We start from the raw sequence: 55,485 nt of genomic DNA, 5'->3' as shown, positions 1-55,485 counted from the left end.
ATGGTGGCGCCGAGCGGGACGGCGATCAGCATGACCGGAACGCTCGTCACGCGGGCGAGGAACCAGCACTGCTCGATGAACTCGCCCCACCACTGGCGGATGTCCCAGGTCCTGCGCATCCCCTCCAGGAAGGTGACGGCGAGCAGGCCGGTCTCGTCGAGCGTCCGCTCGACCCGCCGGCGTGCCAGGTCGGGGGCCTTGCTGAGGCCCTGCTGCAGAGCAGGCGGGGCCATCAGGCGGAACCCTCCCCGTCGGGGGCAGGTGGAAGGGTCACTCCAGCCTCCTTCTGTCTCGGACGTTGGCGCCCATCCGATGACCACAGGTCGCGCTTTGTCATCGCATGACAATGTCCTGTGCTCCCTGTGATCTGGAGCACTCTATTGGAAGAAGGTCTAAGAAGCGAGTACTTACATCCTGATTTGTCCGAAGCTACGATCAGCCGGTGCAAATTGAGACGCAAGGACGCGTAGATCCCCTGGTGGACGGCATCCATGACCGCTGGGAGGGCCAAGGACTGCCCGGAGAACCCTGGGCGTTCATGGCCATCTGCTCGATCAGCCGCCTGCACCAGTTCGTGAAGAAGGCCCTGGACATCGAGCTGAAGAAGGTCGACCTGAGCAGGACCGGCTACTTCCTGCTGACGACGCTGGCCCTCACCACCAACGGCTGTGCCCGCCTGAGCTCACTCGGCCGGATCCTGATGATGCACCCCACGTCGGTCAAGCTGACCGTCGACCAGCTGGAGGCCGCGGGTCTGGTCACCCGTACGCGCCATCCGCGCGACCGCCGGGCCACGCTGGTGCAGATCACCGAGGCCGGTTTCGAGCGCGCGGGCGAGGTCAACAAGGCGCTGGAGGCCCCCGGCGGGGCGCTCGCCGCGCTCGCGGGGATGCACGAAGACCTTTTCACCGCGCTGCAGCCGGCGCGCCTCGCCATCGGTGACCACGAGCTCTAGACGCGCGGCGGTCTCGATGAACCACATGTAACCGGATGTGCGTACAAGGTCAACGAAAGCGCGACAGGTCCGGCGATAAGGCACTCTATTCCCATGCCCCAGAGTCACGGCACACGCAGACGGCGCCGACCCCCAGGGCCCCGTCACCCGTCCACCGCCCGCGGGCGGAAGGCGGATCCACCGGCGTACGCCGAGCCCAAGGGCCCCGGAAGACTGCGTCGCGCGCTCACCAGCAACATCACGATCACCGTGGTGGCCATCGCCGCGCTCTTCGCGGTGGTGGCGATGGTCGACCTCGAACGGCTGAGCGGCCGCGCGAGCACCCCGAAGGGCGACGTCAGCGGCCTGACGGCCAACGACATGCTCGCGATGATGGACTCGTCCGATATGGACCCGATCGCCGCCGACGCGATCGCCCTGGCGAAGAAGCGCGCGTACGAGAAGCACCAGAAGGAACTGCGCGAGCTGAAGGAGAAGGCCAAGCGCGACGCCGCCGCCCGCCGCAAGCTGGAGGCCCAGCGGGAACGCGAACGGCTCGCCAAGTCCAACCCCAGCGCCGCCCAGAACCGCGCGTACGGCAAGAAGATGAGCGAGCTCAAGGGCTGGGGCCGCTGCTGGCCCTCGCTCAAGACGCTCTGGGAGCACGAGAGCAACTGGAACGAGCGCGCCGTCAACCCGTCCAGCGGCGCGTACGGCATCCCGCAGGCCCTGCCCGCCTCCAAGCTGGCCACCGCGGGCTCTGACTGGCGCACCAGTTCCCCCACGCAGATCGCCTGGGGCCTCGGCTACATCAAGGCCCGCTACAAGGACCCGTGCGGCGCCTGGGCCTTCTGGCAGTCCCACAACTGGTACTGACGCTCGGCCGGTCCTGAGACGATGGAGGGATGCGGACCAGCAAGGCGGGCCAGCCGAACGGTGCGGGTGAGGCGTCAGGCGGGCGGCAGTGGGCGCGGGCGGACGCCACCCGGCAGGCGCTGTTGACGGCGGCGCAGGAGGTCTTCGCCGACCGGGGCTACGCCGACGCGGGCATAGCCGAGATCGTCGAACGTTCCGGGATCAGCGTCGGCAGCCTCTACCACCACTACGGCGGCAAGGCCGGGCTCTACCTGGCGCTGTGGGAGGAACTCACCGGCCGGCAGGAGCGCAGCGCCGCGAGCGCGGTGGCCGCCGCCCGCAAGGGGGGCGAGAGCGACCCGATCACGCTGTTCATCGCCGGTGCCCGCGCCTACCTGGAGGTCTGCTGGGAGCAGCGGGAGGCGGCGCGGCTGTTCCACGGCGGCGAGGGGCCGTCCGGGTTCTCGCTGATGCGCCGGGGCCGCGCGCGCCAGTGGATCGGCCAGAACACCAAGCTCCTGCGGGGCCACGACACCGATCGCGCCACGCAGGTGCTGAGCCTCGTGCTCACGACCGTCATCGGCGAGGCCGGACGGGAGATCGCGCTGGCCGACGACGAGAGCGAGGCGACGGAAATCATTGACGAGGTCTGCCGTATCCTGATCCGCCTCGCGCGCTAGGCTCGGTACCACGTACTGACAGGCTCCCTGACACGGTACGGCCGAACGCACTACACACACGGAGATCCCCCGCTCCCATGCCGACGTCCACCTGGTTCCGTCTCAACGTCGCCAAGCGGGAACGCGTGCTCGAGGTCGCGATGCGCGAGTTCGGGGAGCACGGTTACTCGACCGGAAGCCTCAACACGATCGCCCGCGAGGCGGGCATCGCCAAGGGATCGCTGTTCCAGTACTTCTCCGACAAGCTGGAGTTCTTCGCGTTCGTCTGCGACGAGACCTCCCGGCGGATCCGGGAGGAGATGGAGCGGCGGATCGCCCGCCTGGACTTCGACCAGTCCTTCGAGGAGTGGCTGTTCGACGTGCTGTGCGAGTGGACCGAGTACATGGCCGACCACCCGCTCGAACGCGCCGTCACCGCCGCGACCAACTTCGAGCTCGACAACGCGGTGCGCTCGGTCGTGCGCGACACGGCCAACCAGCACTACCTCCAGGTCCTGCACCCGACGTTCCAGCTCTGGCAGGAACGTGGCGACATCCGCGAGGACGCCGACCTGGACGTGATGGCGACGCTGATGCTGATGGCGCTGCCCTATCTGGCGCTGGCGCCCTACTACGACGGGCTCGATCCGATCATGGATCTGCGCGGCCGGACGCCCGCCGAACAGCGTCCGGTGATACGCCAGCTCATCGCCGGGATCCGGCCGCTCTTCGCGCCGCTCAAGTAACCCGGCGGCCACGGCCCCTTGCGGGCGCCGCCTCTTCGCTGTACGCACTACAGAGGGGGCCGGCGATCTTTCCCGTCTGGAGGGGCCTTGAGGCTCATTCGCGTACTCGCACCCGTTCTCGCGTCCGTCGTGGCCCTCACCTCGTGCGGCGGCGACGGCGACGACTCCAAGGGCTCGGGGCCGCACGGCCTGGAGCGGCCCGACCTGACCGTGGGCGTGCTGCCCATCGCCGACTCGGCCGCCGTGATGCTGGCCAGGTCCAAGGGGTTCTTCCGGGCGGAGGGACTGAACGTCAAGGTCGAGATCATCCAGGGCGGGGCCACGGCCACGCCCAAGCTGCTCAGCGGCCTGCTGGACGCGACGCTGACCAACTACGTGTCGCTGTTCATCGCCCGCGAACGGGGGAACGACCTCCAGATCGTGGCGGACGCGGCCGCCTCCCGGCCCGGGCTGTTCACGATCATGGTCACCAAGGACTCCCCGGTGCGCGCGCCCGCCGACCTGAAGGGCAAGGTGGTCGCGGTCAACACCCTCAAGAACATCGGTGAGCTGGCCAGCCTCGCCACGCTGAAGAACGCCGGGGTCGAGGCCAAGGACGTCCGGTTCGTGGAGTATCCGCTGCCCAACATGGCCCCGGCCCTGGAGAAGCGCGCCGTCGAGGCGGCCTGGATGACCGAGCCGTTCATCACGGGCGGCAAGAACAAGCTCGGCCTGCGGAGCATCGCCGACACCATGACCGGTCCCATGGCGGACTTCCCGATCGCCGGCTGGGTCGTCACCCGGCGCTTCGCGGACAAGAACCCCAAGACCGTCGCCGCGTTCCGGCGGGCCGTCGTCAAGGCCCAGGCGCTGCTGGCCGCCGACCGCGCCGAGCTCGAAGCCGTCCTGCCGACCTACACCTCGATCGACGCGGCGACCGCCAAGGCCGTCACGGTGCCCACGTTCCCGACCAAGCTCGATCCGGCCCGGATCCAGCGCGTTCCCGACGTCATGCGGCAGTACGGCTATCTCACCGGGAAGGCCGACGCCGCGGCCGCCATCGTCGCTCCGTGACGCTGCGGCTCCGAGCCGTCGATCTTGGCGGCGGTACCCTGCCCCTGCCTCTTCCCCACACTTCAGGATCGATGATGACGATCAGAGAGACCTATCTCGGGGCGGCCGAGACCGCCGTCGGCCTCCTGTCCGACCCGGCGGTCGCCGCGGCGTGGCGGGAGCCGAGCGCCCTGGCGGACTTCACGGTGGGCGGGCTCGCCGCGCATCTGGCGTTCCAGATCTTCTGCCTGCCGACCGTTCTGGAGACGTCCGGCGACGAGGAGCCCATCGGGCTGCTGGACCACTACGCCCGCGCGGCCTGGGTCGACGCCGGACTGGACGACGAGCCGAACGTGGCGCTGCGCAGGCGGGGCGAGGAGCTCGCCGCCGAAGGCGCCGAACGCACGGCCGCGCACGCCGGGGAGCTGGTGGCGCGGTTCCGGGACGTGCTGGCGGACGAGCCGCCCGACCGCCTCGCGTACATGCCGTGGAACGGCTGGTCGCTGTCGCTCGACGACTTCCTCGTCACCCGCACCATGGAGCTCACCGTCCACTGCGACGACCTCGCCGTCAGCGTCGGCGTGCCGACGCCGCCCGCCTCCCCTGAGGCCACCGATGTCGTCGCGGTGCTCCTGGCGCGGCTGGCGGTGCGCAGGCACGGCCTCACGCCGGTGCTGCGCGCGCTCAGCCGGGCCGAACGGGCGCCCGACACGATCGCCGCGTTCTAACGGGTGTTCTGCGCCTCCGCGAGCCTGGCGGCGCGGCCTTCGAGGTAGCGCTTCTCCGGGACGCTCGTCGCGTGGCGGGAGGCGGTGCGGTAGGCGTCGAACGCGTCCTGAGGACGGTCGGCCATCTCCAGCAGGTGTGCCCGTACGGCGTGCAGCCGGTGGTGGCGGGCCATGCGGTCGTCGGCCTCCAGTTCGGCGACCGTGGCCAGCCCGGCGCCCGGGCCGTTCACCATGGCCTCGGCCACGGCCCGGCCGAGCGTCACCATGGGATTGGGGGCGATCCGTTCGAGCAGCCCGTACAACGCGAGGACCTGCGGCCAGTCGGTGTCCTCGACCCGCGCGGCCTCGTCGTGGACGGCGGCGATCGCGGCCTGGACCTGGTAGGGCCCGAGCTCGCGGGTGCGGGCGAGCGTCTCGGTGACGAGCGCGACGCCCTCGGCGATGAGCTCGCGGTCCCACCTGCCGCGGTCCTGCTCGGCGAGCGGGATCAGCGAGCCGACGGCGTCCGTGCGGGCGTCGCGCCGTGCCTCGGTGAGCAGCATGAGCGCCAGCAGGCCCGCCACCTCCCCGTCGTCCGGGAGCAGCCGGCGGACGAGCCTGGCCAGCCGCAGCGCGTCGGCGGTCAGGTCGTCGCGCTGCAGGTCGGGGCCGGCGGTGACGGTGTAGCCCTCGTTGAACATCAGGTAGAGCACGTGCAGCACGGCCTTCAGCCGTTCGGCGCGTTCACCGGCGGGCGGGAGCTCGAACGTCGCGCCGGCCCTGCGGATGCTCTGCTTGGCGCGGCTGATGCGCTGCGCCATGGTCGTCTCGGGCACGAAGAACGCGTGCGCGATCTCGGCGGTGGTCAGCCCGCCGACCGCGCGCAGCGTGAGCGCGATCTGCGAGGAGGTCGACAACGACGGGTGGCAGCACAGGAACAGCAGCTTGAGGCTGTCGTCATGCTCGCCGGTCAGGGCCTCGTCGGCGCCGGGCGCGACCAGCTCGGACGGCGGGACGGCCGTCAGGTCGGCGTCCTCGCGCCGCCGCTGCGCGGCGTCGCTGCGCACCCAGTCGATGAACCGCCGGGTCGCCGCGGTGACCAGCCAGCCGTACGGGTTGTCCGGGACGCCCTCCGCGGGCCACTGGGTGGCGGCCGCGAGCAGGGCCTCCTGGACGGCGTCCTCGGCGGTGTCGAACCGCCCGTACCGCCGCATCAGCGCCCCGAGGACCTGCGGCGCGAGGTCGCGCAGCAGGTCCTCGAAGTCCTCGCTCAAGGCCGGTTCCAGGAGGCCTCGTGCATGATCGGCCAGACCTCCACGGCGCGCAGCGAGGCGAACGGCGCGTCCGCGGCGATCTCCAGCGCCCGTTTCTCGTCCGGCACATCGATCATGCACCAGCTGGCCAGGTACTCCTTGGTCTCCAGGTAGGGGCCGTCGGTCACGGCCGCGACCCCGTCGCGCACCCGGACCGTCCTGGCCTGGCCGACGTCGCCGGTGCCGTACGCGCCCAGCAGCTCGCCGCTCTCCTTGTACCTCAGGTTGAACGCGTCCTGCTCGGCGACCACCTTCGACCACTCCTCGGGGCCGAACGACTCCCAGAGCTCCTGGTTGCCATAGATGATGATCATGTACTTCATCGTCGTTCTCCCTGTTGGCGGCGGTCTCCCAGACTAGTGGCCGGGATTTTCCGCCCGACGGCGTCGCGTCCGGCCCGTCCGCTCCGCTCCGGTCAGGGGATGAGGACGGTCTTGCCCCGCGCGCTCGCCGTCTCGGCCAGCGCATGGGCCTTGGCGGCCTCGGCCAGGGGGAACTCTCGTTCGACGTGCACGCGCAGCCTGCCGGCCTCCGCCAGCACGCCGAGACTGACCATGTCGGCTCCGGAGGGGACGACGGACACGGTTTCGAAGCGCCTCCCGTGCCGTTCGGCCTCCTCGGCGGTCAGGCCCGGGTCGTGGCCGATGGCGGTGACGAGCAGGCCGCCCGGCCGCAGCACGCGCAGTGAGCGGGGTGCGTACTCGCCGCCGACGAGGTCGAGGACCACGTCCACCGGGGCGACCGTGGCGGCGAAGTCGGCCACCGTGTAGTCGATCAGCTCGTCGGCGCCGAGGTCCGTCAGGAACGGGTGGTTGGCTTCGCGCGCGGTGGCGATGACATGGGCGCCGCGCACCTTGGCGATCTGCACGGCCAGGTGGCCGACCCCGCCCGCGGCGGCGTGGATCAGGATGCGCTGCCCAGGCTGGACGCTCGCGATGCCGACCAGCGACTGCCAGGCCGTGAGCGCCGCGAGCGGAAGGGCCCCGGCCTCGGCCATCGTCAGCGCGCGGGGCTTGGGCGCGAGCTCCTCGGCGGGCGCCGCGACATACTCCGCGTACGCACCCGCCTCCCGGGGAAAGCGCGCCAGGCCGAACACCTCGTCGCCCACCTCGAACCTGGTGACGCCCTCCCCCACCGCCTCGACCCGGCCGGCGACATCCCAGCCCAGCACGGCCGGAGGCTCGGGGAAGGGCGGGAAGTGCCCGGCACGGACGGCCGCGTCCACCCGGTTCACCCCCGCGGCGCCCACTCGGACCAGCACCTCGCCCCGGCCGGCCACCGGCCGTTCGATCTCCGTGCCGACGAGCACCTCCGGGCCGCCGAACGAGCGCTGCGTGATGACGAACATGGGAACCTCCAGTTAGTTGACGTGAGGAATATCGACTGAACAGATGAATAGCCGAGATATATTCCTCGTGTCAACTATCCGTGCGTCAAGTAGGCTTGTCCCGTGAGCGACTTCGACGACCCGCGCCTGACCGCGATGGGCCTGCTCTTCGAGGCGCACGGCGGTCTGGTGGCCAGGCTGGAGCCGGCCTGGCGGAAGGGCGGGCTGTCCGGGCTGGACCTGAACGCGCTGATGCGGCTGAGCCGGTCACCCGGGCAGCGGCTGCGCATGAGCGATCTCGCCGCCCAGACCTCGCTGTCCACCAGCGGCGTCACCCGTCTGGTCGACCGTCTCCAGCGGGCCGGCCTGGTGCGCCGCGAGTCGTTCCCCGGCGACCGGCGCGCCACGTACGCCACGCTGACGCCGGACGGTGCCGAACGGCTGAAGCAGGTGCTCCCCGACTACCTGGACACCATCGAGCGATGGTTCACCGGGCGGTTGACCCGGGAGCAGCTCGACGGCCTTCTCACCGGCCTGCGCGTCATCCGCGACGCCGTCCATCCGGACGCCGTCGCCCACGACTGACGGCCGAAGAGGGAACGCCGGTCAGTGCGCGCCGGTCAGTGCGCGCTGGTCAGTAGTAGCCCTCGACGGGGACGCGGGCCTCGTCGAGGAGGGCAGGGCCTTCCTGCGGGACGGGCGGGAAGCCGCCGCCGGGCTTGAGGGCGGCGAGCTGCTCGTTGGACAGGGCGAAGACGACCCGGCCGAGTCCGGAACGCTCGATCGCGCCGGTGCACATGTTGCACGGCTGGCAGCTGGTGTAGAGCGTGGTGTCCGCCGCCGTCGCGGCGTCGAGCTCGCGGGCCGCCCAGCCGGCCAGCTTCAGCTCGGGATGCAGGCTGATGTCGGCGTCGGTGATGGTCGTGTTGCGTTCCTCGCGCAGGATCGTGCCGTCCGCCGCCGCGAGGAGCGAGCCGAACGGGGGGTTGCCGGACTCGCGCGCCTGCGCGGCGAGCTCGATGGCGCGGCGGAGCAGCCTCTCGTCGATCACTTGGGGTCCGTTCGTACGTTGGCGGCCACGGTCGCGAGGGCCTGCCAGGCCGGTTCTGGGTGGAGCGTCTCGTCCGGGTCGCCGTTGAACGGGTCGAGCAGGACGGTCCCGGCGCCGAGGCGGCGCAGCTGTTCCAGGTCGTCCATCACCTGCTCGATCGTGCCCTCGCCGGCCTTCCGGTCGGGGCCGGTGACCGGTGACTCGGTGAGCCGGAGGCAGATGCGGGGCGCCAGCGGCGGGACCGGCCTCTGCTCGCTGTCCGCGATGGCCTCCAGGCGTTCCAGCGCGCCGTTCAGCCACGGCATGGCGAACCGCAGCGGGTGCCAGGCGTCGCCGAGCCGCACCGCGCGGCGCAGGGCGGCGTCGCTGTTGCCGCCGACCCAGATGGGAAGCGGCCCGCTCCGGTAGTCGTACTCGTCGTCCCAGGCTGCGCGCACGGCCCGGAGGTGCTCGTCGGTCAGCCGTCCGCGCTGCTCGAACGGCACTCCGAGCGCCTCGAACTCCTGGCGCGCCCAGCCGACGCCCACGCCGAGGATCAGCCGGCCGCCGCTGAGCTGGTTGAGGTTGGCGGCCATGCGGGCGATGAGCAGCGGATGGCGGTACGGGACGATCAGCACGGTGGTGCCGAGCCGGATCCGGCTGGTCACGCCGGCCAGGTAGGACAGGGTCGTGAAGGGCTCGTAGAACGGCGCCGGATACTGCTCGGCCACGTCGGGCGTCACCGCCACGTGGTCGGACACCATCAGCAGCCCGAACCCCATCCCCTCGATCGTCTGCGCCCAGGCGCGCAACATGGCGGGGTCGGTGCCCGGGCCGAAGTTCGGGACGTTCACTCCAAGTAGCACGCGTTCAGGCTATCCATGTGATCCACACGGCTTGAAGGGTTTTCGCCCGCTGATCGAGCTCGCCTACCGCGGCCCGCCGGAGCCCTGAGCCCGTCCGAAGCGGGCGACGACCGCCGGGTCGCAGAACGCGGTGATCTCGGTGATCCGGGTGTGCTCGTCCAGCGTGAGCACGTTGAGCGCGGCCAGGTCGAAGCCGCCGTTCCCGTCGCCCTGGTAACAGAGCAGGGCGAGCTGGCCGTTCGCGCGCGTGGGGGCCATCCGCCACGGGGTGGCGAACACGCGTTCCCTGAGGAACACGCCGACGTCGTCGCGGCCGTCGAACCAGGCGGGCAGCGGCGGCATCGTGAACCTGACGTCCCGCGCGAGCATGCCGAGGACCGTGTCCACGTCGGCGCGTTCCCAGGCGGCCACGATGGCGTCGACGAACGCGCGTTCCGCCTCGTCGCCGAGGGCCCGCAGGGTCGCCTGCTGCGTGCGGGCGGGCACACGTTCGTGGACGGTCCTGCGGGCCCGTTGCAGCGCGCTGTTGACCGAGGCGACGCTCGTGCCGAGGGACCCGGCGACCTCGGCGGCGGAGAACCCGAGCACCTCGCGCAGGATGAGCACGGCACGCTGGTTGGCGGGCAGATGCTGGAGCGCGGCGACGAACGCCAGTTCCACGCTCTCGCGCAGCTCGTAGCGCGCCTCGGGCGCTGCCGAGGAGAGCTCGTCGTCGGGATAGGCCTCCAGCCACACCGGGCCGGTGACCGGCTCGCCGAGGTCCCCGTCAGGCGGGATGGCGGGTCCGTAGTCGGCGGAGAGGACGCGCCGGGGCCGTTTGGCCTGGAAGCGCAGGCAGGCGTTCGTGGTGATCCGGTAGAGCCAGGTGCGCAGCGAGCTGCGTCCCTCGAAGTTCGCGAGCCCGCGCCAGGCGCCGAAGAGCGCGTCCTGCAGGGCGTCGTCCGCGTCGTGGATCGAGCCGAGCATCCGGTAGCAGTGCGCGTGCAGCTCGGACCGGTACGGCGCCACGAGCCGGCCGAACGCGTCCTCGTCGCCGCGGCGTCCCGCTTCCAGAAGCTCCGCCTCGTTCACAGGCCGCAGCCTAGGGGGCCGCACGGAGGCATGTGAACCGCCGTGCACGCGGGACGCGGGACGCCGTTCCGTCTCAGGGGCGCCGTTTTCGTCTCAGGGGCGGCGGCCGGGACCGTCGACGAAGCCGGACTCGGCCAGGCCGCCCCAGCCGAGGATCTGCCCCTTCTTCGACCGCAGATCCCTGTCGTCGCCCCGGGTGACGTGGGCCTTGATGGCCACGGCACGGAAACCCAGATACTGGTGCGTGGCCGGGTCGATCATGATCTCGTCCCGCAGATAACCCTCCGCGATGCGATAGAAGGTCACTCCCGGCCGGCCCAGGATGTCGGCGGCCTTCGCTTCGTACCGGACGCCGGGAAGCCGCTGGAGAACCGTGTGGAGGGCCTGCCGCAGCTTGTGCGGCAGCGCCGCGTCGCGCATGTAGATCTCGATGATGTCGAACGCCCGGCCCGCGCGCTCGGCGGCACCGATCCGGGTCGGGCCGTTCTCCTGGTCGACCTCCTGATCGACCGTCTTGTTGATCTGCGCCAGCAGCGCGGCGGGGTCGACCGGGAGCGAGAGCAGGTACGGGAGGTCGGCGCGTGGCGACATCCCGAGCTGGGAGCCGTCGGACACGGTCTTGAGGCGGCCCTTCTCCATCGTGGCCGTGTACCTGCCGTCCACGCTGCGCCACAGCTCGTTCGTGACGCGGCGGTCGGGCGGGCCGAACAGCGCGCCGCCGACGCCCTTGGACGAGGAGGCGAGCACGGTCTTGGTGTAGGACCACTGGCCGGCCCGCGGACGGTCATCCGTACCCGGTGCCAGGGCGCGCGCCGAGCCGGGCGCCGGCGCGGGCCGGTCGGCGCCGCCGAGGTTCTTGAGGAGCAGGGCGGGGCCCGCGACGAGGACGGCGGTGGCGGTCCCGACGGCCAGCAACCCTTGGACGGGGGTCAGCCGTGGAAGGCGGAAAGAGCGGCCGATCCGCTCTGTACGGGCGTCCAGCAGGCGGGCACGGGCCCGCTCCTTGGCGGCCGGCTCGTACGGCGGCACCTCGGGACGCGCGTGCCGGAAGACGGAGATCTCGTCGTCGCTCATGCCAGGGACTCCTCGTTCGTCGCCATCGGATCGTCGCCGCCCAGCGCGCGACGCAGCTTCTTGCGGATGCGGTGCAGCCGCGAGCGGACCGTGCCCATCGGCACGCCGAGCGCCTGGGCGGCCTCCTCGTAGGTCAGGTCGGCCCAGGCGATGAGCAGCAGCAGGTCACGCTCGGCCGTCGACAACCTGCCGAGTACGGCGGCGAGCCGTGGCTGGAGCCGCTCGGCCGTGACCCGGGCGGCGCTGCGTTCGTCGAACGACTCGGCCACCTCAGGTTCCCTGCTGCGTGCCAGCGCGCGGTTGCGGCGCACCTCCGCGCGGCGGTGCGTCCGGATGAGGTTGGTCGCGATGCCGTACAGCCAGGGGCGCGCGTCCGGCCGGGACACGTCGTAGCCGCCGCGCTTGCGGAACGCCGTCAGGAACGTGTCGGCCACGATGTCCTCGGCCGCCTCCGGACCCAGCCGCCGGGCGACGTACCGGTAGACCTCGTCGCTGTGCCGGTCGAAGACGGCCGCGAACGCCTCCGGCCGCGACAACGACTCCCGCACCAGCGCGGCGTCGCTCTCGTCCTCCGCGGCGGCGGCGGTATCGAGGGGCGCGGTCAACATGAACCACGTCCGTTCATAGGGGGTCCTCTCCGAGTGGGTTCACCCCTTCTCAGCCGGACGGGCCGTCACGGTTCCCACTTTCTCCACGACCGGTCACCCTTCCGTTCCGGCGGCGGCGAACCGGCCCGCGAGCTTGCGGAGGTGGGCCTTCAGCTCGGGCGGCGACTCCACCTCGAAACCGACGTCCAGCATGCCGATGACGAAGACGACGAGGTCGAACGAGTCGGTGGCCATCTCCACGCGGCACCGGTGCTCGTCGATGGGAGTCACGGTGCCGTCGATCCGGCCGGCGAAACGTTCGGCGGGCGCGTGCAGGATGACGCGGCAGTGATAGGGCCACATGTCGCGGCCCATCGTCCGCCGCATGTAGGCGGTGACGTCGCCGTCGGGCGGCTCGCGGTGCGCGAAGTGCGGCCCGTTCGGCGTGTGGAGGGTCATCCGGTCGGCCCGGAACGTACGCCACCCGGCCCGTTCGGTGTCCCAGCCGACCAGGTACCAGCGGCGGCCCCAGGTGACGAGCTTGTGCGGCTCCACATTCCGCCTGGTCGGCTTCCCGTCGTGGCGGACGTAGTCGAAGCGGAGCGTCTCGGCCGCCCGGATCGCGGTGGAGACCGCGGTGAGGATCGCCGCGTCCACGGTGGGCGCGTCACGGGGCGGGATGGCGACGGTCGCCCTGCTGAGGGCGTTCAACCGGTGGCGCAGGCGGGACGGCAGGACCTGCTCGACCTTGTTGAGGGCGCGCAGCGCGGGCTCCTCGATCCCGGCGACGCCGCCGGACGCGCCGCCCTGGAGCCCGACCGCGACCGCCACCGCCTCGTCGTCGTCCAGGAGCAGCGGCGGGAGCGCGGCGCCCGCGCCCAGGCGGTAGCCCCCGGCCGCTCCCATCGCGGCGTGTACGGGGTAGCCGAGCTCGCGCAGGCGATCGACGTCGCGCCGGACGGTACGGGTCGTGACGCCGAGACGGCCGGCGAGTTCCGTGCCCGACCAGTCGCGGTGCATCTGGAGCAAAGACAGCAGCCGGAGGAGCCTGGCTGAGGTTTCCAACATTTCTCCAGCCTGCCACGAATATAGGAACGAACTTGTCCTAGTGACCACGACTCCCCACCGGCATGCCCGCTCCGTTCCCGGGGGCTCGACCACCCCTCGGGGACAGCGGCCTAGGCTGGCGGCATGCTCACGGTCAGAGTCACCGAGACCATCTCGTGCACGCCGGACGAGCTGCTCGAGTTCGTCATGGACGTCGAGCGGTACGCACAGATCGACAAGAAGATCCGGCCCCTCCGGTGGGTCCGGCGAGACGAGGACTTCACCGAGTTCGGCTTCCGGCCCAGTGTCGCGGGCATCCCGGGGCCGCCGACCGTCTCGCAGATGCGGCGCACGGCCGGTGAACGCATCGACATCGAGCTGGCGCCGCCGCCAGCCAACCGGATGGCCCGCCTCACGGCCGACTTCGACGCGAGCTTCGTGTGCACTCCGGTCGAGGGCGGCACCGAGCTGGTCCGGACGCTCAACTACCGGTTCAAGCCCTGGGTGGCCTGGCTGGCCGAGCCCCTGCTCCGGCGCCGCCTGAACGCGGACGTCCGCGAAGAGGTGCGTCTCGCCAAGGAGCACCTGGAGAACGCCTAGGACGGGAAGTGCCTCACCCAGCGGCGTTGCCACGGGGTCTCGACCGCCCGCCTCTCGTAGTGCTCGCGGGTCCAGGCCACGGCGTCCACCGGATCCGTCCCGGCGAGGACGGCCAGACAGGCGATGACCGTTCCGGTCCGCCCCACGCCGCCGCCGCACGCGACCTCGGCGGCCTCGCCGCCCCGCGCCCGCTCGTACAGGCTCCGGATGTCCTTGGCGGCCTGCTCCCCGTCCCGCGGCAGCAGGAAGTCGGGCCAATCGATCCAGGTGTGCGGCCAGGTCAGGGAGTCGTCGTGGCGGCGTCGCAGGCGGCCCGACCCGAGATAGAGGCCGACGTCGGGGGCCGAGCCCTCGGGGAGCGGACGCCTTAGCCCCCGCCCTCGAATTCGCGTTCCGTCTGGAAGTTCGATCGAACCGTTCATCAGATCCGAGCCAGCGTCGCGGCGATCCAGGCCTCGGCCGTCTCCTTGTCGACGCCGAGCCCGGACAGCGGGCCGGTGCCGTTCTCGAACTCCAGCAGGGCGAGAAGCATGTGCTCGGTGCCGATGTAGTTGTGGCCGAGGCGCAGCGCCTCGCGGAGGGTGAGCTCCAGGACCTTGATGGCGTTCGGCCCGTACGGCAGTTCCTCGGGCACCTCGCCCACCCCCGCGGAGAGCGACAGCGTCGCCGCCGCCCGGACGTCCTCCAGCGGGATGTCCTGCGCCACGATCGCCTTGGCGGCCAGCGCGTCGGGCTGCCTCAGCAGCCCCAGGACGAGGTGCACCGGCCCGACCTCGAGGTTGCCCGCCGTACGTGCCTCCTCGTGGGCGGCCTTCACCACGTGCTGGGCACGCAGCGTGAACCGTTCCATCCCCTGGTTGAAGTCGACACCCTTCGGCACGAAGCGCTTCTGGGCCGCCTGTTTGGTGACGCCCATGCTCCTGCCGATGTCGGTCCACGAGGCGCCCGAACGCCTCGCCTGGTCCACGAAGTGGCCGATCAGGTGGTCGGCGACTTCGCCGAGGTGTTCCGCCATCAGCACGGCGGTGGAGAGCTGCCCGAGCTCGTCGGTGCGCCCCGCCTTGATCGTCTCGATCAGCTCGTCAAGCCTGATGGGATTCTCCATGCGTCAACCATAGGTTGACGTCTATTCCTCGTCAACCACTGGTTGACGAGCGGAAGACGTGTCCGCCGGTGGTCACGTTCGCGTAGCACTCGCTGGTGAACGACTTCTTGTACGAGACCAGACCCCCCGCCAAGTGCCACTGGCCGACGCGACGACCCGCCGTTCGACCGGCAGGCAGTAACCACGGGCGGGCGGAATCCGCTCGATGTAAGCGTGACCGACCGCCCACCCCAAGGTCGCCCTGACGGGACCTGAACCGGCCATGACCTCATCCGGCGTCCACGCCACCGGCCCGGCGCGAAGCACCCCGCTCTCCTTTGGCGCGAGGCGGTCAGCAAGCGCGGCTCCCCGACCCCGGCCACCTTGAGGACGGCACTACGAAAAGCCCCCGACCTGGATCAGGTCGAGGGCTCTTTGCCGTGCGAGGTGGGCGTCAGGTCAGGTCGTGCTCGCTCGCCTTGATACGGCGCGTGAGTGCTCGCCAGCCGGCGGAGTCGAGGACCAGCCTCGGGCCGTCCGGGTCCTTGGAGTCCCGCACTCCGATGCTGCTGGGAAACTGCGCGACCTCGACACACTCTTGGCCGCCGTCACCACCGCCACCGCTGTGGCGGCCTGTGGTGAGGTCCCGCAAGACGGCCGTACCGGTGCCGGTGAAAGGTGGATAGCTATAGGGCGCGTCCGAGGGTGATTCGCAGAGCGGTCACGGACTGGTGACCTTCTGGAGGGGATCTGGCACGTAGGCCCCCGATACACGCAACTGGTCCCCTGGCGACACGTCGTTCGGATTGCAGTCCCGGGTGTCCACGGCGATCAGATTGCTCCCGTTGCGACCGTCTTCCTCGATACGGATCTCGCCGGTGGAGTTGGTGTAAGAGATGTAGACCTCACCAGGCGCTCCGCCCGGTCTGGCCCAGGTCACCACGCAACCATCGCTGGACTCGCTCCGGACGCTTACACCGGTGACGACGCCCTTGGTCGTTCCCGTCGCCACGTCGTAGGACTGGGCGCTGAATTTCCAGGGCAAGCCGAGTGGGATGAGTGTCGATGCTCCTCCGGTGGCGGTAGGGCAACGGCCATCATCCGTCGTACTGTCACTGAAATTGATTTCATCAATCGAGACGAGATCCCCGCCCGAAAGACCGGAACCGCTTTTGGCAGTCGCCTTGACCACCGACGTGTCACAAGTAGCGAACGAACCAGTCTGGATGTCTTCGCCGATGATGGGTTCGGTAGCCGTGGCCGTCACTGCTCCACCTGGAAGGAAGGTCCAGGTCGCGTTGAACCCGGCAGCCGCCGTGGCAAAGACGACGACACTCACCAGGGCCACACCCTCTACTGTCTTCTTCGTTTTCCTGAGCATTTTTGGGCTCTCCTTCTGATAAGACCTCCGCCGAGTGCGGGGATGACCGACTTCCGTCATGCGGCGGTGTGCATGTCCCGCCCGAGGGGCACTCAGCGGACTCGTCACTGACCGAGGACGATCGGCCGGCTCGCTTGGTAGGCACCGCTGACCACGAAGGAGTCGCCGGCTTCGACGATGGGAGGACCCGCTGATTCGCCCAAGCCCCGTCAGGGACGGATGACGACCATCGGACTGGCCTGGTAATCGCCCTGAGCCTCGTACTGGTCGCCGACGTTGATGAGGCTCGGATCGCAGAGGCCGTTGGTCGCCTTGACTTCAAGGGTGCCGCCGCCGTTCAAGCTGAATGTCCCTCCCGGGTTGGCGTAGCTGGCGCTGACCGACCCGGACACGGTCGCGACGCATCCGTCGCTCGCCTCAACCCGGACACTCGTGTCGTTCGGTTGCCCGAAGACCGTGTCCGTCGTGGGGTCGTACGAGGTGCTGTAGAAGCCCCACGGCAGACCTGACGCCGTGACGTGGAAGAGGAGAAAGTCCCCGTCGCAGTCCTGGAAGGAAGCCGTGTTGAATGTGATCACGGGATCCGGGAACGGCCGGGCGTCGCCCGTCAAGATCGAGGTGGCACAACTCACCGTCGCCCCCGTGTTCAGGTTCGTGAACGACACCGGGCCGATGTTGATGAACGTCACCGCCGTGTCCGCGCTGGCCGACACGCCCGGAAGGCTGACCAGAAGCAGGACCGCCGGAGCGATCAGGGTGCGCTTGAGAAAGGTCCGCATGATGCTCAGCTCCTTGGGCCGACCGTCGAAGGCGGAATCACGATCTTCGGGGAGATGACGTGCGCGCCGTCGAGCTCGATCTGGTCACCGACCCTGATGAGTGTCGGATCGCAGTAGGGGTTCGCTGAGGTGACCACGAGGTCGCCGCCGCTGATCTGAAACTCGCTGGTCGTGTCGTTGTAGTTGCCCGTGATGGTTCCGGGAGTTCCGCCGGGACCAGTGAACGTGGCATCGCACCCGTCACTGCCGTGAAGAGAGCCGGTGACGTGACGAACCTGACCGGTGGCCACCGGCGGGCTGTAGAAGTGCACCTCGAACGGCCCCGGATTGCCCGGGCCGACGTCGAACGTGCCCACACACCTGCCGTCCGGCGTCGAGGAGTCGGAGAGCGTCCATTCAGTGATCCGGAAGAGCAGACCCGGCGGTGGCGGGTAGGACGGGGTCTCGCCCTCGAACTCGGAGGTGGCACAGGACACCGCTGCTCCGGTGGTGTCGTCCTGAAGGACCAAACTGCCGCGGCCTACGATGGGCGCGGCAACGTTGGCGGCGGACGCCGCTGTGGCCGTCAGACCGAACGCGGCGGCCGTGAACGCGACGACCGCCGGGACGATCCGGGTGCGCTCGAGGACGTTTCGCATGATGTTCGGACCCCTCTCAGAGCGATCGGGGGGTCACGTACTGGTGATCGCGAGCCTCGGGGTGGACCGCGTCGAGCTCGGTCTGGGCACCGATACCGGACGGTGGGTGGAAGGCCGTGCCTGCGGGGGTGGTGACGCGCAGGCACGGCCGGCCTGGGCGGCGACCGCCATGGATCGCAGGGCAGCCACAGAAACGGCGCGCTGTTTGAGGGCACGGTGGAGGGCTTCGAGACGATGTACTCGTTGAAGATCACCGTGGTCACCAGCGGTGGAGGGCACGCCGACCTGGTCGTTCACGATGTGGTGGGTGAGGCCCCCGAGCACTCACGTTCCAGAGGGCGGCCGGAGCTGCGGCTTGGCCAGGTGAGTTACGGCTTGCTGGCGTAGTTGACCCGGGCGATGTACTCGTCCAGGACGATCGAGTTGTGACCGGCCGCCGAAGGCAGGCCTGCCAGCGCGCTGACCGTATGGCTGACCGGGTCGTTCCCGTAGATGCAGTTCCGCGCTCCGGGGACAGCGAACGAGTTGTCGACGTGCTTGGCCTTGTAGATCGATACTGGGCCATCGCTGCCGATCAGCGTGGCGGGCGAACCGGTGATCGGCTGGTTGGGCGCCGGCGGGCTGGTCGTGCCGGTGGTCAGGTTCAGCAGAATCGGGTTCTCGTTCGTGCCGATCTCACAGAGCCCGAGCACGAACGGTTTGGTCAGCTTGATCTTCTGTCCCAGCTTGATCTTGAAGTCGGGGCTGGGCGGCTGGTCGAACACCCCGGCGTACGCGGGCCTGCCGTAGACGGCGCCGAACTCCGAATCGAAGATTCCCGGCCGGACCTTGAACTCCTGCCCCTTCAGTGTCCCGAAGACGGCGCGGGAGCGCTTGGTCGTCTTGTCGAAGAGGTTGCCGAAGGTCATCCGGATGGGCTCACCGGTGATCGACTCGTTGAGCTTTCCGGCCTGGATCTGGAGCCCGGTGACGACCGCGTTGACGCAGGTTGAGCGGATCGGGTCGTCGTTCGCCCCGAGCGCCGGGCAGTCGGCGAAGCTGAAGGTGGGGAGGGCCTCCGCGGCCACACTCGGCGCGGCCGGGGCCGCCTGGGCGGGCGTGGCGGCCAGCAGCGCCGCGGCCGCGGCGAGCCCGGTCACCGGAACGGCGATCCGGGTGATGCGCCCCGTCGAGCTGTGAATCCTCACGTCGTTTCCTTTCGATCTGCGAAGCCTGCAACCATCAACTGCATGGGACACTTCACTGAGGGATTCCTATCAGTCCCCCTTTCCGGCGACTACCGACCGCCAGGCGACGAAGCATTACTGAAACTTCGTCACCTTGATCGTCACACTCGGGTTGAAGTGGAAGTCGAAGCCTTCGACGCGGACTAGACCGCGCTTTGCGAATCCACTTGGCGCACAGGTACTCGCCATAGTGACCCTGGTGCTGTTGTTTCCGGTCACAGCAAGTCTCTGTGTTCCGTTATCGAACTTGCCGTTGAGGAACACCGGAAGGTCGCCGCTCGTCCCGCTGCCGTCCAGTCCACCGACGCGCACATAACAGCCCGGGTCCCCCGAGCTATCGGAGAACTTGATGACGAAGCCGCCGATCGCATGAGTTTCGCCCAGCGCCTGAGAGAATCCCGCGCGGAAGTAGCCGCGAACAGGTCCGGGGCGCGGGCTGGCGCCGTTTGGGCGCTCCAGCGTGACCTTCGTCGCCACCTGGTCAGGTTGACCGGGCACGTTTTGATGACGAAGGCATCCTTCGAAATTGCCACCCGTGATCTGCCCCAGCTGGCGCGGGTAGAGATTTATCCCCTTCTGGAATTCGATCTTCAGGGTCGCCGTCTCGCAGACCACCTTTGCCACACCCGTTCCCTGTAGGGTGACCTGCTTGGCGGTTGCGGTCACGGTACCCGCCCGGGAGACCGAGAAGGGATATTGAGTCCTGTCGATGTCACAAGGCAGATTATGCTCGGGAATCGGACTGCAGAGATCACCCTGGTCGATCACTACTGGATTACCCTGCCCGGAGACGGTCGCCGTGAGAAGCGGCCCTAGATCCTCCTGACCGTTGTGGCAGCCGGAGAACGCTGGAACGTCCACCGTCGCATATCCTCTCGAGCCGACGGTATTGGATTCCCTGCCGGTTTCGTCGTCACCATGGAAGAAGTAGACACGCGTGAATATCGGCCCGGCCTTACAACGCGCGCCCACCTTAAGCGGGACTCCGTTGACGGAAACGCGATCAACGGTGGCCTCCGTGAACGCCTTGGCGGTTGTCTCGTCCGGAAAGTCAGCAATCCAACCTCGGGTGGTGGAGGAGTAGCTGAAGTTCCCCAACCGATTTCCGAAGGAGCCGGGTGTCGCGACTTGTCGTGTCGTAGTGGTCGCGGTCGTCGGCATGAAGCCGAACCCCAAGAGCGTCGCAGATGACGGCGCCGTATGCGCCAGAAGGACACCAGGCCGCCATTGGTAGGCAGGGTTGCGAGGACTACGTTTTTGACGCATGTCGAGCATGGCCTGCGCTGCCCCGACGATCGGCGCGGCACCGCCCAGCTTCCTCACACTTGCGAGACCGCCCACCGGCGCACACCTGGGCCTGGGGTCAGGGAGCACCTCTGGCACGTCGAACCTTGGAGGTTCGAGAGCCAGTCTGTCATCTTCGTTGAACTTCGCCGACTCCAGCGGCGCGCATGGCGGCACATCCGGTTCCTGAACGGAACCCGGCTGCGGAACGGTCTTGGGCTGCGAGCTCGTCCCGCTCCCGCTGTCACTCACGATGGTGACCGTGGCCATCGCCGTGGGCGTCCGAACGGGAATGCAGGTCACCGTCGACACCGGATCGCTCGCGACGTTGCGGCTTATCAGCAGGTGCAGCACGCCGGCGGTCAAGGTGACCTCACCGGCCTCGGCCGCGGTCACTGACGGCACGTCGCCGGAGCCGGTCAGACCGGTCCCCCCGTCTTTCCCCGGCGTCACGGATTCGATCGCGAATTCCGGCCAGACAGCGTCGACCTTCTGCCTTTGCTGGCCGACCACGACGGCGAGCCGCACGCTGCCCGTCATCGCCGCGGAGGTGCCCGGCGGCGCGCTGGGGGGCGTCCCCAGCAGGTCGTTCGCCGAATCGGGGATCGACACCTTGAGCTTCACCCGGCCGAACCGGACCGGCTCACCGACCCGGCCCCGGTCCGGCGCGGCGCCTGTGACCGTCACCTCGACCTCGGCTGCGGCAGATGGGGTGGTGCACGCATACCGAAGCTTCGCGGAGATGCCGTCGGCCGCGGCGGGAGGGGGATCCACCAGCAACACGGTGGTGACCAACACCGCCGTCCAGCCTGCGGTCCGTGCCGCGAAACGAGTGAGGCGTCGCATGGAGCTCCTTTGTCGGGGGCCGGACCACGGCCGCGCCCTGGTGGACGCGGCCGCGGACGCGGGTTAATCCTGCGTGATCGTCAGCCCTGGAGTGATCGTGAAGGCGCCGTCGAGCTCAAGCGCGTCACCCGCCTTGGCGTCGTTGACGTTGCAGCCGACCGCCGACTGGATCACCAGGTTGGACCCGGCGCCCCCGGGGAGGACGCGCAGCTCGGAGCTGGAGTTGGTGTACGTGCCGTTGATGGTGCCCCCGCCGCCGCCGGGACCGGTGGCCACGATGTTGCAGCCGTCGCTGAACACCGCCGTCGCCTTGACGCCGGTCAGGGTTCCCTGGGCGACCCCGCCGCTCTCGGAGGAGACGTTGAAGCCCCACGGCGTGTTGTTCGCGGTCAGCGTGCCGACAGCGCCGGTGGAGGCCGGGCAGCGGCCGTCTTCCGTGGTGGAGTCAGAGAACGCGACCGTGTTCAGGGCACCGATACCGGTGCCGGACAGCCCGCTGCCGTTCTGGGCCGTGCCGGTGGCGGTCCCGGTGTCGCAGGTGGCGAAGGCACCGGTCCTCGGGACGGTGGCCACCAGGGGCTCCGAGGCGTTGCCGGTGATGCTGGTGCCACCGGTGACCGTGAAGGTGGCGGCGTGGGCCGGCGCGGCGGTCAGGCCGAGGGCCATCGTGGTCACCGCGGCGGCGGCGAGCGTGTTACGGGTCAGCTTTCGCATGTCAGTCCTACATCCCTTTCATGGGGTGGGCTTCTTGATTGTTCGTCGGGACATCTGACTTGTGCATGGGCGCAGCTGAAGCAGGGGCGACTCCTCGAATGGATGAGATGGATCGGCCGGGGACCTCCTTGGCGGGGCAGCCGTCAACGACTGGCCGCCCACCCCGGAACCACCCTGTCCCACAGGTCCGCACATAAGGAAGATATGGCGCACTTCTACCCAATTCAATAGGCGTCCGTGAAAAATCTGATACATATTTGCAATGTCGCCGAAAATGTTGTTGCCCTTAGTTTTTGATCTTGCCAAATACTCAACCGGTGAGTCGCAGCGGCCCTGAGCTGCCCGTTCAAGCCCTGTCAACGGCAGAAAACTGCCACCAGATTCGAACGGCGAGAAAGAGGGCTCCACGGCAGCCCCGCTCTCACAGCGTCCGCAACCAGACCTGCACGGACCGCAACCTGCACCGATCCAAGGGATGTTGCGACAATTAGTCGTCGACCTCCACAGACGCTCACCAGGTGAGCCGGGCGCGAAAGAATTGTCGAAATTCCGCATGACCGAGTCCAACGAGCACACCCCCTAAGGCCTCGTGACAGCCTGCAACGGATTGGCGACATATTCGCCGAGCGCGTTAACCATGAGGTTGCCGACGCCAATGTTCAATCTGCGGCCGCTTCCTGTGTTCGAGTCCACCACCGCGGTGCGGGTCAGCTTCCGCATGTCGGGCTCTCCCTTCGGGTTAGCCGGCCAAGGTGTCGATGTTGTCGATGCGCCATTTGCCGTTGGCGTAGATGGCGTTGACGGCGAAGACCGCGGCGGAGTAGCTGGTCTGGTTCTTGTCGGTGCGGGTGTTGCGCTGGTCGGCGAAGACCAGGAGGCGGGCGCGGCCCGAGCCGAGGGACTTGACGGCCGTCTCGGTGACGGTGGTCGTGAGGACCTGCTTCTGGGTCGGCGCCTGCCGGCGGACGAGGGTGAAGAGCTGGTTGTACTGCTGGACGGCTTTGCCGGTCAGCAACTCCTGGGCGGCCTTCTCGGTCTTGGCCACGTCGGCGTAGTTGTAGGAGAAGACCGTGTTCACGGCGTTGGTGACCTGGCCTCGGACTTCGCTGGTGCGGGCGTTGTCGCTGAGCGCCTTGTTCTGGGCGGACGCGCTGCCGTTGCGGTCGCTCGCGTGGTCGGCCGACCAGGCGGCGACGCCGCCGAACACGATGGTGAGGACGGCGAGGAGGGCCAGGAGACGGTTGCGGTTCGAGCCGGGGACGGCTCGGCGGAGGGTCGCGGTCGCCATTCGTCCTCCTCAGGAGCCCGTGCCGGTGGGTGCGACGCCCAGGCCGGAGAGCTTCCAGCCGTCAGCGGTCTTGGTGAGCCGGCCCGTCAGGCGGTTGGTCCTGCTGGAGGGCTTACCTTCCGCGGGGGTGACGGTGATGCGGACCGCGACGATGACCGCGGCCTTGCCCGCGCGGATGTCCAGCTCGATCAGGCCGGACTCCATGATCTTGGCCGTGGTGGCGGTCCTGCCCTTGGTGACCTCGCGTTCCAGTTCGGCGCGGCCCTTGGCGATGTTGTCGTACAGCTCCGCGGTGGTGGAGTCCTGCCAGAGGCGCAGGCCCGCGTCGATGTTTCGGTAGTCGAGGGTGTTGAGGTTGACGATTCCCTGCTCGGCGCTGGCCAGGACCCGGTCGCGTTCACGGGCGTACGCGAGCGAGTCGTCCTGGGACGCCGAGTAGGCCGACCAGCCGAACCACGCCGCGGCCAAGGCGGCGATCAGCGTCACGGCGGTCGCGACCAGCATGACCGGGTCACGGCGGCGCGCGGGCGGCTCGGGGGCCTCCTGAGATCCGGCCTTCGGCGCGCTGGGCTCGGCGTCCGATTCGAGCTCCGTGGCCGCGCGCTCGGGGGGTTCGGTGTCCGGTGCTTCGGACTCGGCGGCTTCTTCGGACTCGGCGGCTTCTTCGGACTCGGCGGCTTCCTCGGACTCGGCGGCTTCCTCGCGCTCGGTGGCTCGGCGTGCCCTGACCGCCTTGCCGGGGCCCGCGATGCGCGCCGCCCTGCCGGGACGTGCGGGCTTGGCATCGTCCTGCACCGCGTCCGGCGCCTCGTCCGGCTGCTGGTCTTCGGCCGCGGGTTCGGTCTTGGCCTTCATACACACCCCTTGGTTATCGTCAGGCCGCGGCCAGGTCGCTGATGCGCCAGCCGCCGCTGTTCCGGGCGGTGACGACGAGCTGGGCGGTGGCGGTGCTGCCCGACTTCCTGCCGGCGCGAGTGGTGTCCTGGTCGAGGAAGACCAGGACGACCGCGGTGTCGCCGGTGAGCTTGATGGCCCCGGCCTTGACGACCCGGGTGGTGAGTGCGAGTTTCTGGGCGGGCGCCAGCTGGATGACCTGGCCGAACAGCTGTCGATACTGGGTGTGCGCCTTGCCGGTGAGGAGCCGGTCGGCGGCTCGCTGGGTGGCCGCCGGGTCGGTGTAGGTGTAAGTGAGGATTCGGGTTATCGCGGAGGAGACCTCGGCGACGGCCTTGTCGGTGGCGGCCTTGTCGAGCAGCACGCGGTTGGCGGCCGGTGAGTTCTCGTTCCGTCTGTCGGCCCAGCTGGTCGCACCCTGGGCGAGCAGGCAGATCACCAGTACGAGGGCCACCGGGACCCCCAGCCCGCCCATTCGCAGTCTCTGGTGGAAGGGCCGGGTCTCTTTGTCGCGCGGCACGCGCTTCTTGGGCGGCACCTCGGTCACGGTCATGAACGCCCCCCGGCGGGGATCGCGATGAGGGACTTGATCTTCCAGCCGCCACCGGGAGTGCGGAGCATGCCGACCTGGTAGCGCTTGCGCTGCTCGCTGCCGTCCTGGCCGGATCCGGTGGTGACGCGGACGCGGACCGAGGCGAGGAGAGTGGCGTCTCCCCTGTCGGTGTCGAGGGCGGTGATGGCGAGTCCGTTGACGGTGGCGATGGCCGTGGTGCCCGCGCGTGCGAACGTGGCGCGGGCGGTGATCTGGTCGCGTTTGAGCTCGTCGTGGAGCTCGCCGGTCGACGCCTCCAGCCAGCGCGCCATGGAGATGTCGAGGAGTTTGGCGTCCATCGAGTTGAGGGTGGTGAGCTGCTTGACCGCCACCTGTGCGACCTCGTCGCGTTCCTTGGCCCGGTCGACGTCCGCGCCGCGGCCGGACTGGATCAGCGACCAGCACGCGAGGACAAGGAAGACCGAGGCCGCGGCGACCGCGACCCAGCCGGCGGGACGGGCAAGGTGTCTCATGAGACCGCCTCAAAGACGCGGCCCAGGCCGACGGCGTCCAGGATCTCGGGGACTCCCTTCATGTGGCCGGGCTTGACGGGAGCCGGGACGCCGTGGCGCGGGGCGTGGGCCGAGCCGCGGACGTTGATGCCGCTGCTCACGGGCTCGGTGCAGCGGGCGCTCATGTTGAGCGGTGCCCAGGTCAGGTCGGTGGCGTTGCGGTACTTCGTGCCCTCGTAGCCGCGGGTGCAGGGCTGCGGGTTGAAGAACGTGTTGAGCAGGCCGATCCGCAGCTTGCCGGCCGAGATGACCGACGGCCCGAGCGCGGCGGCGCGCGGCAGGTTGGCGAGGAGGTCTTCGAGGCTGTCGAGACGGCTGCCGGTCAGCCGGGAGGTGGTGAGGAGGTTGGCGATCAGGGTGCCGAAACCGGGATCGAGGTCGCGGACGAGCGTGGCGAACTCAGCGGCGGCGCCGGGCGTCGTCTCGATGAGGCCGCGCAGGTCGGCGTCGGAGTCGCGGAGCTGGCGCGCGAAGAGCCGCGAGTTGTAGGCGAAGGCGCGGAACGACGCGGCCTCCTCGTTCTGGACGCGCAGCACGTCCCCGCCCGTGTGGAGCAGTTCGCGGGTGGTCGTGAAGTTCTGGTCCGAGACCTCGATGAACTCGCTACCGGTGTCGAGGAGTCTTTGCAGGTGCGGCCCCTGCCCGGCGAACGCCAGGCCCAGTTCGTCGATGAGGGTTTGCAGGTCCTTGAGAGGCAGGGAGACAGTCAGGCTGTTGACGCTCTTGAGCGTCTCGGCGACCGGCATCGGGAGGGTGGTGACGCTGCGCGGGATCGTGCTGCCGTTGGCGAGGTACGGGCCGGAGGCGGCTGAGGGACGCAGGTCGACGTACTGCTCACCGACGGCGGAACGGTTGGCCACGACCGCCTTGAGGTCCCGCGGAATCTTCGGCGCCGAGTCGTTGATGCGCAGCTCGGCGATCACACCGTCGGCGGTGAGGTCGAGCTCGCCGACCTTCCCGACGGTGATGCCGCGGTACGAGACGGCCGAGCCCTTGAAGAGACCGCCGGTGCCCGCCAGTTCGAGCCTCACCGTGTAGTAGTCGCGCAGGCCGACATGGCGCCCGAGGTCGGCGTAGCCGGTGCCGAGGTAGCCGATGACGGTGACGGCGAGGATGACGAACGTGACGATCTTGGCTTTGGTGGCGGCGGTCAGCATGTCAGTTGCCCCCCTCGATCGGCGGGAGCGGCAGGGCCGGCTGTTCCTGCGACGGTGGAGGCGCCTGGGGTCCGACCTGTCGCTGGGGAGGGGTAGACGGGGTTGGAGTGGACGTCGGCCTTGGGTTGCCGACCAGCGGGCAGAACCGGGTACGCGGGTCTTCTGGCGTGTCGGCCAGGGCTCTGACCCTGGCCTCCTTCTTCGGGTCCTTCTCATCGACCGCCGGGATGACGCAGTCGTTGCCGGGTGCCGCGATCACGGTGAGGTAGCCGTTCAGGTAGTCGCCCTTGATGCCCTTCTCCACCTCGTCGGTGAACGGGTAGGTGAAGAGCACCTCCAGGGACTTCGGCAGGTCGCGGCCGGTGTCGGCGAGCTTGCGCAGGATGACCGAGAGGTCCTGGAGGTCGGCGACGGTGTCGTCCTTGCTGCGGTTGATGGTCTTGACCGCGACGTTCGAGAGCTCTTCGAGCTTCCGCAACATCTCGACGAGCTGGCCGCGCTGGTCCTCCAGCACCTTCAGGCCTGGGGACAGGTCGGTGAGGACGGTCTCCACCTGGCCCCGGCGGGCGGCGACCGTGGCGGAGAGACGGTTGAGGCCGTCCAGCGCGTCCACGATCGTCTGCCGGTTGGTGTTGAGCGTGGAGCTGAGCGTGTTGAGCCGCCGCAGCGCGGAACGCACCTGCGGCTCGCGGCCGCCCAGCGCCTTCTGGAGTTCCCGGTTGATCGTGCGGATCTGCTGTAGGCCTCCACCGGACAGCAGCATCGACAGCGCCCCGAACACCTCCTCGGTGTCGGCGTTGCGTGACGTCCGGGACAACGGGATGGTGGCGCCGTCGGTCAGCGGGCCGGCCGCGGGCGCGGAGGAGGGTGCCGCGAGCCGGATGTACTTCTCCCCCAGCAGGCTCGACTGCTCCAGGTTGGCGATGGCGTTGGACGGCAGCCGCACGTCGCCGTTCACGACGAGCGTGACCTCGGCGTACCAGGCGTTCCGTGGCAGCGAGACCTTCTTGACCCGGCCCACCGGCACGTCGTTCACCCGGACCGACGCCTGCGGGACGAGGTTGAGCGCGTCGGGGAACTGCGCCTTCACGGTGTACGGGTGGTCGCCGAGATCGGCGCCGCCCGGCAGCGGGATCTCCTCGACCGACAGCGAGCACCCGGCCGCCAGCACGGCGGCCATCGCCGCGGCCGCGATCTTGAGCGCTCTCATCAGCGGCCTCCCTGACCTGAGTAGACGGAGCCGGCGGGTGGGAACGGCAGCGCCGGGACGCCGCCCGTGCGCGAGGGCGGGACGGCGGTGAGCCCACCGGTCCTGAGCCGTTCACACTGGGCGCGCAGGGCCGCCGAGCCGGATCCGGTCGCGGCCGCGCAGGCCGGTCGCGCGCCCGGGCCAGGCGGATCGACGCCGGGCTGCGACGTCGAGCCGAACGCCGCGGTGATTTCCGCCAGGTTGCCGCGGCTCATCAGCGTGCGGGTCTTCGGGTCGTACGAGGCGAGCGCGTTCTGCAGGAGCAGGGGCGTGTTGTCGAGCGCCTCGGCGAGGGCGGCGCGCTGGTCGACGAGGATCTGGGTGATGTCGGCGAGCTTGTCGACGTTCTTGGCGAGCCGTTCGCGGTTGTCGCTGATGAACACCTTCACCTTGGCCAGCGCCGCGGAGAGGCTGCGCAGCGCGGCGGCGAGCTCGTCACGGTCGGCGGCGAGGAAGCCGCTGACCTCGGCGAACTGCCGCTCGATCTGCCGGATCCGGCTCTCGTTCGCCTTGAGCATCGTGCTGAAGCGGTTGAGGTTGGCGATCGTCGCGTAGAAGTCGCCGCTGGAGTCGGCCAGCGTCTGTGACGCCTGACCCAGGTCGGCGATCGTGGTGTTGAGCAGCTTGCCGTTGCCGCCCAGGTTGGCGGCCCCGGTGGAGATGACCTGTGAGAGCGCGCCCCGGGCGTTCGCTCCCTGCGGGCCCAGGTCGGTCGTGAACCGCCGCACGCTGTCGTACAGCTGGTCGAGCTCCATCGGCGTCGCCGTCCGGCTGACGTCGATGTCCGCACCGTCCGCCAGCTCGGCGCCGCCGGTGTACGCGGGGGTCAGCTGGACGTAGCGGTCGGACACCAGGTTGGGCGCGATGACGACGGCGCGGGCGCCCGCGGGGAGCCTGACCTTTTTGTCGACCGTCATGACGACCTTGACCGATCCGCCCTCGGGCTTGATCGACTCCAGGGCGCCGACCTTGACGCCGAGCACCCGTACGTCCGACCCGGGGTAGACGCCGATCGCCGTCGCGAAGTGGGCGGTGATCCGCCGCCCCTCGGCCGCCGTCAGCAGCGGCAGCAGGATGGCCGCGGCGACCAGCAGGAGTACCACGATCATGGCTTCGAGGGCGCGGGTGCGGTTGTCCCGCATGGGCGCGAGCAGCGTGGGGAGCTTCATCAGCGCCCTCCCGTCAGGCGGGGCGGGCGGCAGCCGGCCGTGGGTTGATCCGGGATCGGCCTGCCGCCCTCCAGGTACTCCTTCGGAACGGTGCCGCACAGGTAGCCGTCCACCCAGCGGCCGTTGCCGGTGGCGTTGGCCAGAAGCCGGGTGTACGGGGCGGAGACCTTGATCGCACGATCCAGGTTCTGCTGGTTGCGCTGCAGGGTGGTGGTCACCGCGTCGAGCGCCGCCAGCGTCGGGCCGAGCTGCTTGTCGTTGTCGTCGACCAGGCCCGACAGCTCCACGCCCAGCCGCTGCGTGCCGACCAGCAGCGCGTGGATGGCCTCCCGCCGCCGCCGCAGCTCGGCGAGCAGCAGGTTGCCGTCCTCGAAGAGCGACTCGAACTGGGCGTTCTGGTCGGCCAGGGTCCCGGACAACCGCTTGGTGCCGGCGAGGAGCTGCTGGAGCTCGGCGTCCTTGGTGGCGATGACGCGGGAGAGCGCGGACAGTCCGGTCAACGCCTGGCGGACGCTCGCGGGGGTGTTCTCGAACGTCTCGGAGATCGTCGTGAGGCTGGTGGCGAGCCGGGCCGTGTCGATGTCCCGCAGTGTCTTGCCGAGGTCCTCGAACGCGGTCGTCACGTCGTAGGGCGCCACGGTCCGGTCGAGCCCGAGCGCCTGCCGCGGGTCCTGCTTGTTCGCGCCGAGCGGGTCGAGCGCCAGGTACTTCGACCCCAGCAGCGTCTTGATCATGATCATCGCGGTGGAGCGGTCACCGACCCAGGCGTCCTTGACCCGGAACTCGACCCTGACCTTGGCGCCGTCCAGCTCCACCGCGGTGACCTTGCCGACCTTCACCCCGGCGACCCGGACCTCCTGGCCCGGCTTGAGCCCGGCGGCCTCGCTGAAGTAGGCCTTGTACGTGGTGCCGCCGCCGATGATCGGCAGTTCGTCGGCCCGGTAGGCCACCATCCCGAAGGCCAGCAGGAACACCAGCCCGAGCACCGCGATCGGGATCGGGTTGCGCTCGCGCAGCGGCTTCAGCCGGGGCCTGCCGCGCCGTTTCGCCGGCCCCGGCCCGGGGAGCACCCGCGTCGGCTGCGTCATCCGAGGCACCTCTTCCGGCCGTCATCGGTGATGGGCAGTCCGGTCGGCGGCGGGCGTCCGTCCACGTTCGACCCGGCGTAGTGCACGCCGATCAACTTGACCTCGCACTGGTAGAAGTTCGTCCACGACGCGTACGAGTAGAGGCGGCCGAGGTTCTCGAGCTTGTTCGGCAGCCGCCGCAGGAACCGGTCGACCAGCGGCTCGTCCCGGTCGAGGTTGCGGCTGAGCCGGCCGAGCTCACCGATGCTGCTCTTGAGCGGCGCGCGCCCGACGTGCAGCAGGTCGGCGGTGGCGGTGCTCAGGTCGCCGAGCGCCACGACCGCCTCGCCGATCGGCTTGCGGTCGGCGGCCAGGCCCGAGGTGAGCTTGCGCAACGTGGTGAGCAGCTCGACCAGTTGCCGGTCGCGGTCGTTGATGGTGCCGACGATCGTGTTCAGGTTGGAGATGACCTGCCCGATGACCCGGTCGCGTCCGGCGATGGTCGTGGTCAGCTCACCGACCGTGCGCAGCAGGCTCTCGACCGTGCCGCCCTCGCCCTGGAGCACCTTGACGATCGACTCGGACAGGGAGTTCACGTCGCCCGGCGACAGCGCCTGCATCAGGGGCTGGAAGCCTTGGAAGAGCTGGGTGAGGTTGAGCGGCCCGGTCGTGCGTTCCACGGGGATCGTCCCACCGCGCCGGAGCGTCTGGCCGGGCGCGCCGGTGCCCTGGGCCAGCGCGACGTAGCGGCCGCCGACCAGGTTGAGATACTTCACGGACGCGGTGGTCGAGGCGGGCAGATCGCGGTCGCGGTCGACGGTGAACTTCACGAGCGCGAGCCGCCTGTCGGTGACCGAGATCTTCTCGACCGTGCCGACCCGCACGCCCGCGATGCGCACGCCGTGGCCCGGGTGCAGGCCCGCGACGTCGGTGAACTTGGCGTAGTAGGCGACCCGGTCGCCTGAGTTGGTGTCGGTGATGCTGGCCGCGAGCAGCCCGGTGGCCATCACCGTCACCACGATGAAGATCAGGGAGCTGATCAGCGGGCCGGTGAGCCCCTTGAGTCCCTGGCCGGTGAGCCTCACTTGACCGTCACCTCCGCGCCCCGGTAGAGCGGGCCGACCAGCACGCTGGACCAGTCGGGCAGCCCTTCGGGGACCTCGTCCATGCCCGGGGCCACGAGCTGCCTGACCAGTTCGTTCTCCGCGGTCGAGTTGGCCGGGCCGAGTCCGCCCGCGGTCACCGCGCCGGGCACCTTCGTGCCGAGGGGCACCGCCTTGGGCGGGGCTCCGCCGCCCGGTGAGAGGGGAACGCTGTAACAGCGCGGCCCGCCACCGCCGCCGTACCGCGGCGTGTCCTTGCCCGGGATGTAGCGGCCCTTGTGCTGGACGGCCACGACCTGTCCGTGCACGCCGTGCTTGTCGGTGCCCTTGCCGAGCACCTCGTTCATCTTCGGGATGAAGTCGGCCATGGTCCGGAACGTGCAGGGCGCCGCCGGCGAGTACCGCCGGAACAGGCGCAGCGAGCCGCGGCTCTCGGCGGCCAGGGCGATCAGGTTCTCGGAGTTGACGCTGATGAAGTTCGTCAGGTCGCCCGTAGCGGTCGAGACCGTCTCGTAGAGGTCGGCGAGATTGCGACGCTGCTCGGCGATCGTCCGGCTGGTGATGGTGAAGTCGGTGAACGCCTGGAGCAGGTCGGGCGACGCCGCGTTGAGGTTGTCGGCGAACCTCGCCAGTTCGGCCAGGTTGCGGTTGAGGGCGGGCAGCTCGGGGTTGAGCTTCTTCAGGAACGCGTCGAGCTGCACGAAGTTGCGGCCGAGCTGGTCGCCGCGCCCCTCCAGCGCCTGCGCCATCGCGGTGAGCGTCGCCGAGAGCTTCGAGGGCTGGACGGCGTTGAGGAGCTTCATCGTGTTGTTGAGCACCTCGGAGAGCTCCACCGCGTTCTTGCTGCGGTCCTCGCTGATGACCGCGTTGTCGGCGATCGGTGTGCCCGCCGAGCCGGTCGGCGGTACGAGGGCCACGTAGCGGGCGCCGAAGACCGTCGTCGGCAGCAGTTGCGCCCGCACGTCGGCCGGGACGTACCGGGCCTTGGCCGGATCGAGCGCCAGCTCCAGCCTGGCGCCGCTGCCGTCCGCCTTGATGGAACGGACCTCGCCCACCACCACACCGCGGACCTTCACGTCCGCCTGGACGTGCATCTCGTGCCCGGCCGTGCCGGTCATCAGGGTGACGTCGGTGGACTCGGTGAACCGCTTCTGGTAGATCGCGACCGACAACGCGATCAGCAGCGCCGGCACCAGCAGGAAGGCCACGCCGAGCAGCCGCCGTCCGGTGGTCTGCAGCAGGGTCGATCGTTCGAACTGCGCGCTCATGTCACCCGGTCACCTTCACCGTCGTGGTGGCGCCCCAGATGGCGAGGCTGACGAAGAAGTCCGTCACGCTGATCAGGACGATCGCGGTGCGGACCGCGCGGCCGACCGCCACGCCGACCCCGGCCGGGCCGCCGACCGCGCGGTAGCCGTAGTAGCAGTGGGCCAGGATCACCATGACGCTGAAGATCAGCACTTTGACGAACGACAGCACCACGTCCTCCGGCGACAGGAAGATGGCGAAGTAGTGGTCGTAGGTACCTGCCGACTGCCCGTTCACCCAGAGGGTGACCTGTCTGGACGCCAGATAGGAGCTCAGCAGCCCGATGCCGTAGAGCGGAATGATCGCGACGGTGCCCGCCACGATCCGGGTGGTCACCAGGTACGGCAGGGACGGGATGCCCATGCCCTCCAGGGCGTCGATCTCCTCGTTGATGCGCATCGCGCCGAGCTGGGCGGTGAAGCCTGCGCCGACGGTGGCCGACAGCGCCAGGCCGGAGACCAGCGGCGCGATCTCGCGGGTGTTGAAGTACGCGGAGACGAACCCGGTGAACGCCGCGGATCCGATCTGGTCGAGTGCCGCGTAGCCCTGGAGACCGACGACCACGCCCGTGGACACGGTCAGGCCGAACATCACGCCGACCGTGCCGCCGATGACCGCGAGCGCGCCCGAGCCGAAGGCGACCTCGCTCAGCAGCCGGCCGATCTCCTTGAAGTAGCGGCGGATCGCCCGCGGCAGCCAAAGCAGGGCCTTGATGTAGAAGCCGAGCTGGTCTCCGGCCTGGTCCAGCCATGACACCGACCGCCCGAGCCGGATCCTCCGAGCCCCTGTCGCCATCCGTCACGCTCCCTTCGGCGGGACGACCTGGAGGTAGATCGCCGTCAGGACGAGGTTGACGAAGAACAGCAGGAGGAAGGTGATGACGACGGACTGGTTGACCGAGTCGCCGACGCCCTTCGGTCCCGGATTGGGGTTCAGGCCGCGGTAGGAGGCGACCACCCCGGCGATGAAGCCGAAGATGAGCGCCTTGATCTCGCCCACGTACAGGTCGGGAAGCTGCGCGAGGGCCGAGAACGAGGCCAGGTAGGCGCCCGGCGTGCCGCCCTGCATCATCACGTTGAAGAAGTAGCCACCGGCCACGCCCACCACCGAGACCAGCCCGTTCAGCAGCACGGCGACGGCCATGCACGCCAGCACCCGGGGCACGACCAGCCGCTGGATCGGTGAGACGCCCATGACCTCCATGGCGTCCATCTCCTCGCGGATGGTCCGGGAGCCCAGGTCGGCACAGATCGCCGAGCCCGCCGCGCCCGAGATGAGGAGGGCCACGATCAGCGGGCTCGCCTGCTGGACGACCGCCAGCACGCTGGCGCCGCCGGTCAGCGACTGGGCGCCCAGCTGCTTGGCCAGCGAGCCGACCTGGAGCGAGATGACCGCGCCGAACGGGATGGAGACCAGGGCCGTCGGCAGGATCGCGACCGAGGCGATGAACCAGAACTGCTGGATGAGCTCGCGGACCTGGAAGGGCCGCCGGAACGTCATCGCGATGACGGTGCCGGCCAGCGCGAACAGCCGCCCGACCTGCCGGAGCGCGCCGGCGCCCGGGGCCGCCGTCTGTGGACTCGTCACAACTGTCCTCCCGCGCCCGCGTGGTGCCGGCGGTTGTCGAAGATGGCCTGCTGCGCCGCGTACGGAAGCCGGGGAAGCATGGAGTCCACTCGCGCGGCGTGCCGGATCGCGCCCTGCCGCACCGGCAGCCCGGACGACGGCTGCAGCTGCGGGACGATCTCGACCTTGCGGCGGGCCGGGTGCCCGGCGGCGGCCTCCGCGGCGAGCGTGGCGGCGTCCTTCTCCTCGCTCATGCCGATCGGGCCGTGGCGGGTGCCGTGCAGGAACTGGGCGATGACGGGTTCCTCGCTGGTGAGCAGGACCTCGCGCGGCCCGAATCCGACCAGATCGCGGCGGAACAACATCCCGATGTTGTCCGGGACGGTCGAGGCGATCTCGATGTTGTGGGTGACGATCAGCATCGTCGCGTCGATCCGCGCGTTGACGTCGATGAGCAGCTGCGACAGAAAGGCGGTACGGACGGGATCGAGGCCGGAGTCGGGCTCGTCGCACAGAATGATCTGCGGGTCCATGACCAGCGCCCTGGCCAGGCCCGCCCGTTTGCGCATGCCGCCGGAGATCTGGCCGGGAAGCTTCTTCTCCTCGCCGCCGAGGCCGACCATCTCCATCCGCTCCAGCACGATGCGGCGGATCTCCGGCTCCTTCTTGCGCGTGTGCTCGCGCAGCGGGAAGGCGATGTTGTCGAAGAGGTTCATCGACCCGAAGAGCGCGCCGTCCTGGAACATCAGCCCGAAGAGCTTCCGCTGGCGGTACACCTTGTGATCGGGGTCGTTGACCATGTCGACGCCGTCGATCATGACCCGGCCGCGCTCGGGCTTGAGCAGGCCGATCAGCGACTTGAGGAACACCGTCTTGCCGGTGCCCGACGGCCCGAGCATCACCGTGACCTCGCCCGCCGGCAGGGTCAGCGAGACATCGCGCCAAATGGTCTGACGGCCGAACGACTTCGTCAATCCCTCGACGACGACTTCAATTCCCACGGACCACCACCTGACATAGAACACCCCTGCAAGGCCGCGCTCGGGAATGACGAGGACCGCGGGCCGTAAGCTCACCTGGCCGTTGGCGAGACGTTACGACTATCTCCGGTGACAACTCAAGAGTAAATCAAATGATTCTCGGCGGTCCGGGGCCGTCCGAGCCACGCCGTTGTCATTAGCTGAGCGTTTGATCAAATCAAAATCGTCGCGAGCTAGTACTGGCGAGTAATTGCCCGTCGGCGATCAACGGCAAGATCCGTTATCACCAACTAAGCACGGCCGTACATTAGCGTTATCGACCGAATAGTACTTGGCGGTAATGTGTCACCGAAGTCTTGTCAGAACTCCCAGGGCGACCTATGTTTCACGTGCTCCAGTGCACGGTTTCGGGTGTGAGCTCTCCCCCCGCATGGCGCGCTCCCAACCGTCGTAGCTGCCCGGTCGCCGTCGAGGGCCTGGCGACCGGACGTACGCGCGCAGCGGACAGCGGCCCCGACGCGGAGGTGTGTGTTTCCCATGACCCAGGCGCTCGAGCTCTCGGGATCCGCGGAGCCCGACCCCGTGCAGGTCCCCCCGCAGTTCGCCCGGCTCATGTGGGCCGAGATCCAGGACGTCATCAACGAGGTCGTCGTGGAGATCCGGCGGGCCATTCCGGAGTACGACCGGCCCGAGAACTCCGCGTACGACCAGATACTGCGCCTCGGCGCGGAAAAGATCCTCACCGCCTACATCGAGCGCATCGCCGACCCGGCGGCCCCGCTGACCGAACGGGACGAGACCTGCCGCGCCCTCGGGCACTTCGAAGCCGTCGAGGGCCGCAGCCTCGACCACATGCAGGCCGCGTACCGCATCGCCTTCCACATCGCGTGGCGGCGCACCGCCGCCGTGGCCGAACGCGAGCGCATCCCGTCGGTCATCGTCACGACCATGGTCGAGTCGATGCTCACCTATATGGACGAGGCCATCACCCAGACCCGGCACGGTTACCAGCAGGCGATGGAGCACGCCGACCTGCGCCGCCGGGAGCACCGGCGGCAGCTGCTGCATCTGATCCTGCAACAGCCGGCGGTCGTGCCCGAGGCCATCGAGGACCTGGCGCGCACCGCCTCGTGGCCCCTGCCCGACGAGGTCACGATGGTGGCGATCCATCCGGACGCGCCGTGCACGCTGTCGGCGCTGGACGCCGACGTGCTCATCGACCTCGACTCCCACGAGCCGTGCCTGCTCGTGCCCGGGCCGCTGGACCGCAACCGCAGGGGCATGCTGGAGGCGGCGTTGTCCGAGGCCAGCTCGGTGCTCGGGCTCACCATGCCGCTGGACAAGGCCACGCACTCCCTGCGCTGGTCACGACGGGTGCTGGAGCTCGCCGAAGAGGGCATCATCCGGGACGGCTCCCTCATCCCGTGCGAGCGGCACCTCATGACGATGTGGCTGCTGTCGGACGTCACGCTCGTCGAGGAACTCGCCAGCCGGCACCTCGCGCCGTTCGACGACATGTCCGACGGCCACCGCCGCAAGCTCACCGAGACGCTGGCCGAGTGGGTCACCACGCGCGGCAACGCGGTCGAGCTCGCCGAACGGATGAACGTCCACGCGCAGACCGTCCGCTACCGGCTGAGGCAGCTCGAAAGTTACCTCGGCGAGAGCCTCGCCGACCCCGACACCCGCTTCTCCCTCGACGTCACGCTGCGCGCCGCGAGCCTGCACCGGCGGCGTCACCTGGGCCGACGCGGCACCCCCGGCACCCGCTCCGAGTGAGGCGACGGGAATCCCGCGACAACGACCTCCGGGTGGTTGTTCGGACTTATCACCGCGCGAATACCAGAAGTGAGTACCAACTGGGACCGGATCGCCACTACGCACCGCCACGTCATGATCACGAGCCACGATTTTACGTTCGCTTTAACAAACCCCCGCGCTATCAGATTTAGTGTCAGTGTGCTCCACATCACAACCAGCGCTCGGGGGACGCGCAGGGGTCCCCCGCTCGGCGCGTCCTCCTCGGGTCAATGCCGTACCGACAACGCGGCCAGGCACGGCCGGGCGACCCCGCCCGGCCGGGCAGAGCCGTGCCGACGGTGTTCTACCTGGAGGTGCCACCGATGCCCCGAACGCTAGAACCGGGGGGGCTGGACCAGCTGCCGTCGCCGCTCCCGCGACGACTCGCCACGATCCTGCGGCCGGAGCTGCCGAGCCTGGCGCAGGAGATCATCCAAGAGATCCCCCGGGCGCTCCCCGAGTACGACCGCCCGATGCAGAGCCCGTACGGGCAGGCACTGCAGATCGGGGTCGAACGGGCTCTGATCCAGTTCGTCGCACGCGTCTCGGAGGCGGACCCGCCCACCGACCGCCATGACGACACCTATCGCAGGCTGGGCCGGTTCGAGGCGCACGAGGGACGTTCGCTCGACAGCCTGCAGGCCGCGTACCGGATCGGCGCCCAGGTGGCCTGGCGCCGCGTCATGCGGCTCGCCGCCCGGCACGACCTGTCCTCGACCGTCACCGCCCGCCTCGCCGACGCCCTGTTCGCCTACATGAACGAGCTGGCCTCGCTCTCCCTGGCCGGCTACATGGACGCGCGCCCCGCCGAGGTGGAGGACCAGCGACGACGCCTGCTCCAGCTCCTGCTGCGCCGCCCCACGCCGGTCTCCGAGCGCGCCATCACCGAGCTCGCCGAGCTCACCGACTGGAACGTGCCGGAGGAGCTGACGCTCGTGGCCCTGGAGCCCGGCGCGGAATGCGTGCGGGGCGCACTGGACTGCGACGTGCTCATCGATCTCAGCATGGACGAGCCGTGCCTTCTCGTGCCCGGCATGCCCGGCGAGAACGGGCCTCAGCCGCTCTCGGAGGAACGGCGCAAGATGCTCGCCGCGGCGTTCCCCGACAGCCGGGTCGCCGCCGGGCTGTCGGTGCCCCGGGGCTACGCGGCCGACTCGCTGCGCTGGGCCAGGCAGGCGCTCACGCTGGTCACGGCCGGAGTCCTGGACGACGGTACGGTGACCTCCTGCGAGGATCATCTGGTCACGCTGTGGCTGTTGTCGGACTGCGCGTTGATCGACCAGGTGGCGCGCCGCCATCTGGCCACGATGGACGATTTCGAGCACGGCCAGCGAGAACGGCTTCTGGCGACGCTGCACACCTGGCTCACGACCAGGGGCACCGCCGCGGAAATGGCCGATGAGCTGCACGTGCACCCGCAGACGGTGCGACATCGCATCAAGCGGCTGGAAAAGGAGCTGGGCGGCCGTCTCACCGACCCCGATGATCGCTTCGCCATCGAGATCGTATTGCGCGCGATGTGGCTTAGGGGCCGGCGCGACATCGCATCCACGGAGTACCGGGACGGAAGATGAGCCCACTCACCCGATGACAATTTGGGTGTCACTCTGGCACCTGTTTTCGCATTGAAAACGAACTCCACTTGAAAGGGTTGATTGCTCCGCCCATTTCATGTTCCTATCGAATACGGCACCTATATTGGATAGGCATGGCGTGACGGAGGTGGACGGAAGTGCCCCTGCGATCGGCACGCGGGACGGCCCTGGCGGGCCTCGGTGCGGCGGCCGTACTGGTCGCGGGTTCGGCGGTCCCGGTGGCCGCCGATCCCGTGCCCTCCCCCTCGGGGACGGAGGTGACGGATCCGCCGAGCAACCCGCCGAGCGACCCGCCCTCGGATCCACCGACCGATCCTCCGACGGACCCGCCCACCGACCCGCCCACCGACCCTCCGACGGACCCTCCGACCGATCCGCCCACGGACCCGCCGACTGATCCACCGACGAACCCACCGACCAAACCGCCCACGGACCCGCCGACCAAGCCTCCGACCAAGCCGCCCACAGACCCGCCGACGATTCCCCCGCCGGGCAGCGGAGGTCCGAAGGACCCGCCGGGCAAACCCGATCCGGCGGCACGCCCGCAACTGTCGGCCGGGCTGAAGGTGAGCCATCCGGTGGTGGCTCCCGGTGGCACGCTGACTGCGACGGTGCAGGTGTCGGCGACGAAGGCGACGGCGACCGGCACGACCGTGCGGTTCTCGGGCGGGGGCGCCTCGGTCAGCCCGGGTTCCCTGAGCCTCGGCACGGTGGGCGGAGGCGGCGCTTCGGGGCTGGCCACGGTGAAGATACCCGCGAACGCCCCGCACGGTGCCATGACGATCACGGCCACGGTGACCGCGAAGCCGGCGAGCAGTGGCCAGGCGACCGCCACGTTCGTGGTCACCGACCCGGGCAACATCACGGTGCCTCCACCCGGCGCCGGCCCCGGCTCGCCCGGATCAGGCGGGTCGTTCCTGCCCGGTGGCTTCAATCCCTCGAAGCTGGCTCCCGACCAGGTCGCGCTGCCGCCGATCGCGTCACCCCAGATCGCCGCGGACGCCCAGCCCCTCGCCTCCATGACCGCGCTGCGGGCAGGGTTCGATCCCCTTCTCACCCCGGCCGAAATGGCCGCGCTGCAGGCGGGCTGGCTCGCGGCTCTGGTGACCTCCGTGGCGTTGCTGCTGGCGAGGCTCCGGCTGACCCGCGGGCACAACGCTCCCGCCCGGCGGGCCCACCGCGTTCTCTTCCTGCCGTACGGGACGAGGCTTCCGGCCGGTGTGCGGTTGCCGGACGGGGTGAAGCCGCCCAAGGACAAGAAGCTCACCGCCGCGCGGCTGCGCACGTTGCCCCCGCAGCCCGCCCGTTCTGTGCGCTCTGTGCGGTTGATGTGGGTTCCGCTGCGAGCGCCGCGTACCGCCCGTCCCTGACCGATCCCCCGAGGTCAGGGGCGGGCGGCCCTACGGCGATCCCTTACTTGGTGATGACGTAGTCCTCGGGCTTGGCCTTGCGCGAGCCCGCCCAGAACTCGAAGGTGTGCCCCGGCCAGAGCGTGCGGTTGACGCCGCTCTCGTCGAGGTACCAGCTCTGGCAGCCGCCCTCGCTCCAGACCGCCTTGCGCAGCCGCTTGTGCATGCGGTCGTTGAACGAGCGCAGCGCGGCGGGCTTGGGCTCGATGGCGTCGCCGCCGGAGTCCTGGAGGAGCTTCAGGCAGCTGAGCACGTGCTGGATCTGCACCTCGATCATGAAGACGACCGAGTTGTGCCCGAGACCGGTGTTGGGGCCGAGCAGCGTGAAGAAGTTGGGGAAGCCCGGATAGCTCGTGCCGCGGTAGGCCTCGATGCCGTTCGCCCAGGCCTCCTGGATCTTCAGCCCGTTGCGGCCCACGATGGTCTGGTCGTTGAGCGCGTCGGTCACCTTGAAGCCGGTGCCGTAGATGATCGCGTCGACCTCGTACTCCCGGCCGTCCCGGGTGACGATCGAGTGCTCGCGCACCTCGGCGACGCCGCTGGTCTCGACCTCCACGTTGGGCCGGGCCAGCGCCGGATAGTAGTCGTTGGACAGCAGCACCCGCTTGCAGCCGATGGTGTAGTCCGGGGTGACCTTGGCGCGGAGCGCAGGGTCGGAGATCTGCCGCTTGATGTGCCAGCGGGCCAGCTTCTCCATCGGCACCGACAGCCGCGGGTCGATCGTGAACCCGACCGCACGGGCCTCCAGCGTCCAGTAGATGCCGTTGCGGAACGCGCGCGCCGCGCCCGGCACCTTCTCGAACGCCGTGCGGATCGGAGCGGGGATCTTCCGGTCCGGCTTGGGCTGGATCCACGGCGGGGTGCGCTGGAAGAGGACGAGCTCGTCCACCTCCTTGGCGATCCGCGGCACGAACTGGATCGCGGACGCGCCGGTGCCGATGACGGCGACGCGCTTGCCCCGCAGGTCGTAGGAGTGGTCCCAGTCGGCGGAGTGGAAGGCCTTGCCCTTGAACGTCTCCATTCCGGGCAGGTCGGGGTACGACGGGATGTGCAGGGCGCCGATCCCGGAGATGACGGCCTTGGGCGTGAAGACGGTGCCGTCGGCGAGCGTCACGTTCCAACGCCTGGAGTCGTCGTCGTACTCCAGCGCGTCGACGGCGCTGTTGAAGCGGATGTGCTCGCGGACGCGGTACTTGTCCGCGGTCTTCTCCATGTACGAGCGGATCTCCGGCTGCGGCGCGAACATCCGCGACCACCCGGGATTGAGCTCGAACGAGAACGAGTACATGTGGGACGGGACATCGCAGGCACAGCCCGGATAGGTGTTGTCGTGCCAGGTGCCGCCGAGGGCCTCGCTCTTCTCCAGCACCACGAAGTCGTGGAAGCCGTGCTTCTTCAGCTGGATCGCCATGCCAAGCCCGGCGAACCCGGAGCCGATGATGACGATCGCCGCCCGCTCGCTCATGTCGTTTCCTTCGTTCCGCCTTAACCTACTTTCGGTAAGTTACCCGGAGTAGAGTTACTGACGATAGGTCCAACAGATAGGATTTCGTTGTGAGCACCGCCACACCGCGCCGCCGCAGGATGTCGCGCGCCGAGCGGGAGCGGCAGATGCTCGACGTGGCCGAGCAGGTCTTCGCCGAGCACGGCTACCGGGCCACCTCCATGGACGAGATCGCCGACCGCTGCGGCGTCTCCAAGCCGATGCTGTACGAGTACTTCGGCTCCAAGGACGGGCTGTTCCACGCGGCCATGGCGCGGTCGAAGGCCGAGCTCTACGAGACCACGCAGAAGGCGATGGCGGGCGCGACGACGCCCCAGGACATCCTGCGGCGCGGGATGCTCGCCTACTTCGAGTTCGTCGACTCCCACAGCGGCTCGTTCACGATGTTGCTCGCCGCGCCGCTGACCGTGCCGCCGGAGAGCGCCGGCCTCGTCGAGGAGACCCGGCAGCAGCAGAGCGCCCTCATCACCGGCGTGCTGAAGTCGTTCGCCCCCGACGCGCCGGAGGTGATGCTGGAGAGCTTCACCGAGATCATCATCGGCGGCTGCGAGCGGCTGGCCCTGTGGCGCACCCGCCACCCCGACCGGATCAGCGTCGAGGACGCCGCGAGCCACATGAGCGAGTTCTGCTGGCAGGGACTCAGCCCGTACGCCCCGTGAGCCTCTCGCGCAGGGCGTCCAGGGCGTAGATGAGCATGTCGAGGCCGAACTCGAAGTCGGTCTCGGGGTCGTGCCGGGCCAGGTCCGGAGCGAACGCGATGACGTGCGGGAACTCCTCCGGATCGAGGCCGGCGAGAGCCTCGGCGACCCCGGGCCGGTAGTCGAGCGCCTTGGCCTGGCCGATCTCGCGCATCTGGGCGCCGAGCGCGTAGGCCATCAGCGCGCGCATGATCCGCACGGAGGTCTCGCCGTCGAAGCCCGCGGCGTCGGCGAGGGCGAGCGCCCGCTCGGCGGGGCGCAGGCCGACCGGGGTGTCGATCTTGTGGGTGAACACGATCGTCATGCAGCGCGGGTAGTCGTGCGCGACCTTGCGGAAGGCCCGCACGAGCGCGCGGGCCCGTTCGGTGAACGGCTCGTCCGGGTCGTCGGCCAGGTCGATGCCCGCCACCACGTACTCCGCGACGCCCTCGAAGAGGGCCGCCTTGTTGGGCACGTGGTTGTAGAGGGACATCACCGCGACGCCGAGCTCGGCCGCCACCCCGCGCATGGAGAGCGCGTCCGCGCCGTCGCGCTCGATCAGCCCGACCGCGGCGCGCACGATGCGGTCACGCGTCAGCACCGGCCGTGTCGTCACTGGCGTCACCTCCCCGGGCGTGACGGAGCTCACTCTGCCATCCATCCGTCCGTCCCTTTCCCACCGTTGACGCCTGTAAGTATCGCGTGACACGGTACGTACAACGTACGTAGGACGTACAACGTACGTCAGCGCCTCACGCGGAGGGTGTGCCCGTGTCGACCCATGACCTCTACACCGAGCCCGTCGACAAGTCCACCTGGCACGTCCCGATGGCCGGTGACACCAGGTTCACCTGGGAGTACGACGACGGCCGCGACCGGCTGCTCGCCCTCTACCAGAAGGGCAAGGACAAGCAGTGGGACTCGGAGAAGCGGATCGACTGGGACCTGGAGGTCGACCCGCACAACGCGCTCGGCGTGCCCGACCAGTCGCTCGCCATCTACGGCACCAAGTACTGGGACATGCTCAGCGCCCAGGAGATCGGTGAGCTGCGGCGCCACTCGGTCTCATGGCAGTTCTCCCAGTTCGTGCACGGCGAGCAGGGCGCGATGATCACCGCCGCGCGGATCGTGGAGTCGGTGCCCGACCTGGACTCCAAGTTCTACTCGGCCACCCAGGCGATGGACGAGGCGCGGCACGTCGAGATCTTCTCGCGCTTCCTCCAGGAGAAGATCGGGATGGTCTACCCGATCAACACCAAGCTGCAGGAACTGCTGAACGAGACGCTCGGCGACTCCCGCTGGGACATGCCCTACCTCGGCATGCAGGTGCTGATCGAGGGCCTCGCGCTGGCCGCGTTCGGCGTCATCCGCGACATCACCACCCAGCCGCTGCCCAAGCAGATCCTCGCGTACGTGATGCAGGACGAGGCGCGGCACGTGGCGTTCGGGCGCCTCGCGCTGCGCGACTACTACAGGCAGCTGTCGGCGGCCGAGCTCAAGGAGCGCGAGGACTTCGTCATCGAGGGCTGCCACCTCATGCGCGACCGCATCCGCGGCCGCGAGATCTGGACCAACTTCGGGATCGATCCGAAGGAGGTCGACCACCTGGTCGAGAACTCCCCGTACATGAAGATGTTCCAGAGCCTGCTGTTCAGCCGCATCGTGCCGTGCGTCAAGGACATCGGGCTGTGGAGCGAGCGCGTCCAGCGGGCCTATGACGACATGGGCGTGCTGGACATGTCCAAGGCCGACCTGGAGGCCCTGATGGGGCAGGACGAGGAGATCGCCGAGAAGCTCGACGCCGAGCGGTTCGCCGCCGAGGAGGCCGGGCGCAGGGCCGAGGTGGACGCCGTGATCGCGGCGGAGGCGTCGGTCTGAGTACCTTTTGCTGAGATCCGCATCCCCCCGGAGGTACTCATGCCCATCGCCCAGTTCGACGGAGCCCTCGCCGTCGTGACCGGGGCCGGCAGCGGCTTCGGCCGTGCCACCACGCTCGCCCTGGCCGAACGCGGCGCGACGGTCGTCGCGGCCGACATCGACCTGGAGTCGGCGGAACGCACGGTCGTCCTGGCCAAGGCACTCGGCGCGAGCGGCGCCGCCTACCAGGTCGACGTCGCGGACGCCGGCGCGATGGAGTCGTTCGCCGCGCAGGTACGGTCCGTCCACCGGGTGCCCGACATCGTGGTGAACAACGCCGGGATCGCCGTGGCGGGCCCGTTCCTGGACACCGGTTTGCAGGACTGGGAGCGGATCGTCGGTGTCAACCTCTGGGGCGTCATCCACGGCTCACGGCTGTTCGGACGGCAGATGGTGGAACGGGTCGGCAGCCTGCCCACCAAGCCCGACAGGCCCAACAAGGGCGGGCACATCGTCAACATCGCCTCGGCCGCCGGGTTCACCCCGTCCCGCGAGCTTCCCGCGTACTGCACGACCAAGGCCGCCGTGGTGATGCTGAGCGAGTGCCTGCGGGCCGAGCTCGCCGCGTCGCGCATCGGCGTCACCGCCGTGTGCCCCGGCTTCGCCAGCACCAACATCGCGCGCAACGCCACGTACGTCGGCGTGAGCGAGCGCGAGCAGGCGCGGCTGCGCGAACGCGGCCAGCGCGCTCTCCAGCTGCGCCGCTACCCGCCGGAGAAGGTGGCCGAGCGGATCGTGGAGGCGATCGTCAAGAACAAGCCGCTCGTGCCCGTCAACTTCGAGAGCCACCTGCTGCACGCGATCTCCCGAGTCTCCCCCGCCTCGCTGCGCCTGCTAGCCCGGATACCCGCACCGCTCCGTTAGGAGGCTTCCGTGCCTTCCTCCGCCGCCGTCACCGATCGTCCCCCTTCCTGGACCGCGCAGATCCGCTGCAAGGACGGGAACCACACGCTGGAGCTGACCGACCGCGAACTGGTCGCCGAACGCCTCCTCAGAACGTCCCGGAAGCACTCGTTCGACCCCGACGTGGACGTCGACTGGGACGCCCCGCAAGATCCCGATCGGTTCTACATGCCCCCACAGCTGGTGTCGCTCTACGAGACGCCGCTGTGGGAGGGACTGACGCACCGGCAGCGGGTGGAGCTGAGCAAGCAGGAAATGTGCAGCATCGCCTCGTTCGGGATCTGGTCTGAGCTGCTGCTGATGCAAGGCCTCATCCAGCACGCCTACCGCAACCGTTACGACAGCGGACACTTCGCGTACGCGCTGACCGAGGTCGCCGACGAATGCCGGCACTCCAAGATGTTCGGGCAGATGGTACGGACCTGCGGGCTCAAGACCCACCGGGTCCACCGCGTTCCCTTCAGCGTCGGCAAGGCGGTGACCGCCGTCTACGACCCGATGCCGATGTTCGCCGGAGTGCTGGCCGTCGAGGAGTTCACCGACGCCTTCCAGCGGCTGACGTTCCCGGACGAGGAGATCCAGCCACTGATCCGCCAGGTCACGCGTATCCACGTGATCGAGGAGGCCCGGCACATCAAGTACGCGCGCGAAGAGCTCAAACGGATCGTCGCCAAGGCTCCGGCGGTGCGGCGGCGGCTCGCCGCCTACGGCCTCGCACAGGGGCTCCGCCTCATGAGCGGGCAGGTGATCCACCCGTCGTGTTACCGGGCGGTCGGGCTCGACCCGGCGCTGGCCCGCCGCGTCGCCCGCCACAGCCCGCACCGCCGCGCCACCATGGCATGGTCGTTCCGCAAGTGCACGGCGTTCTTCGAAGAGGTCGGCTACCTCGACGGCGCCGCCCGCGACGTCTGGGTCAAGGCCGGTCTGCTGGAGGGTTGAGCGAGCCGAACAGCTCCGAGGCGGGGCGCTCCACCCGCGGCACGTCCAGCGGATGGTCGAGCAGGGCCAGGCAGGCGCCGTAGCCCGGGCCCGGATCGAGCGTGTACATGGCCATCCGGCCGGGAAGGTCGGGCCGGCCGTCCCACGCCACCAGCCGGGGCGCTTCGGCGGGCGGCGACATGTGCAGGCGCGTGAGGGCCTCCCGCAGGCCGTCGCCGGTCGCCTTGAGGGCGGCCTCCTTGCGGGTCCAGTAGGCGAGGAGCGCGCCGTGGCTCATCCCCGCGGCCGCGGCGTCGGCCTTCTCGGCGGGGGCCAGCAGGTGCCCGGCGATGGTCTCCGTCGCGCGCCCGGCCTCCTCGACGTCCACGCCCAGCGGGCCGTACGGCGAGACGGCCACCGCCACCCGGTCGCCGGAATGCGAGACCGAGACGTGCGGGCCGCCCTCGATGACCGGGCGGCCGTGCGGCTTGCCGCAGTCGGAACACGCCCGGTCGATCGCGACGCGCTCCGGCGATAGGCCGCGGGCCCTGCCGACGGCGATCCTGGTGATGGCGACGCCGAGGGTGAACCGGTCCCGGTCGGCGTCGCGCAGATACCGTTCCCGGCGCCCGCGTTCGACCGCGTCGAGGAGGCCCGCGTGCTCCGGACGCACATCCCCAAGGGACGCCCACCAAACCGCAACCGGTTCCACGTTCTCTCCGTCCAAATCAATGACCTTCCCGGCGAACCCCACCCAACCACCCTTTGTCACATTAAGCGATCGCGTCGGCGGCCCGGTGGAGGCATTTCCTCTGGTCCGTCTAATACACCACTGCGGGCCGCGGAGTGGTGGTCCACTCCACGGCCCGTCCTCTGCGGATCTCCACCCGTCCCGGGGACCGCTACACCCAGGACACTCCTACCGGTTGCGCGTACACGCCGTCGACCTCCTCCTCCCCACGGGCCGACCGTACCGAGCACCACCCTCCCACGGGACGGGCCGGTACCGCCCTCCCCTATACCGAAACACCCTAGGAGCGAATGACAGCGCTTATCCCGCGTTCGGCCGAATACGGTCAGAAATGATTCAACTGATACCGGCCAGCACTTCTCGCGCGACGTCCGTGGCTTTGGCGAGACATGTTTGCTCACGCGAATCCGCTTCACTTTTACTCTCGGCATATTCGCTGTAACTGACGGCTATCACCGTATTGCGAAGGCGCACGGTGACCTGTCCGACGACCGTCGGCTGCCCCTTGTCCACCTTGAACCAGCGGAACGCCTCGTCACCGAGCCCGCGATGCGGTTTGAGGCTCACGGTCCGTTCGAGCGAGGGCTTCCGCGCCTGCGTCCACTGGGCGTCGTAGTAGCCCTTCGCGTCGTCGACCGGCGACTCCGACCTTTCGGGAGAATAGAGATGCGCTTCCACGCGCAGCCAGCGCGAGTCCGCCCCGGCCGAGACGTAGGTGCAGGTGGTGAGGGTGCTGTTGCGGCTCTGCTCCTGGCGGCGCGCCCCGGGAATGAGACGGCGGACCGTGCCCCGGTCGACCGTGGCGCAGGAGTCGGGCAGAGCGGTGATCGGCGGTGCGCCCGCGGCGGGCGGGCCCGGCGACGGCGCGGACGTCCCGGCGGGCGGTGACGGTGACGCCGACGGCGGCCGGGAGGTCTCCGTCGCCCCTCCGCCCGTGGGCGCGGGAGCCGGGGACTGCCGAGCCCGGTCGCGTTCGTCACCGCCCGGCACCAGGACGAAGACCACGGCCGCGGCGATCGCGGCCACCACCGCCGCGGTCACCACGGCGGCGATCCGCGGGCGGCGGACCCGTGCCGGCGGATCAGGTGCCGAATAGACGCGCTCGAAAGGCTCAGGCGGACGTGGACGCCCCACTCCCCGCTCCTCACTCCCCGACGGCCCTCTCCACGAAGGTAATCGGGTGACCCTGCCCGTGGCCAGCGGCCCCGGTGAAGGAGCGTGTCAGACCCTCCGGACACAATGGGACGCGTGCTGCTCGCGGAGATCGCCCGTACGTCCGACGCGGTGGCCGCCACGTCGGGGCGCAAGACCAAGGTCGGCCTGCTCGCCGGGTGCCTGCGTGCCGCCGGTCCGGACGAGGCCGCCGTCGTGGTCGCCTACCTGTCCGGTGACCTGCCCCAGCGCCAGATCGGCGTGGGCTACGCCTCGCTGCGCGACGTGCCCGGGCCCGCTGCCGTCCCGTCGTTGACCGTCGCCGAGGTCGACGCCGCGTTCACCGAGATCGGCGCCGTCGCCGGCAAGGGCTCGGTCGCCCGCCGCCGCGAGCTGCTGGCGGCCCTCCTCGCCCGCGCCACCCACCCCGAGCAGGACTTCCTGATCCGTCTCCTCGCCGGCGAGCTGCGCCAGGGTGCCCTCGACGGCGTGATGGCCGAGGCGATCGCGGCCGCGGCGGAGCTCCCGGCCACCGAGGTACGGCGCGCGGTGATGTTGCGGGGCGCCCTGGGTCCCGTCGCCACCGCCGCGCTGGCGGGCGGGGTCGACGCCCTCCGCACGCTCGGCCTGGAGGTGGGCCGCCCCATCAAGCCGATGCTCGCCGCGTCCGCGCCGGACATGACGGAGGCCTTCGACAAGCTCCAGGGCGGGCGCAAGGGCAAGGGCGAGGGCAAAAGCGAGGGTGCGGGCAAAGACGCGGTCGCTGTCGCGGTCGAGTGGAAGATGGACGGCATCCGCGCCCAGATCCACGTCGCCCCCTCAGGCGTCCGCGTGTTCACCCGCACGCTCGACGAGATCACCGACCGCCTCCCCGAGGTGGTCGAGGCCATGCGCGCGCTGCCGATCGAGACCGCCGTCCTCGACGGCGAGCTGATCGCGCTCCGGCCGGACGGCCGCCCCCACCCGTTCCAGATCACCTCGGCGCGCACCGCGACCCGCACGCACGGCGCCGGCTCGGTGCCGCTCTCGGTCCTCCTGTTCGACGTCCTCCACCTCGACGGCGACGACCTCCTCGACGCCCCGTCCGCCGACCGCCACGCGGCGCTGGCCCGCATCGCCCCCGAGGGCCTCCGCATGCCCCGGATCGTCACGGCGTCGCCCGGCGAGGCCGCCGAGTTCTTCGCCGAGTCCGTGGCGCTCGGCCACGAGGGCGTCGTGGTCAAGTCGCTCGACACCCCCTACACCGCCGGCCGCCGCGGCGCGGGCTGGATCAAGGTCAAGCCCCGGCACACCCTCGACCTGGTCGTGCTGGCCGTCGAGTGGGGCCACGGCCGCCGCCAGGGCCTGCTGTCCAACCTCCATCTGGGCGCCCGCGATCCCGAGACCGGCGGCTTCGTCATGCTCGGCAAGACGTTCAAGGGCCTCACCGACAAGCTGCTGGCCTGGCAGACCGAGAAGCTGCGGGAGCTGGCCGTCCGCGAGGACGCCTGGACCGTCCACGTCCGGCCCGAGCTCGTCGTCGAGATCGCCTTCGACGGCGTCCAGCGCAGCCCCCGCTACCCCGGCGGCATCGCCCTGCGCTTCGCCCGCGTGCTGCGCTACCGGCCCGACAAGTCCGCCGCCGAGGCCGACACCATCGACACGGTGCGGGCCATCGCGCCGGTCATCGACTGATCCGCGCGTCCGGCGGCCACAGCACCAGCCGGGCGACGCGGCCGGGGTCGGCGAGCACGTCGATCTCGACGATCCTCCCGTCCGCGACGGTGAAGGCCAGGACCGAGTACGGCCGGCCGCCCACGGTGGAGACGACGCCCGCGGCCCCGTTCACCAGGGCGGGCGTGGCGGCCCGGGCGACCCGTCCGAAGGTGAGGGCGCCCCGGGCCACGGCCGCCGCGCCGCGCACGACGGCCAGGGGTCTGCCCTTGCCCGTGTCCGAACGCAGCACGACGTCCGGATCGAGGACGGCGACCAGCGCGTCGAAGTCGCCGTCCCGGGCGGCGGCGAGGAACGCGTCGACGACCTCGCGCTGGCGGGCCAGGTCGGGATCGGGAGCCGGGGCCGTGCCCTGGACACGGCGGCGGGCGCGGCTGGCGAGCTGGCGCGCGGCGGCCGGGGTGCGCGTCTCCAGCACCACCAGCAGGGCGAGGCCCACCGAGTCGGCGAGCACCGCCTCCTGCTCGGGGTCGACGCCCTCCTCCGCGCTCACGATCGGGTCGGGCAGGCTCTCGGCCAGGAACTCCTCCCGCCGCGCGGTGCGCGAACGCAGCATGTCCAGGCACACGCGGGCGACGACGGTGGTCAGCCAGCCGCCCAGGTTGCCGATCCGGCGCGCGTCGGAGCGGCTGAGCCGCAGCCACGCCTCCTGCACCGCGTCGTCGGCCTCGGTGAGCGAACCGAGCATGCGGTAGGCCACGGCCCGCAGGCGCACCCGGTCGGCTTCGAAACGTTCGGCCAGGCAGTCGAGGTCGTTCATCGGGCGAGGTCGTTCATCGGTCACTCCCCGGTCAGGTCCCGTCATGGGTCTGACGGACCTGATCAGGTGTTTGTGACCGGACGCCGCGCACCTCCGGCACGGCCTTGCGGCGGTGCCGCAGGTCGAGGTCGTGGCGTCCCGCGATGAACTCCTGGACCCAGATCTTCCCCTTGATGAGCGGACGCCGGAACCGTTCCTCGTGCCACTGGGCGCGGCGTGCCTTGCGCGAGCCCGGTACGTACCGCCAGCGGGCCCAGGGCGAGCCGGGGCGGGCGAGGCGGACCGCCCCGATGATGAGGATGAGCGGGACGAAGAGCCCGAGCAGTCCGGTCCAGATCTTGCCTTTGAGCAGCGTGACCACGGCGAGGGCGAGGTTGGCGATCAGCGACAGGAGGTAGATGGCGACGAGGACGGTGTGGTTCTCCTCGCCCCCGGGATCGGGCCTGATGCCCTCGAAGCCGAGCGGCCGGATGCCGAGCAGGAGCAGCCCGGTCACCGCGATCGCGACGAAGACGGCGTCGACCGACGCCCGGCCCTTCTCGGTCCAGTAGACGTCGCTGAGGTGCAGGATCAGCGCGAACTCGTCCAGCACCAGCGCGGAGCCCATGCCGAACACGATCGCGACGACGACGTGGAAACCACTGTAGGTGTCGGGGACGGCCAGGCTGGCGACCCCGCCGACGAGCATCAGCACCACGCCGAAGACCACATGGTGGATATGGAGATCACCGGCCTTGACGTTCTTGAACCACCAGCGCACGTCGGACCGGATCAGCCGCACGTTCACCCTGGTCAGAACGAACATCACGATGAACGCGGCGAAGAACGAGAAGAGCGGCAACCTGCCCGTCTCCACGATCCGGTGCGTGAACAACTCGACCATGAGACCCCCGTCCTCCCATCATGCCCTGTGACATGCGGGGATATCGTGAAAAGGGTGCTGATCAGGCGTAACCGGGGAACGACCAGAAGGAGGCGGACATGACCCGCATCGTGGACCGCTGGGACCCGGCGGGTCGCGCGTGGATCTCCGAGGCCATCCGCAAGGTGGAGGCGGACGCCAACCGTAGCGCCGACACCCACCTGCACGTGTTCCCGCTGCCGCCCGAATGGGGCATCGACCTCTACCTCAAGGACGAGTCCGTGCACCCGACCGGCTCGCTGAAGCACCGGCTTGCGCGGTCATTGTTCCTGTACGGGCTGGCGAACGGCTGGATCCGCGCCGGAACGACGATCATCGAGGCGTCCAGCGGGTCCACCGCGGTCAGCGAGGCCTACTTCGCCCGGCTGGTCGGGCTGCCGTTCATCGCGGTGATGCCGGTGACGACCAGCCCGGAGAAGATCCAGCTGATCGAGTTCTACGGCGGCCGCTGCCATCTGGTCGACGATCCGTCATCGATCTACGACGAGTCGCGGCGGCTGGCGCGCGAGTGCGGCGGGCACTTCATGGACCAGTTCACCTACGCCGAGCGCGCGACCGACTGGCGCGGCAACAACAACATCGCCGAGTCGATCTTCGAGCAGCTCGCGCTGGAACGCTTCCCCGAGCCGTCCTGGATCGTGGTGGGCGCGGGCACCGGCGGCACCTCGGCCACGATCGGCCGGTACGCGCGGTACCGGCGGTTCCAGACCCGCGTCGCCGTGGTGGACCCGGAGGGCTCGGCGTTCTACGGCGGCTTCGCCGACAACGACCCGTCCCGTACGGCCGCGGGGTCGCGCATCGAGGGCATCGGGCGGCCGCGGGTCGAGCCGTCGTTCCTGCCGACCGTGATCGACCGGATGATCCAGGTGCCCGACGCGGCGTCCGTCGCGGCGATGCGCTGGACCAGCGAGGTCACCGGGCGCAGCGTGGGCGGCTCGACCGGCACCAACATGTGGGGTGTGGCAGGGATCATCGCCGAGATGCTGGCGCGCGGCGAACGCGGCAGCGTGGTCACGCTGATCTGCGACGGCGGCGAGCGCTATGCCCACACCTACGGCTCAGATGCCTGGCTGGCAGAGAAGGGCCTGGTCGCCCGGCCCTACCTGGAGAGCCTGCGGGCCTTCCACAAGACCGGCGAGATGCCCGTGGAGCTTTGAGACCCCGTGCTCTGAGACGCCGTGCTTTGAGGCAGGGTCTAGCCGGTGATCTTGATGGGGTTGACCAGATCGGCGTAGATCAGCAGCCCGCCCATGACGATCATGATGACGGCCATCACGTACGTCAGCGGCAGCGCCTTGGCGACGTCGACGTAGCCGGGGTCGGGACGGCCGGCGAGCCGGGCGAAGAGCTTCTTCACCGCCTCCAGCAGCGCCCCGGCCATGTGGCCGCCGTCCAGCGGCAGCAGCGGCACGAGGTTGAACAGACCCACCGCGAGGTTGATCGAGCCGAGCAGCCCGATGAAGATCGCGATCTTGCGCTTGGCCGGCCAGTCCGAGGCGGCGACCTCGCCGCCCATGCGGCTGACGCCGACCACGCCGACCGGTCCGTTGGGGTCGCGCTTCTGGTCGCCGAACGCGGCCTGCCAGACGCCCACCATCTTCTGCGGCATGCGCACCAGCGCGCCGGCCGTGTGCGCGGTCATCGACCCGAACTGCTCGGCCACCGCGACCGGCCCCTGCCGCTCGTAGGTGTACTCCTGGAACGGCGTGATGCCGAGGAACCCGACCGTGACGGTCTTGGACTCGTCCTTGAGGTCGGGCATGCGGTTCTCGATGATCGGGACCTGCAGGTTCACCTGCCGCCCGCCGCGGTCGACGACCAGCGGCACCGTCTTGCCCGCCGAGTCGCGGATCAGCGTCTGCAACTGGGTGTACGACTCGATCCGCTGACCGGCGAACGAGACGAAGTGATCACCGGGCTTGAGGCCGACCTTGGCGGCCGGGGTGGGCGTGGCGCCCGCCGGGCACTTCGCGGTCGCCTGGGCGGCCGGGACGACGCACGCGCTGACCGTGCTGACGACCGGCCGGGCGACCCGGTTCTCCTGGCCGATGCCCATGAGCAGGATCGCGAAGAAGAGCACCGCGAGCACCAGGTTCATCGCCGGGCCCGCGAACATGATCGTGAGCTTCTGCCACCACTTCTTGGCGTAGAAGACCCGGTTCTCGTCGCCGGGGCGGACCTCCTCCAGCGCGGCGCCGCGGGCGGACTCGATCAGCCCCTGCCACGGCCCGGTGCTGACCTGGCGTACCTGGCCGGGGGCGTCGCCCTTGCGCGGCGGCAGCATCCCGATCATGCGGATGTAGCCGCCCAGCGGGATCCACTTGATCCCGTATTCGGTCTCGCCCTTGGTCCTGGACCACATCGTCGGCCCGAAGCCGACCATGAACTGGGTCGTCCGCACGCCGAACTTCTTGGCGAACGAGAAGTGCCCGAGCTCGTGCAGCGCGATGGACCCCATGAGGCACAGGAAGAACCCGAGCACACCTGCCACCCAGAGCAGCCACTCCATGCGTGCGAGTCCTCCTCGTGAGTCCGGCCGACTCGTGATCTCCAGCGACCCGTTCAGCGTACGTCATGGCCGGAGCCCGCGACCGCGTACGAGTTCACTAGGCGAGGAAGCCGCGCAGCAGGGCGGCGGTGCCCTCCAGGTGCTCGGCGACGGCCCGGCGGGCGGCCTCGGGGTCGCGGGCCAGGATGGCGTCGACGATCGCGGCGTGCTGGACGGCGGCGTGCTCGATGTTGCGGCGCAGGACCGGGATGGCGTTGAGCAGGTCGGTCACCCGCATCCGCGCGTCGGTGCAGGCGGCCGAGAGCAGCTCCGAGCCGGTGAGCTCGGCGATCGTGAGGTGGAAGATCGTGTCCAGCCGCCGGTAGTCCGCCGCGTTCGCCGTGTCGACGGCCGCCAGGGCGGCGCGCAGGCGGGCCCGCTGGGCGGGCGCCAGGCCCGTGGCGGCCAGGTGCTGGGCGGCTCCGGTCTCGACCGCCATCCGGTAGGTGAGCGCGTCGGTGAGCTGCGCACCGCGCCCGGCCGCGACCCGGGCGAGATCACCGCGGCGGGGCCGGGGCGGCCGGTAGATCACGAACGTGCCGCCCGCGCGGCCGCGCCGGGACTCCACGTACCCCTCCTGCTGGAGGGCCCGGATCGCCTCCCGCAGCGTCACCCGGCTCACGCCCAGCCGCGGCGCGAGCTCGCGCTCGGGGGGCAGCCGCTCGCCGTGGCCGACCACGCCCAGCTTGATGACCTGGAGCAGCCGCTCGACGGTCTCCTCGAACGCGTTCCCGGCCCGGACGGGACGGAAGACCGCGCTGATCGCCGCGTCGGCGCCCGGCTCGTCCCCGGGCTCGGCCGTGGGCTCGGCGGCGGGCTCGGTGCCGGACGCGCGCGAGGACTCCTCGGTGTCGCTCAGCATCGCCGCCCTCCGCCGCCCCCGCACGTCGCAGGCCACGTTACAGGTCAGTTTCGCGTCGCCCCGGACCTTGACGCGGCCGTGCCCGTCACCACTAATGGTCTGACATTAGCCCGTTTAGGAGGCGCTCGTGAGCATCGACGAGCACAAGGCGTCCTCGCCCTCGCCCGGTCCCCTCTCCGAAGACGAAAAGCGGCTGCACGAGCTCGGATACGCCCAGGAGCTCAGCCGATCGATGTCCGGCTTCTCCAACTTCGCGGTCTCGTTCACCATCATCTCGGTGCTGAGCGGCTGCCTGACCTCCTACACGATCGGCCTGTCCGGCGGCGGCCCGGTGGTGATCACCTGGGGCTGGCTGTTCGTCGGGATCATGACGCTCCTGGTCGCGCTGGCCATGGCCGAGGTGTGCTCCAGCTACCCCACGGCGGGCGGGCTCTACTACTGGGCGGCCAAGCTGGCGCCGTCCAACAGCGCGGCGTGGTCGTGGTTCACCGGCTGGTTCAACTTCATCGGCCAGGTCGCGGTGACGGCGGCGATCGTCTACGGCTCGGCGGCGTTCCTCAACCCGCTGCTGGACCTGCAGTTCGGGTACTCGGTCTCGCTCGGCCACACGTTCGTCCTCTTCAGCGTGATCCTGGCGGCGCACGCGCTGCTCAACCAGTTCGGCGTGAAGCTGGTGGCGCTGCTCGGCAACGTCAGCGTGTGGTGGCACGTGCTCGGCGTCGCGGTCGTCGTCGGGGTGCTGGTGGTCAAGCCCGCGAGACACCAGTCGGCGGGGTTCGTGTTCACCGAGTTCGTCAACGGAACGGGCTGGCAGTACGGCTGGTACGCGGCGCTGATCGGCCTGCTGCTCGCCCAGTACACGATGACCGGGTACGACGCGTCCGCGCACATGACCGAGGAGACCCGGGACGCCGCGCGCAGCGGCCCCAGAGGCATCGTCAACTCGGTGCTGGTGTCGGTGATCGCCGGCTGGGTCCTGCTGCTCGGCGTGACGTTCGCGATCCAGGACTACGACCGGTCGGTGGCCGGCGGCCCGGCGGAGATCTTCGTCGCGGCGGCCGGGGAGACCACCGGCAAGCTGCTGATCCTCATCTCGTTCGTGGCCCAGTTCTTCTGCGGCATGGCCTCGGTCACCGCCAACTCCCGGATGATCTACGCGTTCTCGCGGGACGGCGCGCTGCCGTTCTCGGGGCTGTGGCACGCCATCAACAAGCGCACCCGTACCCCCACCAACGCGATCTGGCTGGCGGCGGGCGGCGCCTGGGTGCTGGCCCTGCCCGCGATCTGGAACAAGACCGCCTATCTGGCCGTCACGTCCGTCGCGGTGGTCGGCCTGTACATCGCGTACGTCATCCCCACGTTCCTGCGG

At 69.7% G+C, this 55,485-nt stretch carries 59 protein-coding genes (2 of these 59 only partly in view); 18 read left to right on the top strand and 41 right to left on the bottom strand.

Annotated elements, in window-relative coordinates; all coding sequences use genetic code 11:
• Window positions 1-233 carry the 5' end (the start) of an MlaE family ABC transporter permease gene (locus tag ABD333_RS17355; RefSeq protein WP_344542100.1) on the bottom strand. Its footprint begins 586 nt before the window's first position, so 233 of the gene's 819 nt are visible here — the first part of the coding sequence; its start codon is at window positions 231-233; the stop codon falls past the left edge of the window.
• A 209-nt stretch (window positions 234-442) separates the two neighbouring features.
• On the opposite strand from ABD333_RS17355, the gene ABD333_RS17350 reads away from it, so the two are divergent.
• From ABD333_RS17350 to ABD333_RS17325, 6 genes are all read left to right on the top strand, one after another.
• Window positions 443-955 carry a MarR family winged helix-turn-helix transcriptional regulator gene (locus ABD333_RS17350; RefSeq protein ID WP_344542099.1) on the top strand — a complete coding sequence of 171 codons (513 nt, stop codon included), beginning with the start codon at window positions 443-445 and terminating at the stop codon, window positions 953-955.
• 93 nt (window positions 956-1,048) lie between these two features.
• Window positions 1,049-1,810 carry an aggregation-promoting factor C-terminal-like domain-containing protein gene (locus tag ABD333_RS17345; protein WP_344542098.1) on the top strand — a complete coding sequence of 254 codons (762 nt, stop codon included), beginning with the start codon at window positions 1,049-1,051 and terminating at the stop codon, window positions 1,808-1,810.
• A gap of 29 nt (window positions 1,811-1,839) precedes the next feature.
• Window positions 1,840-2,469 (top strand): TetR/AcrR family transcriptional regulator, encoded by a 630-nt coding sequence (locus ABD333_RS17340; RefSeq protein ID WP_344542097.1) that lies wholly within the window; start codon window positions 1,840-1,842, stop codon window positions 2,467-2,469.
• 77 nt (window positions 2,470-2,546) lie between these two features.
• Window positions 2,547-3,194: a TetR/AcrR family transcriptional regulator gene (locus ABD333_RS17335; protein ID WP_344542096.1), complete on the top strand. Its 648-nt coding sequence runs from the start codon at window positions 2,547-2,549 to the stop codon at window positions 3,192-3,194.
• An 87-nt stretch (window positions 3,195-3,281) separates the two neighbouring features.
• Window positions 3,282-4,247: an ABC transporter substrate-binding protein gene (locus ABD333_RS17330; RefSeq protein WP_344542094.1), complete on the top strand. Its 966-nt coding sequence runs from the start codon at window positions 3,282-3,284 to the stop codon at window positions 4,245-4,247.
• A gap of 71 nt (window positions 4,248-4,318) precedes the next feature.
• Window positions 4,319-4,954 carry a maleylpyruvate isomerase N-terminal domain-containing protein gene (locus ABD333_RS17325; RefSeq protein ID WP_344542092.1) on the top strand — a complete coding sequence of 212 codons (636 nt, stop codon included), beginning with the start codon at window positions 4,319-4,321 and terminating at the stop codon, window positions 4,952-4,954.
• On the opposite strand, the gene ABD333_RS17320 is transcribed toward ABD333_RS17325, so the two are convergent.
• From ABD333_RS17320 to ABD333_RS17310, 3 genes are all read right to left on the bottom strand, one after another.
• Window positions 4,951-6,207, bottom strand: a complete 1,257-nt coding sequence (locus ABD333_RS17320) for an RNA polymerase sigma factor (protein ID WP_344542090.1) — start codon at window positions 6,205-6,207, stop codon at window positions 4,951-4,953. The genes ABD333_RS17325 and ABD333_RS17320 overlap by 4 nt on opposite strands.
• Window positions 6,204-6,569, bottom strand: coding sequence for a YciI family protein (locus tag ABD333_RS17315; RefSeq protein ID WP_344542088.1), 366 nt, complete (start codon window positions 6,567-6,569; stop codon window positions 6,204-6,206). Before ABD333_RS17315 ends, ABD333_RS17320 begins: the two co-directional genes overlap by 4 nt.
• Window positions 6,570-6,661: 92 nt before the next feature.
• A complete protein-coding gene (locus tag ABD333_RS17310) occupies window positions 6,662-7,594 on the bottom strand; it encodes an NADP-dependent oxidoreductase (RefSeq protein ID WP_344542086.1) in 933 nt (310 codons plus the stop codon).
• Between the two features lie 102 nt (window positions 7,595-7,696).
• Between ABD333_RS17310 and ABD333_RS17305 the strand changes: the two genes are divergently transcribed.
• Window positions 7,697-8,158, top strand: coding sequence for a MarR family winged helix-turn-helix transcriptional regulator (locus ABD333_RS17305; RefSeq protein ID WP_344542085.1), 462 nt, complete (start codon window positions 7,697-7,699; stop codon window positions 8,156-8,158).
• Between the two features lie 49 nt (window positions 8,159-8,207).
• Here the strand turns inward: ABD333_RS17305 and ABD333_RS17300 are convergent, their stop codons facing one another.
• The 6 genes from ABD333_RS17300 to ABD333_RS17275 all read right to left on the bottom strand — a co-directional run bounded on the left by ABD333_RS17300 (window position 8,208) and on the right by ABD333_RS17275 (window position 13,269).
• Complete coding sequence (locus ABD333_RS17300; RefSeq protein WP_344542083.1) at window positions 8,208-8,624, bottom strand: nucleoside deaminase; 417 nt, start codon at window positions 8,622-8,624, stop codon at window positions 8,208-8,210.
• Window positions 8,621-9,469 carry an LLM class flavin-dependent oxidoreductase gene (locus tag ABD333_RS17295; protein ID WP_344542081.1) on the bottom strand — a complete coding sequence of 283 codons (849 nt, stop codon included), beginning with the start codon at window positions 9,467-9,469 and terminating at the stop codon, window positions 8,621-8,623. The genes ABD333_RS17300 and ABD333_RS17295 overlap by 4 nt, the downstream gene beginning before the upstream one ends.
• Before the next feature lie 63 nt (window positions 9,470-9,532).
• Complete coding sequence (locus ABD333_RS17290) at window positions 9,533-10,540, bottom strand: sigma-70 family RNA polymerase sigma factor (RefSeq protein ID WP_344542079.1); 1,008 nt, start codon at window positions 10,538-10,540, stop codon at window positions 9,533-9,535.
• A 93-nt stretch (window positions 10,541-10,633) separates the two neighbouring features.
• The gene (locus tag ABD333_RS17285; protein WP_344542077.1) at window positions 10,634-11,614 is read right to left on the bottom strand and encodes a hypothetical protein; all 981 of its coding nucleotides are present in this window, start codon (window positions 11,612-11,614) and stop codon (window positions 10,634-10,636) included.
• Entirely contained in the window at window positions 11,611-12,222 is a 612-nt protein-coding gene (locus ABD333_RS17280) for an RNA polymerase sigma factor (RefSeq protein ID WP_344542075.1), read from the bottom strand. Before ABD333_RS17280 ends, ABD333_RS17285 begins: the two co-directional genes overlap by 4 nt.
• Before the next feature lie 93 nt (window positions 12,223-12,315).
• Window positions 12,316-13,269, bottom strand: a complete 954-nt coding sequence (locus ABD333_RS17275; protein WP_344542073.1) for a helix-turn-helix transcriptional regulator — start codon at window positions 13,267-13,269, stop codon at window positions 12,316-12,318.
• Between the two features lie 123 nt (window positions 13,270-13,392).
• Between ABD333_RS17275 and ABD333_RS17270 the strand changes: the two genes are divergently transcribed.
• Window positions 13,393-13,848, top strand: coding sequence for an SRPBCC family protein (locus tag ABD333_RS17270; protein WP_344542071.1), 456 nt, complete (start codon window positions 13,393-13,395; stop codon window positions 13,846-13,848).
• On the opposite strand, the gene ABD333_RS17265 is transcribed toward ABD333_RS17270, so the two are convergent.
• The 23 genes from ABD333_RS17265 to ABD333_RS17155 form a co-directional block, all read right to left on the bottom strand.
• Window positions 13,845-14,270, bottom strand: coding sequence for a phosphatase domain-containing protein (locus ABD333_RS17265; RefSeq protein WP_344542069.1), 426 nt, complete (start codon window positions 14,268-14,270; stop codon window positions 13,845-13,847). The two genes, ABD333_RS17270 and ABD333_RS17265, sit on opposite strands and share 4 nt — an antisense overlap.
• Entirely contained in the window at window positions 14,270-14,953 is a 684-nt protein-coding gene (locus tag ABD333_RS17260; protein ID WP_344542067.1) for a Clp protease N-terminal domain-containing protein, read from the bottom strand. The genes ABD333_RS17265 and ABD333_RS17260 overlap by 1 nt, the downstream gene beginning before the upstream one ends.
• A gap of 433 nt (window positions 14,954-15,386) precedes the next feature.
• The gene (locus tag ABD333_RS17255; RefSeq protein ID WP_344542065.1) at window positions 15,387-15,584 is read right to left on the bottom strand and encodes a DUF397 domain-containing protein; all 198 of its coding nucleotides are present in this window, start codon (window positions 15,582-15,584) and stop codon (window positions 15,387-15,389) included.
• Between the two features lie 69 nt (window positions 15,585-15,653).
• Window positions 15,654-16,313, bottom strand: coding sequence for a hypothetical protein (locus ABD333_RS17250; RefSeq protein ID WP_344542063.1), 660 nt, complete (start codon window positions 16,311-16,313; stop codon window positions 15,654-15,656).
• 209 nt (window positions 16,314-16,522) lie between these two features.
• On the bottom strand, window positions 16,523-17,092 hold the full coding sequence (locus tag ABD333_RS17245; RefSeq protein ID WP_344542061.1) for a hypothetical protein: 570 nt from the start codon (window positions 17,090-17,092) through the stop codon (window positions 16,523-16,525).
• Between the two features lie 5 nt (window positions 17,093-17,097).
• Entirely contained in the window at window positions 17,098-17,730 is a 633-nt protein-coding gene (locus tag ABD333_RS17240) for a hypothetical protein (RefSeq protein WP_344542059.1), read from the bottom strand.
• 368 nt (window positions 17,731-18,098) lie between these two features.
• Window positions 18,099-18,917, bottom strand: coding sequence for a hypothetical protein (locus ABD333_RS17235; protein WP_344542057.1), 819 nt, complete (start codon window positions 18,915-18,917; stop codon window positions 18,099-18,101).
• Between the two features lie 114 nt (window positions 18,918-19,031).
• The gene (locus tag ABD333_RS17230) at window positions 19,032-21,086 is read right to left on the bottom strand and encodes a DUF6801 domain-containing protein (protein ID WP_344542055.1); all 2,055 of its coding nucleotides are present in this window, start codon (window positions 21,084-21,086) and stop codon (window positions 19,032-19,034) included.
• Between the two features lie 63 nt (window positions 21,087-21,149).
• Window positions 21,150-21,800, bottom strand: a complete 651-nt coding sequence (locus ABD333_RS17225; RefSeq protein WP_344542053.1) for a hypothetical protein — start codon at window positions 21,798-21,800, stop codon at window positions 21,150-21,152.
• Window positions 21,801-22,379: 579 nt separating this feature from the next.
• Window positions 22,380-22,520 carry a hypothetical protein gene (locus tag ABD333_RS17220; protein WP_344542051.1) on the bottom strand — a complete coding sequence of 47 codons (141 nt, stop codon included), beginning with the start codon at window positions 22,518-22,520 and terminating at the stop codon, window positions 22,380-22,382.
• Between the two features lie 19 nt (window positions 22,521-22,539).
• Entirely contained in the window at window positions 22,540-23,088 is a 549-nt protein-coding gene (locus ABD333_RS17215; RefSeq protein ID WP_344542049.1) for a hypothetical protein, read from the bottom strand.
• Window positions 23,089-23,097: 9 nt separating this feature from the next.
• Window positions 23,098-23,943 carry a hypothetical protein gene (locus tag ABD333_RS17210; RefSeq protein ID WP_344542047.1) on the bottom strand — a complete coding sequence of 282 codons (846 nt, stop codon included), beginning with the start codon at window positions 23,941-23,943 and terminating at the stop codon, window positions 23,098-23,100.
• A 19-nt stretch (window positions 23,944-23,962) separates the two neighbouring features.
• Entirely contained in the window at window positions 23,963-24,535 is a 573-nt protein-coding gene (locus tag ABD333_RS17205) for a hypothetical protein (protein WP_344542046.1), read from the bottom strand.
• Window positions 24,532-25,047: a hypothetical protein gene (locus ABD333_RS17200; protein ID WP_344542045.1), complete on the bottom strand. Its 516-nt coding sequence runs from the start codon at window positions 25,045-25,047 to the stop codon at window positions 24,532-24,534. Before ABD333_RS17200 ends, ABD333_RS17205 begins: the two co-directional genes overlap by 4 nt.
• Window positions 25,044-26,243, bottom strand: a complete 1,200-nt coding sequence (locus tag ABD333_RS17195) for an MlaD family protein (RefSeq protein ID WP_344542044.1) — start codon at window positions 26,241-26,243, stop codon at window positions 25,044-25,046. The genes ABD333_RS17200 and ABD333_RS17195 overlap by 4 nt, the downstream gene beginning before the upstream one ends.
• 1 nt (window position 26,244) lies before the next feature.
• Window positions 26,245-27,453, bottom strand: coding sequence for an MCE family protein (locus ABD333_RS17190; protein WP_344542043.1), 1,209 nt, complete (start codon window positions 27,451-27,453; stop codon window positions 26,245-26,247).
• Window positions 27,453-28,661, bottom strand: a complete 1,209-nt coding sequence (locus ABD333_RS17185; RefSeq protein ID WP_344542042.1) for an MCE family protein — start codon at window positions 28,659-28,661, stop codon at window positions 27,453-27,455. The genes ABD333_RS17190 and ABD333_RS17185 overlap by 1 nt, the downstream gene beginning before the upstream one ends.
• Entirely contained in the window at window positions 28,661-29,749 is a 1,089-nt protein-coding gene (locus tag ABD333_RS17180; RefSeq protein ID WP_344542041.1) for an MCE family protein, read from the bottom strand. The genes ABD333_RS17185 and ABD333_RS17180 overlap by 1 nt, the downstream gene beginning before the upstream one ends.
• A complete protein-coding gene (locus tag ABD333_RS17175) occupies window positions 29,746-30,813 on the bottom strand; it encodes an MCE family protein (RefSeq protein ID WP_344542040.1) in 1,068 nt (355 codons plus the stop codon). The genes ABD333_RS17180 and ABD333_RS17175 overlap by 4 nt, the downstream gene beginning before the upstream one ends.
• Window positions 30,810-32,099 carry an MCE family protein gene (locus ABD333_RS17170; protein ID WP_344542039.1) on the bottom strand — a complete coding sequence of 430 codons (1,290 nt, stop codon included), beginning with the start codon at window positions 32,097-32,099 and terminating at the stop codon, window positions 30,810-30,812. Before ABD333_RS17170 ends, ABD333_RS17175 begins: the two co-directional genes overlap by 4 nt.
• Before the next feature lies 1 nt (window position 32,100).
• Complete coding sequence (locus tag ABD333_RS17165; protein WP_344542037.1) at window positions 32,101-32,934, bottom strand: MlaE family ABC transporter permease; 834 nt, start codon at window positions 32,932-32,934, stop codon at window positions 32,101-32,103.
• Window positions 32,935-32,937: 3 nt separating this feature from the next.
• Window positions 32,938-33,726 carry an MlaE family ABC transporter permease gene (locus tag ABD333_RS17160; RefSeq protein WP_425546917.1) on the bottom strand — a complete coding sequence of 263 codons (789 nt, stop codon included), beginning with the start codon at window positions 33,724-33,726 and terminating at the stop codon, window positions 32,938-32,940.
• Entirely contained in the window at window positions 33,723-34,706 is a 984-nt protein-coding gene (locus ABD333_RS17155; protein WP_344542036.1) for an ABC transporter ATP-binding protein, read from the bottom strand. Before ABD333_RS17155 ends, ABD333_RS17160 begins: the two co-directional genes overlap by 4 nt.
• A 516-nt stretch (window positions 34,707-35,222) precedes the next feature.
• Here ABD333_RS17155 and ABD333_RS17150 point away from each other — a divergent pair.
• From ABD333_RS17150 to ABD333_RS17140, 3 genes are all read left to right on the top strand, one after another.
• Window positions 35,223-36,464 carry a PucR family transcriptional regulator gene (locus ABD333_RS17150; protein ID WP_344542035.1) on the top strand — a complete coding sequence of 414 codons (1,242 nt, stop codon included), beginning with the start codon at window positions 35,223-35,225 and terminating at the stop codon, window positions 36,462-36,464.
• Between the two features lie 344 nt (window positions 36,465-36,808).
• Window positions 36,809-38,059, top strand: coding sequence for a PucR-like N-terminal domain-containing protein (locus tag ABD333_RS17145; protein WP_344542034.1), 1,251 nt, complete (start codon window positions 36,809-36,811; stop codon window positions 38,057-38,059).
• A 158-nt stretch (window positions 38,060-38,217) separates the two neighbouring features.
• Window positions 38,218-39,450 carry a hypothetical protein gene (locus tag ABD333_RS17140; protein WP_344542033.1) on the top strand — a complete coding sequence of 411 codons (1,233 nt, stop codon included), beginning with the start codon at window positions 38,218-38,220 and terminating at the stop codon, window positions 39,448-39,450.
• Window positions 39,451-39,493: 43 nt separating this feature from the next.
• Here the strand turns inward: ABD333_RS17140 and ABD333_RS17135 are convergent, their stop codons facing one another.
• Window positions 39,494-40,954: a flavin-containing monooxygenase gene (locus ABD333_RS17135; protein WP_344542032.1), complete on the bottom strand. Its 1,461-nt coding sequence runs from the start codon at window positions 40,952-40,954 to the stop codon at window positions 39,494-39,496.
• An 89-nt stretch (window positions 40,955-41,043) separates the two neighbouring features.
• Here ABD333_RS17135 and ABD333_RS17130 point away from each other — a divergent pair, with 89 nt between their 5' ends.
• A complete protein-coding gene (locus ABD333_RS17130) occupies window positions 41,044-41,652 on the top strand; it encodes a TetR/AcrR family transcriptional regulator (RefSeq protein ID WP_344542031.1) in 609 nt (202 codons plus the stop codon).
• Here the strand turns inward: ABD333_RS17130 and ABD333_RS17125 are convergent.
• Window positions 41,633-42,286: a TetR/AcrR family transcriptional regulator gene (locus ABD333_RS17125; RefSeq protein ID WP_344542030.1), complete on the bottom strand. Its 654-nt coding sequence runs from the start codon at window positions 42,284-42,286 to the stop codon at window positions 41,633-41,635. The genes ABD333_RS17130 and ABD333_RS17125 overlap by 20 nt on opposite strands.
• 155 nt (window positions 42,287-42,441) lie before the next feature.
• Here ABD333_RS17125 and ABD333_RS17120 point away from each other — a divergent pair, with 155 nt between their 5' ends.
• The 3 genes from ABD333_RS17120 to ABD333_RS17110 are packed head-to-tail and all read left to right on the top strand — an operon-like array spanning window position 42,442 to window position 45,429.
• Window positions 42,442-43,548: a ferritin-like domain-containing protein gene (locus tag ABD333_RS17120; RefSeq protein ID WP_344542029.1), complete on the top strand. Its 1,107-nt coding sequence runs from the start codon at window positions 42,442-42,444 to the stop codon at window positions 43,546-43,548.
• Between the two features lie 39 nt (window positions 43,549-43,587).
• Complete coding sequence (locus ABD333_RS17115) at window positions 43,588-44,451, top strand: SDR family NAD(P)-dependent oxidoreductase (protein ID WP_344542027.1); 864 nt, start codon at window positions 43,588-43,590, stop codon at window positions 44,449-44,451.
• A gap of 9 nt (window positions 44,452-44,460) precedes the next feature.
• The gene (locus ABD333_RS17110) at window positions 44,461-45,429 is read left to right on the top strand and encodes an AurF N-oxygenase family protein (RefSeq protein WP_344542025.1); all 969 of its coding nucleotides are present in this window, start codon (window positions 44,461-44,463) and stop codon (window positions 45,427-45,429) included.
• Here the strand turns inward: ABD333_RS17110 and ABD333_RS17105 are convergent.
• Together ABD333_RS17105 and ABD333_RS17100 are read right to left on the bottom strand one after the other, a co-directional pair.
• Entirely contained in the window at window positions 45,404-46,081 is a 678-nt protein-coding gene (locus tag ABD333_RS17105; RefSeq protein WP_344542023.1) for a 4'-phosphopantetheinyl transferase family protein, read from the bottom strand. The two genes, ABD333_RS17110 and ABD333_RS17105, sit on opposite strands and share 26 nt — an antisense overlap.
• Before the next feature lie 414 nt (window positions 46,082-46,495).
• On the bottom strand, window positions 46,496-47,293 hold the full coding sequence (locus ABD333_RS17100) for a hypothetical protein (protein WP_344542021.1): 798 nt from the start codon (window positions 47,291-47,293) through the stop codon (window positions 46,496-46,498).
• Between the two features lie 114 nt (window positions 47,294-47,407).
• On the opposite strand from ABD333_RS17100, the gene ABD333_RS17095 reads away from it, so the two are divergent.
• Complete coding sequence (locus tag ABD333_RS17095; protein WP_344542019.1) at window positions 47,408-48,985, top strand: ATP-dependent DNA ligase; 1,578 nt, start codon at window positions 47,408-47,410, stop codon at window positions 48,983-48,985.
• Here the strand turns inward: ABD333_RS17095 and ABD333_RS17090 are convergent.
• Both ABD333_RS17090 and ABD333_RS17085 read right to left on the bottom strand, forming a co-directional pair.
• A complete protein-coding gene (locus ABD333_RS17090) occupies window positions 48,975-49,784 on the bottom strand; it encodes a sigma factor (protein ID WP_344542017.1) in 810 nt (269 codons plus the stop codon). The genes ABD333_RS17095 and ABD333_RS17090 overlap by 11 nt on opposite strands.
• A 31-nt stretch (window positions 49,785-49,815) precedes the next feature.
• Window positions 49,816-50,667 carry a hypothetical protein gene (locus ABD333_RS17085; RefSeq protein ID WP_344542015.1) on the bottom strand — a complete coding sequence of 284 codons (852 nt, stop codon included), beginning with the start codon at window positions 50,665-50,667 and terminating at the stop codon, window positions 49,816-49,818.
• A gap of 98 nt (window positions 50,668-50,765) precedes the next feature.
• On the opposite strand from ABD333_RS17085, the gene cds1 reads away from it, so the two are divergent.
• Window positions 50,766-51,863, top strand: a complete 1,098-nt coding sequence (cds1, locus tag ABD333_RS17080; RefSeq protein ID WP_344542013.1) for an L-cysteine desulfhydrase Cds1 — start codon at window positions 50,766-50,768, stop codon at window positions 51,861-51,863.
• Between the two features lie 38 nt (window positions 51,864-51,901).
• Here the strand turns inward: cds1 and ABD333_RS17075 are convergent, their stop codons facing one another.
• Together ABD333_RS17075 and ABD333_RS17070 are read right to left on the bottom strand one after the other, a co-directional pair.
• Complete coding sequence (locus ABD333_RS17075; RefSeq protein ID WP_344542011.1) at window positions 51,902-53,215, bottom strand: M50 family metallopeptidase; 1,314 nt, start codon at window positions 53,213-53,215, stop codon at window positions 51,902-51,904.
• Window positions 53,216-53,312: 97 nt separating this feature from the next.
• A complete protein-coding gene (locus tag ABD333_RS17070) occupies window positions 53,313-54,116 on the bottom strand; it encodes a FadR/GntR family transcriptional regulator (protein WP_344542009.1) in 804 nt (267 codons plus the stop codon).
• Between the two features lie 127 nt (window positions 54,117-54,243).
• Here ABD333_RS17070 and ABD333_RS17065 point away from each other — a divergent pair, with 127 nt between their 5' ends.
• A protein-coding gene (locus ABD333_RS17065; protein WP_344542007.1) for an amino acid permease crosses the window boundary here: on the top strand, window positions 54,244-55,485 show its 5' portion. The gene runs 297 nt beyond the window's last position; 1,242 of the gene's 1,539 nt are visible here — the first part of the coding sequence; its start codon is at window positions 54,244-54,246; the stop codon falls past the right edge of the window.

The sequence above is a fragment of the Actinomadura fulvescens genome, assembly GCF_039533225.1.
GTDB lineage: Bacteria > Actinomycetota > Actinomycetes > Streptosporangiales > Streptosporangiaceae > Spirillospora > Spirillospora fulvescens.
This window is presented reverse-complemented; position numbering and strand designations above follow the sequence as displayed.

Excerpts from the sequence above, each read along its gene's own strand:
- ABD333_RS17345 (WP_344542098.1), top strand. The coding sequence starts at position 1,049 with ATGCCCCAGAGTCACGGCACACGCAGACGGCGCCGACCCCCAGGGCCC.
- ABD333_RS17340 (WP_344542097.1), top strand. The coding sequence starts at position 1,840 with ATGCGGACCAGCAAGGCGGGCCAGCCGAACGGTGCGGGTGAGGCGTCA.
- ABD333_RS17335 (WP_344542096.1), top strand. The coding sequence starts at position 2,547 with ATGCCGACGTCCACCTGGTTCCGTCTCAACGTCGCCAAGCGGGAACGC.
- ABD333_RS17325 (WP_344542092.1), top strand. The coding sequence starts at position 4,319 with ATGATGACGATCAGAGAGACCTATCTCGGGGCGGCCGAGACCGCCGTC.
- ABD333_RS17315 (WP_344542088.1), bottom strand. The coding sequence starts at position 6,569 with ATGAAGTACATGATCATCATCTATGGCAACCAGGAGCTCTGGGAGTCG.
- ABD333_RS17310 (WP_344542086.1), bottom strand. The coding sequence starts at position 7,594 with ATGTTCGTCATCACGCAGCGCTCGTTCGGCGGCCCGGAGGTGCTCGTC.
- ABD333_RS17285 (WP_344542077.1), bottom strand. The coding sequence starts at position 11,614 with ATGAGCGACGACGAGATCTCCGTCTTCCGGCACGCGCGTCCCGAGGTG.
- ABD333_RS17280 (WP_344542075.1), bottom strand. The coding sequence starts at position 12,222 with ATGTTGACCGCGCCCCTCGATACCGCCGCCGCCGCGGAGGACGAGAGC.
- ABD333_RS17275 (WP_344542073.1), bottom strand. The coding sequence starts at position 13,269 with ATGTTGGAAACCTCAGCCAGGCTCCTCCGGCTGCTGTCTTTGCTCCAG.
- ABD333_RS17270 (WP_344542071.1), top strand. The coding sequence starts at position 13,393 with ATGCTCACGGTCAGAGTCACCGAGACCATCTCGTGCACGCCGGACGAG.
- ABD333_RS17265 (WP_344542069.1), bottom strand. The coding sequence starts at position 14,270 with ATGAACGGTTCGATCGAACTTCCAGACGGAACGCGAATTCGAGGGCGG.
- ABD333_RS17260 (WP_344542067.1), bottom strand. The coding sequence starts at position 14,953 with ATGGAGAATCCCATCAGGCTTGACGAGCTGATCGAGACGATCAAGGCG.
- ABD333_RS17250 (WP_344542063.1), bottom strand. The coding sequence starts at position 16,313 with ATGCTCAGGAAAACGAAGAAGACAGTAGAGGGTGTGGCCCTGGTGAGT.
- ABD333_RS17245 (WP_344542061.1), bottom strand. The coding sequence starts at position 17,092 with ATGCGGACCTTTCTCAAGCGCACCCTGATCGCTCCGGCGGTCCTGCTT.
- ABD333_RS17240 (WP_344542059.1), bottom strand. The coding sequence starts at position 17,730 with ATGCGAAACGTCCTCGAGCGCACCCGGATCGTCCCGGCGGTCGTCGCG.
- ABD333_RS17230 (WP_344542055.1), bottom strand. The coding sequence starts at position 21,086 with ATGCGACGCCTCACTCGTTTCGCGGCACGGACCGCAGGCTGGACGGCG.
- ABD333_RS17225 (WP_344542053.1), bottom strand. The coding sequence starts at position 21,800 with ATGCGAAAGCTGACCCGTAACACGCTCGCCGCCGCCGCGGTGACCACG.
- ABD333_RS17220 (WP_344542051.1), bottom strand. The coding sequence starts at position 22,520 with ATGCGGAAGCTGACCCGCACCGCGGTGGTGGACTCGAACACAGGAAGC.
- ABD333_RS17215 (WP_344542049.1), bottom strand. The coding sequence starts at position 23,088 with ATGGCGACCGCGACCCTCCGCCGAGCCGTCCCCGGCTCGAACCGCAAC.
- ABD333_RS17210 (WP_344542047.1), bottom strand. The coding sequence starts at position 23,943 with ATGAAGGCCAAGACCGAACCCGCGGCCGAAGACCAGCAGCCGGACGAG.
- ABD333_RS17205 (WP_344542046.1), bottom strand. The coding sequence starts at position 24,535 with ATGACCGTGACCGAGGTGCCGCCCAAGAAGCGCGTGCCGCGCGACAAA.
- ABD333_RS17200 (WP_344542045.1), bottom strand. The coding sequence starts at position 25,047 with ATGAGACACCTTGCCCGTCCCGCCGGCTGGGTCGCGGTCGCCGCGGCC.
- ABD333_RS17195 (WP_344542044.1), bottom strand. The coding sequence starts at position 26,243 with ATGCTGACCGCCGCCACCAAAGCCAAGATCGTCACGTTCGTCATCCTC.
- ABD333_RS17190 (WP_344542043.1), bottom strand. The coding sequence starts at position 27,453 with ATGAGAGCGCTCAAGATCGCGGCCGCGGCGATGGCCGCCGTGCTGGCG.
- ABD333_RS17185 (WP_344542042.1), bottom strand. The coding sequence starts at position 28,661 with ATGAAGCTCCCCACGCTGCTCGCGCCCATGCGGGACAACCGCACCCGC.
- ABD333_RS17180 (WP_344542041.1), bottom strand. The coding sequence starts at position 29,749 with ATGACGCAGCCGACGCGGGTGCTCCCCGGGCCGGGGCCGGCGAAACGG.
- ABD333_RS17170 (WP_344542039.1), bottom strand. The coding sequence starts at position 32,099 with ATGAGCGCGCAGTTCGAACGATCGACCCTGCTGCAGACCACCGGACGG.
- ABD333_RS17165 (WP_344542037.1), bottom strand. The coding sequence starts at position 32,934 with ATGGCGACAGGGGCTCGGAGGATCCGGCTCGGGCGGTCGGTGTCATGG.
- ABD333_RS17150 (WP_344542035.1), top strand. The coding sequence starts at position 35,223 with ATGACCCAGGCGCTCGAGCTCTCGGGATCCGCGGAGCCCGACCCCGTG.
- ABD333_RS17145 (WP_344542034.1), top strand. The coding sequence starts at position 36,809 with ATGCCCCGAACGCTAGAACCGGGGGGGCTGGACCAGCTGCCGTCGCCG.
- ABD333_RS17135 (WP_344542032.1), bottom strand. The coding sequence starts at position 40,954 with ATGAGCGAGCGGGCGGCGATCGTCATCATCGGCTCCGGGTTCGCCGGG.
- ABD333_RS17115 (WP_344542027.1), top strand. The coding sequence starts at position 43,588 with ATGCCCATCGCCCAGTTCGACGGAGCCCTCGCCGTCGTGACCGGGGCC.
- ABD333_RS17090 (WP_344542017.1), bottom strand. The coding sequence starts at position 49,784 with ATGAACGACCTCGACTGCCTGGCCGAACGTTTCGAAGCCGACCGGGTG.
- ABD333_RS17085 (WP_344542015.1), bottom strand. The coding sequence starts at position 50,667 with ATGGTCGAGTTGTTCACGCACCGGATCGTGGAGACGGGCAGGTTGCCG.
- cds1 (WP_344542013.1), top strand. The coding sequence starts at position 50,766 with ATGACCCGCATCGTGGACCGCTGGGACCCGGCGGGTCGCGCGTGGATC.
- ABD333_RS17075 (WP_344542011.1), bottom strand. The coding sequence starts at position 53,215 with ATGGAGTGGCTGCTCTGGGTGGCAGGTGTGCTCGGGTTCTTCCTGTGC.
- ABD333_RS17070 (WP_344542009.1), bottom strand. The coding sequence starts at position 54,116 with ATGCTGAGCGACACCGAGGAGTCCTCGCGCGCGTCCGGCACCGAGCCC.